The sequence below is a fragment of the Cryobacterium sp. TMT2-4 genome (assembly GCF_004402575.1).
Classification (GTDB): Bacteria; Actinomycetota; Actinomycetes; order Actinomycetales; family Microbacteriaceae; genus Cryobacterium; species Cryobacterium sandaracinum.
Window position 1 is genome coordinate 1 of the sequence record NZ_SOGE01000039.1, and the last position, 46,259, is coordinate 46,259.

Sequence of the window (46,259 nt, forward strand, 5' to 3'; positions counted from 1 at the left end):
TGGACAACACCAGCCGAGCTCCTCGTCGACGAACTAGAATCCAGCTAACCAACCAGTGTTGCGACGACCGCTGGAATTCGCCCTAGAACTCGCCCGGCAGAAGTGGTCCTGTTTTCAGTCGGCGTTAACACCTGGTTGAAGACCTAACTCAGCCCGGCGCTGTTGAGCGGATCGCAGACTTGGTCTCGTCGTGGAGCATCGTTGATCTTCTCGTCAATAACGCCGGAAATGTGCGCGCGGGCAGGCTCGAATTGACAAGCGATGCGGATGTCCACTCGATGATCGATCTGAATCTCACTGCTCCGATTCTGTTGACCAAGACCCTGCTTCCCGCGCTTCGGCACAGCGGGAAAGAACGCGGCAGCATCCTTGTGAACATCTCAAGCGGGATTGCGCTCGTCGGCATGCCGTTCTACTCGATCTATGCTGCAACGAAATCGGGTATTTCGCAGTTTGGCGAGTCGCTTCGCCGAGAGTTGATTGGAACGGGTGTGCATGTGGCAACCGTCTATCCCGGCGCGACCGACACGGCGATGATGACCTCACAGACTGCCGGTGCCGAGCTCGGGTGGGGACGTCGACCGCTCGAGGACGTCATCACCGACCTCATCGCTGCGCTCGAGGCTGGCGAACATGAAATCAACACCGCACCGGAGAGTCGTCGCGAGATACAGCAACTTAATATCACCGATCCGATGGCGGTGGATGCCGCCCTCGCGCCCGGCCTCGAGGCCCTTGAACTTGCGGTACGCGACCACCGCAGCATCTAGTAGACCAGCCCCTACCGCGGGCTAGGTGTTGTTCCCCCCGATCGCGCTCACAACGTCGGTGGGACCAACATTTAGTTCGAGCCTCCAACTGCTCCACCGCCAGGACCCATCATCGGTGGCAAGAGCCGCCCGCCATTCCGGATCGGCTCGGCGACGAACTGCCGCGCTGGCCGAATGACCGTCGCGAAACCCCACAGGATACGAGACACTCGGGCCGCTGTGGAGTCTGCGAGCTCAGCTCAATGGGTCATCAAGCGATCGCACAAAACCGGGTTCGGAATGTGACATGGGTGGCCCTCCTGTAGCCGTCACTTTGGACTATTTCTGCGTTGTTTGCGATACGGAGGCTGGATGACGGGTTGTGTGACAGTTTCTGTCTTCCTCGAGGGTGAGCCGCCTCTGTCGCGCAATCGAACGTTTAAATGACAGGGGTCGAGCATGCTCGTCGGATACATGCGCGTGTCGAAAGCTGATGGTTCGCAGAGCACTGATCTACAACGAGTCGTACTCCTGGCCGCCGGCGTCGCTGCAGGGGATCTCTACGAGGACATGGCATCCGGCAAGAAGGACGACCGGCCACACCTGGCGGCTTGCCTGAAGGCGCTGCGTCATGGTGACACGCTCCTGGTTTGGAAGCTGGACCGGCTCGGTCGAGACCTGCGGCATCTGGTCAATACGGTGCATGACCTCACCGACCGTGGCATCGGCCTCAAGGTGCTCACCGGAGAGGGCGCAGCGATCGACACCACGACGGCACCGGGGAAGCTCGTCTTCGGAATCTTTGCTGCTCTCTCCGAGTTCGAGCGGGCGCTCATCTCTGAGCGCACAATCGCCGGGCTTGCCGCAGCTCGAGCACGGGGGAGGACGGGCGGGCGGCCGTTCAAGATGACGCCGGCCAAGGTCCGCCTGGCCATGGCCGCGATGGGGCAGAAGGAAACGAAGGTTGGCGACCTCTGCAAGGAGCTCGGGATCACCCGGCAGACCTTGTACCGCCATGTCTCACCTGCGGGGGAGCTGCGGTCGGACGGTGCGAAGCTCCTATCGAAGAAGTAGTAGCCCCACCTGGGGAGTGTCAGAAGGGAACCCTGACCGGGACAAATCCGACTCGCCGGACCTGGCGCTTAACTAGTTCTTACCGCCAACCTTGATTTCGAACGCCAGGCCAGGTTAGCGGTCAATGGCGAACGACGGCGGCGATGGCGGCGATCTCGACAAGAGCTCCTGAAACACCGAGTCCGGCAACTCGGGCCCCCATGACTAGAGCTGGAGCATCCGAAGCGAGTGCGGACCCGATGGCTTGATACGCCGTGGCAAGGTCAACACCGTCGACGAACAGCACCGTCCACTGCACTACATCTTCGATAGTTGCATGAGCTGCGGCCAGCGCAATCTTGACGTTTTCTAGGGCGCGAATGGACTGCACCGCAACATCGCCTTCACCGATGAGTGAGCCGTCTGCGGCGACGGAATTTTGACCGCCAACGTAGATCGTGGTTGCGCCGGCCGGCACGATGGCGACGTGACTGAAAGCCTGACTGTGGACAAGCCCCTCAGGGCGGATGCGCTCAATGGTCATATCTCTCACGATTACACGACATACCGATAGGGGCTACTGGGAGAGTTCGAAACGGGGCCCATGAGACGAACCCTGTGCGGTCACTTCCCGCGACTTGAGGAGAAAGTCCCGGCGTGCGCAAGGGAATGTGGTTGCATGGCCAAATGGGAACGAGGGGATGGGTGGCTACCGCGTTGTGTGGGCTGGCCATCTTCATGGCATTGCCGCCAGCTGCGGCGATTTACGCGGTCCGAGATCCAAGCTATTCGTGCCTTGTGGACGCACTCCCGGCGTCTCGCGAAAGCGTAGACCCCGGACAGCCGATCGTTGGCCGGATCACGTTGATCCCGCTGGGGCTGCAGTGCGAATTCACGTCCATGACCGGACAGGCAATGACCTTGAAACCCGATGTGGTGTTGACCGCTATGCTCGCCACTTCAGCTGCTTCCGTTTTCGCGGCTGGCTTGGTGCTGGTCCAGGGAGCAGCCGTCGGCGAGTCCTTCTGGATGCAGAGAGACACCGGGAAAGTCCTAGCGAAACGGTCTAGGGCTGCGTGCACCCACGGACCGCGAAACGAAACTCTTGCGGGCCGATTTCGTAGTCGATACGTTGGCCTGAACCTGGGGGAAATGTGGCGGACAAGTTCACGTGCGCGAAGATGGTCGCGGTGGCCGCTGCCGCCCTGAGCCTGATGGGCTGTTCAGCTGCCGGTGGCTACTCCGACCTCATGAGAGAGCCCAGCGCAGAGGACGCTATTCCGAGCGACCTTCCTTTGCATGCATTGGACGGGTTCGACCTTGACAGCGTGCGATTTGTGCGTTCCCTTGACAAGACACGGCTGTATCTGGCGCAGGGAACTGACCTCCCTGTCTGCCTGCTCGCGTACAGAGGGGCCACGGATTTTCAAGGCGCGTGCGGCCCAGATATGACGACAATGAAGTCGGCAAGCTTTGAAGTCATGATCGTGAAGGATGGCACTCTGAATCGAGACGGCTGGACGAAAGTAGGCGAGAACATCCTCGTCAAGAACCACTAGTTCACGCCGCGGCCATAGCCGGTGCTGAACGCGACAGACTGCCTTGTTGACGGAACCCTTTGCGGGCGGGTCTGGTGCTGGGTCGTGCTAGATGGGGCGGATCATCGGTTTGAGAGTGACGAGTCCTGGTGGGAGGTCGCGGTGCCACGCTTCGATCTCTGCCGTGATCGCCCGTGGTGTCGCAATGATGTGGTCGACACCGTCGTCGTTGATTTGGTCGATGAGTGTTGACAGCGCCCAGAGCTTGACCTGGTGGGCGAGGTGTTCGCCGGCATCGCGGTACTGCTGTTGGGTCCATCTCGACTGAACCAGGTTGAGGAGATCGCCGTGTAGCTCGGTGAGAGACTCCCGTACTGCATCGGGGTCCGGTGCGGAGATGACTACTCTCCAGGTTTTGTCGGGGGCGCTCAGATAGCGGCGACTGACGATCGCACCGCTGGCAAGCAAGGCTCCTTCGACTGCGCGTGAGTGTTCGTCGTATCGCGGTGGTGTCCGATCGCCCGGTGCGGTGTTGGCCGGTTCGACCGTGAAGCCGTCATCGAACTCGGGGGCGCCGAATGCGTCGACGGTGAACTTCGTCCCGTCCCAGCCGCCTGAAACTGATACCCACGAGTCCGGCTGTTGACCGGTGACTCCTGGGATGAGAACGAGGGGGATGCCGAAGGTGTGGATCTCGTGCTCTGAGGCATCGGTGGGCGGTCGATCGTGCGTGAATCGAGGGATCAGAGCGAAGGTTCCACCACAGTTGATGAGCCAACCGGTCGCCGTGTGTGTCAACATCTGAGTCCTTGCCTGTTAGGTTCAATGCGTCTGCAGGAGTTCCCAGGGCTGAGGCATCCTTTGTCACGATGCTCCTTTGGTCCGAAGATACGCCCAGTCACGCTAAGCCTGTCTTTCCAGCAAGGTGGCGCTGTTGACGTGCTGACTCGTTCGCTCGAGACCGATCGTTTCGGGGAATGCGCTGGCGGAGTCGGCATCAGAGGAACGGTCAATTGGACAGTGGTGGCGGTGCGTTCGAGGATCCGTTGCCATTCACGTTCTGACCTGACGCTGCTGTCTACGGGTGCGCGAAGGGCTCGATCGATACCCCCGGCGCTGGAGCCCGGAACCCGGGGGTGTCGCAAGACACCTCTACGAGGTATATCCAGTTGTCGCCGTCGAACCCACCCGTCACTCGCAGTTGGTCGCTGTCAACCAGTCCAGCGATCTGGGCCCCGTAGGCGAACAAGTCGTAATCCGGGTCGAAGCTGGTGGCAAGGAAGGTTGACGTCCAAACCCGCGCGTAGCGTTCAGCGGTAGTCCACGGGTCCTCGTCCATATCGAACCAGGAGTTCTTTGCGGAAAAGGCAACTTCGTAGCCGTCTGACCTTTTCGCCCAGTGCGGGGTACCACTCAAGTCCTCGGACTTGGTCCAGCAGGCGGACTCCGGTGGCGCGGCGCGCTGCACGTCCCACGTTCCCTCGATTGCGTCGAAGGTGGGCTGGATGGAGCCCGCGATCGTGTCGGTGATGTTCGACCACTTGGTGAGCGTGCCGCCGGACGCAGCGGCCGGCGACACTTGGGCATCAGTGGATTGGGAAGCGCAGCCGGTAGCGCCCAATTAAAAAAGCGAGACCTCGGCCGGGTGCTTTTGCAATTCATGCGACGGTGAAGGTCTCGCCGTTCCTCGGGAGCCAGGTGCCACCGTTGACCTGAGGGCGTTCAAAGACGATGGGCCTGCCGCGCGCCGTCGGCCAGTTCGTTGAGTCCGTGACTTGCACGTGCACGTGAGGCTGCGTGCTGTTGCCCGAGTTCCCGCATGATCCGATGTTCTCGCCGACCATGACCACTGATCCAACTGCGGCGCTCACCGATCCGCGCTGGAGATGAGCGATGAGCACAAAAGGCCCGGCCGGCTCAAGCGCGATGACCACGTGATTGCCCGCGATCGCGCGCACGCCCTCTCGAACTCGGCGAGTCTGGGAGAGCGCGTAAGGAATCAACGCCAATTGTGAGCGCCGGGCCTCGTGATCCAGCTCGCCGTCGACCGCGGCGACGACAGTGCCCGATGCTGGCGCCAGGATCGGGGCGCCGAATCCGACAAAGACCACGGGGGGCTCCGTCGCTAATACGGAGCGCCAACCATGCTTTGCCGAATGGCCTCGTTCGTCGATGGCGACGAAGTCGATTGCGAATGTCGTGCCGAATAGATGGGTGCCATGGCTGGGAACACGGTTCGCCGGACTGTTCTCTGCGATCCACCGGCCCTGGAACGGAAATCGCAGCGCAACGGGGGGAGTGCGCAACATGCCAGCACCTCCGGCCGCGCATAGTGGTGTGGCCCGTTCGAGCGACACGCTCAGTGTAACGAGAGGCACGACTCCACCGGGCCCGACTAGATTGGTCCAGGTTGAGGCGGGCCGCCCGTAAGCCGGACGGACAGCGCGACAAATCCGTGAGCATGGTCTCAGGAGGATCGAACCGCGGGAAGCCTTATGATCCGATCCGGGCAAAGCTACGATGAGATCATGACCATCGAAGACACCGGTCCCCATCCTCAAGCATTCGATCTGGAGACCGAGACCCTCAAGAACCCGAACTACCGCACCGTGGCTTGGAGTGGCACCTACCTGCAGGTCACCCTCATGTCGATCCCGGTCAACGGGGTCATCGGGCTAGAAAAGCACCCTGACACCGACCAGTTCATTCGACTCGACCGCGGCCGTGGCCGCGCCCAGATGGGACCAAGCAAGAACGAACTGACCTTCGACGAGGAGGTAACCGATGGGTGGTGCGTCATCGTTCCAGCTGGCAGCTGGCACAACGTGACGAACATCGGAGATGAGCCCATGCAGGTCTATACCGTCTACGCGCCGCAACACCACAAGCCGGGCAAAGTTCAGCAGACCAAGGCGATCGCCGACGCCGACACCGACGATGCACCCGCCGACTGGTCCGTTCAACCAGAACCCGTCGCTGACCAACACGCCTGAACGGAGCAGCCCGACCAGGAGCCCCGCCATCGCCGCGTTGACGGCAGCTACGCTCGCCAGCACCTGCCCCGAGCAGCGTAAGTGCGATTGCTGCCGGCGGCGTCGCGTTGGGGGGCAAAGATCGCGCAAGGCCGCACCGGCGAACTCGCTGTCATCACGGGCGCCGAACTCGCGATGATGACCGATACGGCAGCCCTCGGACACGCCCCGCTCGGCCTCGCCGTATTCAACCGGGTGGCCCGGACGACAACGCCCGAATCTGTAACCTGGGTGAAGGACAGCGGCCGCGCCGATGCTGTTCGGTAGGGGAACGTCATGCGGGCGGGTGCGTCGCCTCTGTTCGCCAGACCGCGCGGAGGATTGCGATGGTGTCGTCGAGGGAGACGAGTGCGCCTTCGCTTGCTTCCGCGAGCGCGCGGGCGTGCTCGATCACTGCCTGAGGCGCCCGGGAAGCCCCGGGGGCCACGCGGGTGCCGGCGGCGGTGCGGGTGACGATGAGTCCGTCGCGTTCCAAGGACTTGTAGGCCTTTGCGGCTGTGGCCTGTGCGACGCTGAAATCTCGAGCGGTTTGTCGGACGGTTGGCAGGCGTTCGCCGTCACCGAGTTGTCCGGAGCGGATCGCTCCGCGGAAGAGCGCATCGATTTCGTCCGCAGAGCTTGGCGTGGTCCCGGTCATCGCTGTGGTCCGTTGGTCGAGATTTCATGCTCCGGTGTTGCGAGGCGTGAGCGTCGTGTTGCGAGTGCGGCTCGGGCGGTGTCGACTGCAAGTCGGAGGAGGAACGCGACTCCGCCGGCCTGGAGGGCATAGCCCAGGAGGTTCATGGGGCGGGCGATTGCGTCGTAGCCGCCGGCTACGAGAATGCGCGGGTAGGACTGATTGTCGGATACCCACTGCTCGTCCAAGCCGACCAGAGCTTGCCCGGAGGAACCGGTGTGCATCCACACGGCTCCGAGCGTTGTGATGAGTCCGCCGAGCAGGATGAACGTGAACAGTCGAGCGGTTAGTTCTCGTTCCGAGCGCACGCTGGAGGCGGTCGATCGGGCGAACACGGGCCGGTTGGCGTCCGTGTGAAGCACGGCGAAAAAGACGGTGCAGGCCAGTGCCAGCGCGACGAGAGTGGCGAGATGGTTCGGCCATCCTGCCCCGGACAGGTAGCCGTACCCGCTGTTGAAGCTCATGTAGATCGGCAGGTTAGTGTAGTCGGGAACGTTCCCAAAGAACGGTCCGTCTTCGGGCGCGGTCCTGGCGATCGCAATCTGCCACACCGCAGTCAGCGCGAGCAATGTCGCGGTGATTCCGGAGATCCAGAGCAAGGTGCGAGACGCGAACGCATGCCACGGGCGGCGCGGAACAATTGAACGCTCACCCGGTGCGGGAAGAGGGATCCGTCGAAGGGCTACGGCCGCCGCAGCCACCACCAGTGTCGCCGCGAATAGCGGGGCCGGCCGTCGCCACCAGCCGTCATACCCGGAAACGTCAGACGTCGACACGGCGATCGCGCTGACCGCCGTCGCGACGACAACCACGAGCAAGGAACCCGCCACTCCCGCCCAGGTGAGAGTGGCCGTGCGCAACCTGGTCTGGGGGAGTGAAACCATCCGCCGGGGACGAACCCACGACAGAGCGAAGAGGACCAGGCCGAAGGTGATGGCCAGTTCCAGAGGTAGCAGATCTTGAACGGCGTGCACGAAGAGAAAGAGGAAGTTCATCTAGGCCCCCAGAAGATCGAATCCCTCGCGAGCATCGCGAGCATTGTGCTGTAAAGGTAGCACAAGATTGTGCTATCCAAACAGTGCAAGTTGGCGCGGGGAAATTCGTGTCCGATCGGCGAACCGTTAGCGCGGCAGCAAGGGATGGCTAGCGCGACCGAGTCTCTGTTGCGCGCAGTTGGTCTCCGCGCAACAGAGCCCCTCGAGCGGTTTATCCAATCAGTTCCAGAACGGGGCCTTCGTGCAATGCCTTGTAGATGTCGTCGCGGATGGTGTTTGCTTCGGGGTCGGTGAGCGTCTTGGAGAGGGGCCGAAGCGTCAGGCGGACGAGTGCGTTCGCCTGATCCGGCCGAAGTCTCAGCCTGTCCTGCGCGCCGCGGGGGAGATCCGCGTGCGCGGTCACGTCCAGGACTTCTACCGATTCGAGGTCGTCTATGCGATCACCCAATGCCGCTCTGGCTCGATCGCCGAGGGTTTCGGCGTCGGCATCCACGTCGACGACGATCGAGATGTCGCGGCGGATCGGCGGCATGACCGAAACGGCCTGCCAGGGTGAGAGGTTGAGCATTTGCTGGCCGATCCGTGGATCCTCCGCCCGCAAGAGACGAATGTCGGGGATGCCTTTTCTCAGCATCAATGCCCGGTCGAGACCCATGCCGAGAGCAAGTCCCGACCAAGCATTGGGGTCCAGGCCTGCCGTAGTGAGGATGTGCGGTGCGATCAATCCGCACTCGGCGAGCTCGAGCCACTCAGCACCCACCAACACATCGACCTGACAGCCGTGGACCGTGTAGGGATGCACTGCGGGAACAGCGCGCCACTCCGCACCAGGCAGGACGGCCTCCACCAGGGTTCCGATCATCGTCTGCAGGTCCGCGGCTGTGAGCATCGTGGTAGAACTCACCCGCCACAGATCGACCTGGTGCGGGGCCCCGACGTGAGTGCGGTCGATGGCGTCGCGGCGATAGACCAGACCGGGCAGCACCAGCAGCCGGTCGTAGCTGGCCTGCGTCGACAACTCGTGCAGCAGGGTGGGAATCGACGCCGAGGTGTGGCTGCGAAGCATCACCGTGGGACTCACATAGCGCGAGTACCGCTGATCCCTGGTGACCGACGCTGGGTCGAAGCCCAGCTTGTCGTAGTTGTCGACGACAGCCACGAGTGGACTGTGCCGGATGGTCTCGGCCGAGATGCCCCAGTGGCCGGCGAGAGCGGATGCGACGTCGTCGAGCAGCGTTTGCATCGCGTGGTGGCCCTGGGCCAGGTTGGAGAGGTCTCGAAGGTTGAGCGCGTCGGTGAGTTCCGTCGCGGAGAGATATGACGTCATGGTCTGGTCCTTTGATGAGATCGGATGGGGGAGCCACCCCCGACCGATCTGTCGCTGGACCTAAGCGCGTGCGACTAAGCCCATGCGACCGGTAACCGGTCGAGGGCGAAGAAATCGCAGCGCTACGTTCGTGGGCTCAGCATACGCACAAGAACGCTGAGACTGTGCGGATTACTGAATGTCGCTTCTTCGAGCCGACCTCCAGAGTTGTGGTGTCTGACCTGGGTGCGCGAGTCAGTCATCACCGCCTGCCGTTTCGCTTGGGAACGTTCACCGGGACGCACTCTTGTGCTGCCTCCGAGTACTGGGCGCCTTCGAACATCCACTATTTCCGTCCAGGAGTGGGGCCGAGATCCGGGGGCTGACACGATAACGTCGAATCAACGAGCAGAGGAGACGTGATGCCGGCAACAGGCGAGGGCCGACGAGTCTTGTGGCTGGGGCTCCTTGTGGTCTGGTCTGCGCTCATCGCAGTGGGAATCACCGTGATGTACACGGGCCTGAGAAAGGCCGGCTACTTCGAGCCGACCGAAGAGGCTCTGGAACTCGCCCGTGTGGGGAAGCTCCAGATCTATGCCGGCTCGGCGGCGCTAGTCGTTGCCGCTGGCTGGGCTCGGATGATGCTCACTCCAATCTGGGCCTGCATCCTCGTAGCTAGCCCCGCCGTTCTGGTTGGCGGTCTGACGCTTGCAATTGACAACTCTCTTTTGCCCCACCTCGCCGCTTTGGTTACGTTTCCGATGGCCGTCGCCGGCCTCATCAGCGGTCTGATCCTTGCCAGGCCGCTGGGCCGCGTGAACTCTGCGCCCCCTCGCTCTCCGGCTGAGGCGGCGGAGTCAGGCTGACTCAAACGCCGCACCCTGAGGAAGCCGCTGAAGGTTCGCCCGGGAGTCGCTCGTGGGGGAGTCAGGCACCTGCTGGTTGACCTCGCGCTGTGGGTCGATGCGCGGCGGGTGGTGGGGCCCCGTAGTGGGGCAGGGCGCGCGCAAGCTGATCGGTTCCTGCGTGTTGCCGTGTGCAAGGATCAGCCGCATGAGACGTCAATCGTGGGCCGAGTACGAGCGCACCCTGCTGCTCGGAGGTGCGTGGCTGCCCGTGACCGGCTGCATCCTGTTCGTGAACGCCCCGGTGGAGCGGTGCGTCGAGATACTGCTCACTGGTGTCCGCGGCGCGCACGTCCTGAATCACTACGGCCACCCGCTGCGGGTCCGGCCAGTCAGCGCGGATTCTCTGGATGACCTCTTGACCAACCTGCTGCCCTTGGAGGGCGCCGAGCACCGGCACAACCTGCTCATGGCGACAGCGAACCCGGAGTGGACGGCGATGTTTGCTTCGGATTGGCGCGGACAGGACCCTCAATCTCCGATGGCCTGGTTCGCCGTGGCCGGAGTCGAGTCGGTAAAGGTGGTCGACATCCCGCACACCTACGACCGGACGACCCATAGCGGGTTCTACGGTTCGCGGAAGATACAGATGTACTCGCTCACCGCCGAGAACGACGTCATCGGCCACTCTCTCGGGGTGCGGGCCGTGGACACCCGGCGCTGGGAAGTCGTGGAGCCAATCCCGCCCTTCCCCGTCGGCAACATCTGGGATCCGACGGCGAAACGAATACTCGACCGTTTCACTCACGAACACCTCGTGGAGATGACGGCCCTGTTCGGGTTGCGACCCTTCGATGAGGACTTCTACGTACCCGAGCGTCGGGCGCTGATCGTCGAACGCACCGACCCCGTCCAACCGAACGAACGAACATTCACCCTTGCTCAGGCTCGGGGCGAGGAACCGGTCATCTGGTAGCGCCCAGCGAACCTTCTGTAGATACAGATTCCCTTTCCGCGCCACTGAGGGAAAATACCTGAGCGTTCTCGTGGGTGAAGGTTGAGCTCTGCAGACCGCTGTTATTGGGCCGGTGCCGTCCTACCTCGCCGTACGATACGTGTGACAGCTACCGGAGGCCCGATTGATCGAACTCATTGCCACACGTGCGTCTGGAAGACCGCGTCCACGTGGGCAGGCACCTGCCGAACATTCACTCTTGCGCTCGATGACGGCAGCTCCGACGTCGCCAATTTCAAATTCAAGTGATGATGACGCAGAGCGGTGAAGAGGCGGAGTCGGCTCGCGGCGTGGGCTCGGTTCTGGCCTGGGCAGGGATCCTCGTCCTGTGGTCGGCCCTCGTCGTTTCATGCACTCTGCTTCTGGGCCGTGGTGCTTACATGACCGTGTACTTCGCAGCAACGGGCGAGGCACTCGCAGAAGCCCGGACCGGCAACCTGTTGATCCTCGTCGGCTCACTCGGCCTGTTCCTCGCCGCGGTGTGGGCGCGACTGATGCGCGTGCCGCTGTGGGCCTGCATCCTGGTCGCTGTTCCGGCGGCTCTTGTTGGTGGGCTCACGCTGGTTGCTGGCGCCACGCTAATTCCGGAGCTCAGTTACCTTCTGGCGGTACCCATTGCCGCTGCTGCCCTCATCAGCGTTCTGATCCTTGCCCGGCCGATCCGCCGCAACCCAGTGACGATTGAACGCACCTCATCCAGGTCCGACGAGGCGTGACTCGCGCTGGCTCCGGGTGCCCCAGCGCGTCGATTGATGGTCAGGAATCAGACTGAGCTTCCGCCCGCCGGCGGCGAGTGCTGATCACTATCCATCTGAAGATGGCAGCATTAATCACAGCCAAGAGGAAGAATCCCAGGTAGTACAACGCCGCGTTCAGGGACAGTGCTCCGACGGCCAATTCTTCTGGCCCCGATCCTTGCGGTGAACCCAGTGAACCTGCGACGTAATACGGAGTTGATAGCGGCAACGTCAACACAACGATGACTAGAACCATCGCTTCGGCTGCGCCCGTCCCCGTCCCCGTCCCCGCGCCCACGTCAAAGGCGCGCATCACGCACACCGACGCAATGAGCCCGCCGACTGCCGCCAGGTAAACGCCCATTATCGCAACGGCCCAAGAGGGCAGGCGGCGCTTCCGAGTCGGTTTTGTGCGGTCAGTCGTCTTCTCCGAAAGCTACAGGCCGCGCCCGACCCCGGGCAATAAGCCGTGGCAATCGTGCCCTATTGTCCTTCGAGTTTTTCCAAACCATCAACGAGTGTCAGTTGACGGACGTCCACGGGCACAGATTCGGCGCTAATTCGTCGAGGTTCCGAAATATCGGGGGAGTGGCGTTTGGGAACCCGCAACGCGACTGGTCAACGGCCGATCACCGAATGAATATGGTCGATGCCTGGTCCAAGACGTTCCCTGTGGCGAGGATTCTGACGTCTCGGTTCGCTATTCACCGACCGTGCCGTCGATCGCTTCGCGCAGAAAATCGGCGTGGCCGGCGTGGCGGGCGGTCTCCTCGACAAGGTGCAGCAGCACCCATCGGAGCGAGAAGTTGCGGCCATCGCCCAGCGCCTTGACCGACAGCTGATCCAAGCCTGTCGATTTGGACACGACTGCCCGGCTCCGATCACAGGCTTCGCGGTAGCGACTCCGCAACTGCACAGGATCGAGAAGAGCGGCAGTGCGGAACTCCCAATTCGGGTCGTCGTCCCAGTCGACGCTGGCCCATGGCTCTCGATCAGGGAGGCCAGCAAAGCGGACCTCCATCCAGTCCTCTTCCACCAGCGCCGGATGGTAAAGCAGGCCCGCGAGGGTGAGTTCGGACGGGGAGTGCTTTTGTGCCAGGTGCTCCCGGGTCAGGCCGTCGGTCTTCGAAAGCAACGTCTCACGCTGATAATCGAGGTACTGCGTGAGCATGCCGAATTCCGCGCAGTTGGGATCAGGATCGATTCGCATTCGCTCATCCTGCCAGGGAGCGGAGACGCGTCGCTAGGCGAACCTCTACCGGTCACGCGCATTCCTCAGCGGGACATGACCCCGGAAGGCTCAGGCCTTACGAGCCGCCACAGAGAACATCAGCGGCACCCTCTCGCGATTCGAGGCCAAAGCAAATCCGGCCGGCGTCTCTACGAGTGGGGGCAACGGCTTCCAGGGCATAGCGGCCCGTCCACCCTCGCAGGCCGTCGAGGTGCGAGTGTGGTCGACCACGTGCTGCCCGCGGAGGTTCCTTGGCCGTCCCCAGCCTGATCAATCCGTGCAACGTTCGGCTCGCGGCCTCAAGCGTCGTTCGGTCAAGGCCTCGACGGCTTGGAGGCTCAGCGCGTGACCGCGCCGTGCCTCCACGCCGTCAGCTCGCCGGGACGCGACCTCCGGGGTCAGGCGGCCATCGCCCCGTAACGCTTGTGGCCCTTGACGTCGTAGCGGTCGAGCATCATGACCTTCGACCAGACGCGGATGAATTCGCGGACGAACCGCTCTTGCCCGTCGCTGCCCGCGTAGGCGTCGGCGATCGACCGCAGTTGCGCGTTCGAGCCGAATACCAGGTCATTCCGGGATGCCCTCCAGCGAGCCTCGCCGGTCGCCTGAACCCGACCAGTGAAGGTCATCGCGGTCTCGTCGTCCTTCGTCCAGATGAGGTCGGTGTCGGTCAGATTCACGAGGAAGTCGGTCGTCAGGGCTCCGACGTGATCCGTGAGCACACCCACGTCGGACCCGTCCCAGTTGCTGCCGAGCACGCGGAGCCCGGCGTGCAGGACGGTCCACTCCGGTGCGGTGAGAGTGAACAGGTTCGCCTTGTCGAGGAATGCCGCCTCGGGCGCGACGCCCGGAGCAAACTCTTCGAAGCGCTCCGACACGAAGTTGCGGAACCCGTCCGCAATGGGTCGCAGCCACTCGAACATCTCGATGTCGGTCAACTCCTGCGTCGTGTCGACACGGCCTGGCGTAAACGGCACGCTGGCGTCAGATCCTGCTGCCCGTGCCGCTTGCTCCACGGCGGCGCTGCCGGCGAGGACGATGAGGTCGGCGAGAGATACCTTCCGTCCGTCCGACGTCGCCGTGAAAGCCGCCTGCACGTTCCGCAGCGCGTCGATGACTGGGACGGTGCGTCGGTTGACCGCCCAGTCTTTCTGCGGCGACAAGGCCAGGCGGGCACCGTTCGCCCCTCCGCGCTTGTCGCTGTCGCGGTAGGTCGAGGCGGCGGAGAACGCCGTGTAGACGAGGTCGGACACGGACAGCCCGGTCGCGAGGACGGCTTCCTTGAGCGCTGCCACGTCGGCCTCGTCGAGTGAGGATCCTGCTGCGTCCGGGAGCGGGTCCTGCCAGAGCAGGTCGTCGGCGATGGTGACCTCCGGGCCGAGGTACCGGTGCTTCGGCCCCATGTCGCGGTGCGTGAGCTTGTACCAGGCCTTCGAGAACGCGAGGGTGAACAGATCGAAGTCGGCCAGGAAACGCTCGCATATGGCCCGGTACTCCGGGTCGACCTTGAGTGCGATGTCCGAGGTCATCATCATGAGCGGGTTCATCTGACCGGGTACGTGGGCGTCCGGAGTCTTCGGCGCCTCCGGGTCAGTCGGTGTCCACTGCAGCGCGCCGGCCGGGCTTTTCGTCTGCTCGTAGTCGTACACGAACAGGTTCTCGAGGTAGGCGTTGTCCCACTGTGTCGGGTTCGGAGTCCAGCTGCCCTCGATGCCGTTGGTCGAAGTGTGCTCGGCACTGCCGGTACCCACCGGGTTGTGCCAACCGAGCCCCATCGACTCGATCGGGGCTTTCTCGGGTGACGGTCCGATGTCGGATGCGGGTACCTGGCCGTGGCTCTTACCGAACGCGTGGCCACCGGCGATCAATGCCACCGTTTCCTCGTCGTTCATCGCCATCCGCGTGAACGTGATGCGAATGTCGCGTGCTGAGCCCAGCGGGTCGCCGTTCGAATAGGGCCCCTCAGGGTTGACGTAAATGAGCGCCTGGTGCGACGCGGCCAGGGGGCTCTGCAGGTCGTAGTCCGCGTCGCCGTTCTGACCATGCCAGCGTTCGTCGCGGCTCACCATCTCGTCAGGGCTCGCGACCGCGTGCGGGTTCCAGACCTCCGGGCCCCACCAGGTGCCGTCGTCCGGTTCCCACGCATCGAGTCGTCCACCACCGAAGCCGTACGTCGGCAGGCCCATCAACTCGAGGGAGCAGTTGCCGGTCAAGACCATCAGGTCGGCCCACGACAGAGCGTTGCCGTACTGGTGCTTGATCGGCTGTAGGAGTCGTCGTGATTTGTCGGTGTTGCCGTTGTCCCACCAGCTTCCGATTGGTGCGAACCGCTGCATCGCGGTGCCCGCTCCGCCACGGCCGTCGGCAATTCGGTACGTGCCGGCGGCATGCCACGCCATTCGGATCATCTGTGGACCGTAGTTGCCGTAGTCCGCCGGCCACCAGTCGACCGATGTGGTGAGCAGTCGCTTGATGTCCGACTTGAGCGTCGTGAGGTCGATCGTGGCGAAAGCCGCCGCGTAGTCGAAGTCCGCGCCGAGCGGGTCGGCGTCTACGCCATTCCGGTGGAGAAGCTCAACCCGGAGACGCTGCGGGTACCAACTGTCCAGGGTCGGCGACTGACCGAAGGTGCCACCGAGGTGGTCGCCACCTGCTGGCAGCGCACCGCTCATGTGGAAACTGCATGTGTTGGTCTGGTCGTCAGTGCCCATTGATGCTCCCTGTGTGCTTTAGCTGGATGAGAAACGGTGTCGTCGGGGTCACAATTTAACGATCAGCCGCCGCATCGCAGCAGCGTCAATCTGTGGTGCAGCGATGCTTCGACGCTGCTGTGAGGCGGTGCGTCGCGGGCTGCCGACGTGACGGGAAGCCCGATAGAAAGATCGTATTCCCGCAAGGTGTGCGTGGCATGCCAAGAAAGTGACTGACTTCTAGACGGCGGTGGTGCGGTGGCCGAGCGCACGACGGCCAAACATAATAAAGCCCTGCGCCGATTGCTGCGGTGCGGGCGATGCGAAGCCCGGTGAAACCGACGCCGGAGGATGGGGGCTGTCGAGAGCTTGATTTCCGCGAATCGTGTTCCGCTCGCGGTGACCTGGGAGCACCCCCGCCAGAGGCTCCTAGTGGGGAACGGTCAGCGGGTAGCCGAGTCGAGGTGTTTTAGGACGCGGCGCAAGTAGGTGCCCCCTATGCTTGCGGCAGAACAGGACAAGTCGCTCCATGGCGAGCGGGCTTTATAACGGGGAGACGTGCCATGGCTGCCAGTAGATGCTCTGGTCTCCGCTCTCTCGTTCTAGTCGCACTGGCCTTCGGCCTGACTGTTCCTGTGACAGGTTGCGTGCCGGCCGTGCCAGGCAAACCTCCGCCTTCGGGAAATCCCGCGGTGCGCGAATACGTGGAGTCTGCCCTCGACTTCATGGATGAAAACGGCCTCTACGCCACTCGCAGGAAGTGGAAAGAAGCTCGAGCTCTCGCATCGGTGAGCGCGTCCTCCGCAGAGACCATCGCGGAAACCCACAGTCCACTGATGCGGGCAGTGTCGGCCGCCGGAGGAAGAGCGCATAGTCGCTTCGTCCTGCCCCCAGGCCAGTTGGGCTCGGTCCAGTTGCCGCCGACGGGCGAGAACCGGCCAGTCGTCAGCTTTGCCACGGGTAGCATCGCTGCCATCGATGTTCCCTGGTTCAGTAGCAGCGACACGAGAGAAGGCCAGTCCTACATCGACGCTGGTGCGCGGGGGATTTCAGACGCAGAAACGCGGGCACGGTGCGGGTGGATCGTGGACCTGCGCGGCAATGGGGGCGGAGATTCCTTCCCCATGCTCGGGGCTGTGACGCCATTGCTCTCCTAGGGCACCGTGTTGTCGTTCATCCGCCGGAATGGCAAGTCGGAAGTCGTGCGCATAGATGGCTCCGCCGTAACATACGAATCGGACGGATCAACCGAAACGCTTGCCACGTCACCCGTGACCGGCTCATCGCAAGCCGGTCGGAACATCGCCGTCCTGCAGGGTCCTGAAACCGCCAGCGCAGGCGAGTCGACACTCCTGGCATTCCGGGGTCAATCGGGCGTGCGCACTTTCGGAGAAACGACGACCGCGGGTTTCGCGACCGGGAACACGTTAAAGACGATGTCCGACGGCGCAGTTATCGTGCTGACGGTAGCCCGCATGGCGGACCGCACTGGGCTCACCTATCCAGACGGTATCGACCCCGACCAGCAAACAGGCGCCGCCGCCCTTGGCGAGGATCCGACCTGGGCCGGCGCGATCGACTGGCTCAACGCGAACTGCGAGCATCCGTAAGGCGGACGTCCATGGACGCAGAATCGGCGCCAACCCGCCGAATTTTCGACATCTCGGGGGAGTGGCGTTTGGGAACGGCTATCGGGAATCCCTCTCGGTCATGGGACGAAACCCTGAGTCGTGTGCATCATCGGTCCTGGCCAGTCTCTCGGAAGGTGTTCGGGTAGTTGTCGAGCCAGGACCAGTGACCGACGGGCCAGGTGATCACGAACGCCCGGCCGACGACATTGATAATGGGCACGAAACCCTTGCTGGGCGTGGTGGTGTGGAGCCTGCTATCCGCCGAGTTGTCGCGGTTGTCGCCCTCGACCCATAGAGAAACTGCGGGGACTGTCACGGTGAAGTACTTCTCAGGAGAACGCGTCGTCCCGGGAGATGCTTTGAGGTAAGGCTCGCTGAGAGGCGCATCGTTGACGGTGATGTGGCCGGTGGCGTCGCAGCAGGCGACTTTGTCGCCGGGCAGGCCGATGACGCGTTTGATGAGATGGTCGTTCGTTTCTTGCGCGCCCAGGCCCACCTCGGAAAAATACCATCGGATGCCATCGGCTACAGGATTGCCCGGCTGGACAGTGCCGTGTTCGGTTGCGCTTAGCCATCCACCGGGGTCTGTGAACACAACGACATCGCCACGGGCGATGGGGATGAGGTCGGGGACGAGTTCGTTGACCATGATTCGGTCTTTGACTTGCAGGGTGTTTTCCATCGATCCCGAAGGGATATAGAAAGAGCGAATGAGGAATGTTTTGATCAGGAACGATATGAGCAGGGCAACAAAGAATATGACGAAAAGGTCTCGGAAGAAGCGCACGATTCCGTGCTTACGGTTGGAATCACCCTGGGTTCTCTTGTCCCGCCTCAGGCGCATAAGTACGTCGTGATTCGTCAACTTTCCCCCTGCGCTGATGCTGCTGGGTTCAGTGTCACCCCTCTGCACTCCCGAACTCTTTTGCGGAACCCTCACCGGGACACCTCCACGGCGTCGACGGTTACGCCTTCTCGCGTTGCGGTTAAGCCGCAGGGTGCCGTGGCTTCCATTCAGCGCAGGCAGGATGTATCGTTTGTCGATAGCAGAGCACCGATTATCGATAGGACTCACATGCACAAGGCAACCATCGACTCGTTGAAGGCCCTCATCGTCGCGATGATCGTCCTTCTCCTGGCCTGCCAGCTATTCATGGTCCCCGGTGTGGCACGGCAGTCCGCCGAGACCTACGCAGACCTCGGCTATCTCCAGACGCCGGGCATCATCGTTGCCGTGCTCTTCCTGCTCTGCGTGCAGGTCGTGCTCGTGTGCGTGTGGCGGCTCCTGTCAATGGTGCGCACGTCCGTCATCTTCAGCGACAACGCGTTCTTATGGGTCGACGTCATCCTCTGCGCCATGGTCCTAGCGACCCTTCTCATCGGGGTGTCGATGGCCACCCTCGCATCGGCGAATGTCGCCTCCCCATCGGTGATGCTGCTGTGCGCACTCGGCGTCGTCGTCGGCGCAGGACTCGCTCTGCTGATCCTGGTGCTCCGGGGACTCCTGCGAAACGCGCGACAACTGCAGCAGGACCTGTCGGAGGTGGTCTGATGCCCATCGTCATCAACCTCGACGTCGAACTCGCCAAGAAGAAGATGTCCGTCGCTGACTTCGCGGCCGCGATTGACATCACGCCGGTGAACGTATCTGTGCTCAAGAACGGCCGGGCCAAAGCGGTGCGCTTCTCGACCCTCGACGCGATCTGCCGCGTACTCGAGTGCCAGCCCGGCGACATCCTCATCTGGGTGCCGGACGACTCGGGGCCAGATGCCTCGGATCCGCACAACCCGGCGCGAACGAGCGATGCGGCGGAAGCCTCGTGAGCACGCCTGCCCCGATGAGCCAGTGGAGCGACATCGCCGTCGCGCGTCTTCTGGACGATGCGTCCTGCCCGTCCTGCGGGGTCGATGCCCTGCAGAACAGGCGCTGCCGCAACTGCGGCGCCGACCTCAACGGGAGAATCGGCCTCGAACTCTGGAGCGCCTCCCGGGACGCGGCCACCGCCCTGCGAGCGCGGCAGGCGGTGCTCGAGCGTGTGCCGCGCTTGCTCGCCGAGCCGTCTGGAGCCAGTGCAACCGAACCGTCGCCGGCGGCGACTCCGCCAGCATCTGCCGCCCTCGCTGCGCCCGCCGCAGCCAGCCCAGCTGCCGCTGATCCGCGCTCGAGCGCCACAGTTCAGTCGGTGCTGGCGGTAGCGGGTGCCGGGCTGTTCGCGATCTCGGCGATCGTCTTCACCTTCTTCAACCCCGACCTCAGCGATCGTGCGCTGCGCAGCGTGATCGTCGGCCTCATCACACTCTTGTTCCTGGGCGGCGCCTGGCTGCTCGCGCGGCGCAGGCTGCAGTTCTCAGCCGAGGCCGTCGGTGCGCTTGGAATGCTGTTCGTCGCCCTCGACGTGTACGCGCTTTCCGAACTGACCGTGAGCGGCCTCAGCCCGTGGGTGTTCACTGCGGTCGGCACACTCGCCAGCGGCTCGGTCATGGTGGCACTGTCGCGGGTGGTGCGCATCCGGACCTGGCTCTGGATCTCCCTGCTCGGCCTTTCCGTGGTGCCTTCGATGCTCGGGTACGCGGGCGGCACCGTGTTGTCGGCGGTCATCGGACACCTCGGCACCGCATTCGTCGCTCTCGCACTCGTCGCACTCGTCCGCGCCACGGCACGCAGATTCGACGGGCGCCTCCGGGCGGAACAGGTGACGCTTTCGGTGGTGCAGGTGGTCGCCGTCGCAATCGTGCTCGCTCAGGCGAGACTGATCGAGGCCGACAGCACCACGGGATACTGGCTCGGGATCTGCGCCATCCTTGCCGCGATTGCGGTGCTCGCCGGCCTCGCCAGCCGCTATCTCGCACGCGGTCTCTGGAGCTTCGTCGCCGGGGCTGCCGGCGTCGCCGCATTCACCGGGCTGCCATTCGCCCTCGACCTCGGGGCCCATGGCGCCGAGCAGTGGTACTTCGCCTTCATCGCTGTCGCGGGCGCCGCAGGACTCATCGTCCTCGGCGCCCTGGCCCCGACCCCGGCGACGATCGAGCGGCGACGGTTCACCGGCGGCGCGTTCGGGATGGCCGTGGTCAGTGTCCTGGCGACGGTGCTCGTGGCGCTGCTGATCGGCGCCGCGAAGGTGCTTGGTTCCTTCAACGGCTCCGATCTCGTCGCCTCAGTGATTGACACAGGGGGCGTGCTCGCGGTCGTGCTCGGCCTCGCCGCCGGTGCCATTGGCTTCGGGGTCTTCGCCGCAATCACCCTGCACCGGGACATCGCCCAGGCGCCCCTCGCGAACGGGGGCGCAGCGCTCGCTATCTGGCTGGCGGCGCTCTCAGGGCTCGTGGTCGTCTGTGCCCCCGGCCTCTTGCCCTGGGCTCAAATCGCGATCGCCCTTGGGCTCGCGGTGGCCACGAGCGCCGCGCTCGTTCTCGTCCCGGGCATCCGGGCGGCTTCGCTCCGCTTTCGCCTTCCCCTGATCCTCGCGGCTCATGTGGCGGTCCTTCTCGCCGGCATCATCTCGTGGACCGACGTTCGCCTCGCGGCGTGGGCGGGCATCGCAGTCGTCACGGCCATCATCGCGCTCGCGCGACCCGTGCCCGCCGGGACTCGTTTTCTCCACGTCGCTGTCGGCTACGCCTACGCCCTCGTGGTCGTGGCGACAGCGCTCGGACAGCTCGGCATCGGCACGATCGCGCTCCTGTGCCTCACCACGTCGATCGGGCTGATCGGCGCAATCGTCGCGACCGCCCTTCCGCAAGTAAAACCCGCAGCCTGGTACTCGATCCTGGTCGTGACATCCGTGCCCTTTGTGATCGGCGTGATCCAGGTGGTCTTCGAGCGCAGTGGCTGGACCGCTCTCTCAACCGGCATCATGTTCCTGCTTGCGATGACCCTCCTCGTTTCCCGCCGGCCCGGACTCGGCATCGTGCTGCGCGCGATTGCCGCGGGCCTGCTCATCCCGTCCCTGGCCGTCGTCGTCGTATGCCTCGGCGCCCAGGTGCTTGTGGGCAGCGCCTCACCCGTGACGCTGCCGGTCATCGCAGCGATCGTCGCTCTCGCGCTCCCGAGCACTGGGGTGATTCGCTCGGCCCTCAAGCGACGCGGCATCGGCGAACCGGACGCCACGGTCGCGCGGATCGCCCTCGAGGTGTCTGCCATGCTCACCGGCGTAATCGCCGTCGGGCTCGCGCTCATTCGGGTGGCGGCTGGCTTGCCGACGACATTCCTCGTGCTCATCATCCTCGCCCTCGGCGCAGCGGCGACATCGTTCTGGGCGAAGCGCCGCTACGGATGGTGGACCGCGGCTGCCTGCCTCACGGGAGCCTTGTGGTGTGTGTGGGCTCTGATCGGTATCGGCCTGCTCGAGCCATACCTGCTCCCGCCGAGCCTCGCAGCCACGACCATCGGCCTGCTCCTCACCGCGCGCGGCGCACAAGGCGTGCCGCTGTACACCGGCGGGCTCCTCGTCGCCGTCGTGCCGACCTTGGTGGTACTGGCGGTGTCGGAGGCAGGTGAAACCGTCGGTGCAGCATGGCGCGGCTTCGGGCTGGTCGCCGCGTCGTGGGTGCTGCTCGGGCTCGGCCTGCTGCTCGACCGGTGCGTGTCGCCTCGCGCCGAACGGCTGCGCACACTCTGCACGCCGACCCACGCGGTCGCGATCATCGCCGGGGCTGCCGGGGCTATCCAGGGCGTGCGCTTCGGCGTCGGTGCCGACGTGGTCCAGATCGCAGGAATACCGTTGGTCGTGGTGTGTCTCGGGATTGGCCTGGCCGGCGCCGTGCCAGCTGCCGCAGCGGCGCGGGCCATCTTGTCCCATGCCGAGATATCTCAACCGGCGCGCATCCGAGGGTGGTCTTTCGGTCGCCTGTCTGCTCGCTGGCTTTATGCCCCCGCCGCCCTGTACGTCGGGCTCGCTACCTGGACGGCCATCGAACGAGACTGGTTCACGATCTGGCTGATGTGGTCGCTCATGGTCGCCTACCTCGCCGCCATGGTCATTGTCGCGGTGCGGCTGCGAAACGGGCGGACAAGCCTGCCTCCCGTTTGGTTCATCTTCACGCTCGCGTTCGTCACTGCGATCGTGGCTTGGAGTCCGCGTGACTTGCGAGTCGAGTGGTTCTCGCTGCCCCTGGGCCTTTTCCTACTCTTCGCCGGCGTTGCCGCCATTCGCGGCAGGCAACGGGATACAGCTGACACCCAGCGCGGCACGCTCAGTAGCTGGCCCGCCCGCTGGCACGGCTCGTGGCCGCTGCTCGCCCCCGGGCTCGGCGTGATGTTCCTGGCCTCGATCCTCGCGACTTTCACCGACCCCCAGACCTGGCGGGCCATCCTCGTGATCGCGATTGCGCTCGTCGCCATTCTCGTCGGCTCGAGCCGGAAACTCGCGGCACCCTTCCTGCTGGGCATTATCGTGCTGCCCATCGAGAACATCTTCGTGTTCGTGGCGCAGATCGGCCGCGGCATCGAATCGGTGCCGTGGTGGATCACGCTGGCCGTCGTCGGCGCCGTGCTGCTCATCATCGCCGTCACCTATGAGCGTCGAGCCGGGGACGACAACAGCATCGCGGCGCGATTGGGCGACCTGGCATGAATTCCGCACGCCGAGGCGCCGCTGAGACGTAAAGGACGGCGACAACGGATACGGGAGCGACTGCAGTGTCGCCGGATAGATAGTGCGCTACCCGAGTGGGGCCGAGCCAAAATGTAGATAGTCGGGACCTGTGTAGTCGAAAATTGTGACGCTGTGAATCTCGTCCATGTGTTGGCTTCCCCGAATCTCGATCTCTTGCGTACTGGCTGATGCCCTGACGGTGGAGATGTCATAACTGAGGCCGCCATCGGTGGTCCAGGCGCTATCAGTGTTCTTGACCAGCTCCCCTTCATTGAGGTAGAGCCTCAAGTTCGGAGAGGCTCCCGTGCTGAAGTCGCTGAGGGTCGCCCAGACAGTGCCATCGCTGCGACGTTCGATCTCAACGGAGCCGACGGTCTCGGTCCATTGAGTCACGAATTGCCCTGCAAGCGGGAGTTGCCGCTCGAATCCGCTCATTCCGGCGGAATTGTTTTGGCTCGTCTCCGTCGTCGGAGACGTTGAAGGCGTTGAGGTGGGCGTTGGCGTTGGCGTTGAAGCTTGCGATTCAATGCTCGGATTCGGGGCGCTGCCACAGCCGCTGGAGCAGAGCACGATCACCCCAGCCAGCACTAGTGCCGATGTCTGACGCAGAGCGAATCGCATGCGCTCGAACCTACCGGTCAGGCGGCCGTTGCCGGCGCATTCGGATACAAGGAGTTTCACAGAGGTTGTTCGCGCTACAACGCCCTTCCTGCCCCGTGGGCAGTCACCCAACCCCCTCCGCGAAGAGAAATGAAGGTCGAGGTCTACCGAACCTTGTGTGTGAGTCGAAGGCCGAATGGGTGTGGCCCGGCGAGGTACCAAACGAGCGCGCCGAGCAGAGGCGCGAATACGACGGCGATCATCCAGAGGGCCTTCTCCACCTCGGACAGGTCGCGGGTTCGCGCAATCTGGACGATGGCGTACGCGATCGCAGCGAGGTAGAGGACGGCGACGACGGATGCGAGAGCGACTGCAAGTGCGGCTGGACTGTCCACCACGGTTCCGTTCGTTTGGATACTTCAAGATAGGGCCCCAGTGAAGATGCGTCTCCGGAACCTCCTGTGGGGGACTTGCACTCGCTACTTACCGGCAGCGGGCCCGTGACCTTCCGTGGGTTGGCTCGCCTCAAGAATGGCGCTCTTGCGCCGCCCCCAGCGGATGAAAAGCCCCAGAGCCACGAAGACCCCAACCACAACGAGAACCTGGACTACCACCCAGAAGTTCCACCAAAAAAGAGCACTGAATTCCATTTCGACCCCGCCCTCGATTCGCGGACACCTGAGTGCCCTACTCAGCGCGAGCCTACGACCGCGAGGTCGTTCGGGGAAATATGCCGTCGATTGCTTCGCCAGGAGGGAACATCCGGAGCAGCTCGTAAGACGAACGCTTCATTGGCACGGAATTCGCCGCCAGGGCTCCGAGCCGACGTTGACCGGCGGGGTGCCATTTCGGAACCCTTATCGGGACGGTCTATCCCTCAGACGGTGAGATCTTCCCAAACGAAGTTTGTGGTCTCGCCCGATTTCCAGGCTTGACGAAGAATCGCATAGGCGACTGATGCCAACGGGTGCGCGCTGGTCACGAGCCAGCCCTCGCGGTAGTGAGCTTCCTTGATGAACGCCGTGCGCGAGGCCGCCGATTTCGGCGTCGGTCTTACGGCAGGACGGTGATCCGTCCCTCCGTCGTCGCGTCGACGACGCCGAGCGACTTTGCGTGGGCCATGATCGCCTCCGCGTCGCTTGGCGCTCCCGAAGCTGGGACCAGCACTGATCCTCCCGAGAACCCGGCGACGCCGTCGCCGCCACCGACGACGTAGTTTGTTACCGCCACCGAGTACGTGGATCCGACGTCGATTGGTTCCCCGGCGACCCGGACGTCGCTGACGCGTGAGCCGACGGCAGCACTGGGGGAGTAGGAGTAGGAAATCCCCGACACCTGGGGGAAGCCGCCTCCCAGAATGTCCACGTGTCCAACGCCCTGCTCGAGTGCTGCGACGATCCCGGCCCCGGACGCCTGCACGACCATGACTTTGTTATCGAAGGGTGCGATGGAGTACGCGTCCCGCGTGGTGAAGTCCGGCCCTGGTGCCTCTGCGCGCAGGCCACCACCATTCATCCACCCGATCTGGGTGCCGTGGTACGCGCGGAAGGCATCCGCAACCCAGTTGCCGAGAGCTGTTTCCTGGCGGCGGGCGGCGTTCTCAGGGTTGAGCAGCGGGGTCTGGACAGTGGCGAGGACCGTGGAGAGGTTGGCCGCCATATCGGCCTCGTAGAACTTCTCGAGCTGGCGCAGACTCGGGTCCGGGGTGACCGTGTGGTCCACCTCGATCACGGACGGGGCGACGATGTACTCGCCGCCCTCTTTGGTGATGTCGAGCCGGATGAGCGAGCCGATGTTCCCCTCGGGAGCCATCAGAGGGACCGCGCCGGAGTAGGAGATGACGGACTCGTACTCAGCCATCTCCTCGCCGAAGATGGCATCGATCTCCGGTACGGCCTGCGCCAACACCCGGTTGTCGTCCATCGAGTGCTGAGTCACTGCCACCACGACGTCCACCTTCTCTGTCGCTGTCATGTCAGCCACGGCGGCCCGTGCGGCTTCGACGGGATCGGTCTCGTCGAGCTGGTCGCTGGCCAAGGTCGTATCGATGGCGTCGGTCAGGCCGATGAAGCCCACTCGCACCTTGCCGATGCGCTGGACCTCCCACGTGCCTCCCGCCACGAACGGCTCGCCCTCAGCGTCGACCAGGTTGGAGGTGATCCACGGAAACTCCGACGCGGCAACGAGCTCGCGGGCGATATCGATCCCGAAGTCGAAGTCGTGCTGGCCGAAATTCGCGAGGTCTACGCCGATCTTGTTGAAGGCGTCGACCATCGGGAACCCCTTGTAAAGCCCGCCGAAGAGCGTGCCTCCGGCCAGATCGCCGCCGAAGACGACGGATGTCGCTGGATTGTCCTCACGCACCGTGTCGATCGCAGCGGAGAGACGGGCGACACCGCCGCGGTCCTGTCCGCCGGAGAGTACCGGTCCGATCTCGTGGGCGTCGTTAAAATACAGCAGGGTCGCGGAATTCGACGCGCGCGGGTTGGCGGCATCGGCGCCCTGATCGGGCGGGGCGGCCTGGGCCTGGGCCGGTGCAGACGCCGCCAGTACTATCGCAAAGGCCGGAATGGACAGGAGTCGGATCAGGGGGCGCGTCAAGGTGTGGTCCCTTCGAATTCGGAGCGTGCGTACCCGACCAAGGTCCCCGCAGGGTGTGAACGTGACCTCTCCTGCCAAGGTCATTTCAACGTCCTACTGATTAACAACTGACTTCACACTTTCCAGCGCGGCGGCTTCCAAAATAGCGGAACTCCTGATGGTCTGGTTTTTACTACACGGTGCAAGAACGGTGACGCCGACCGCGGACTTTCGCACTCTCCCGGTAGGTCAGGCGGCTCGGGGGCGGGTGGATGAGGGCGTCCACGATTTGTGGGGTGAGGCGCTGCAGGCCGGAGATGGCATTTATTCGTTGGCGCCACAGGGTTGAGCGTAGTTCGGCGAGGTCGTCGCCGTGGGTGGGGATGTACCAGCACCAGATCTCGTTGTAGATCCAGAACGAGAGCGCATCGGCTGCTCAGATGCTGGCGGGTGATGTGCGCGTAGTGTGACCGGCATGGACGACGACCTGGGTGTGCCGAACTGTCAACGATGCTTGGTCCGTATGGTGATCTTGGGCACCGATGAAGGCCCTTTCTGATGCTGCCTGGAGTGCGGATTCGTTCGCTTCGTGTGACGTTGGCCGTCCTCGCACTACCCAGACAGCGCCGGGTTGATCCCATTGCTGACGAAGCCGGGGGAGAGCTAGTTTCAACTGCATGTGCGGCAGATACGTGGTTCCCAATACGACAGACGAGCTGCTGAGCCTCTTCGACGCCACCGGCGCCAACGCCGCCGACTGGAAGCCCTCGTACAGTGTTGCGCCCACCGACCCGGCACCTATCGTGCGGGAATGGACCCGTGATGAAACAGTGCAGCGGGACGTGGACCTGGCCTCGTGGGGATTGAAGCGAGGCTGGGCAAAGCCGGGAGGCCCGGCCCCCATCAACGCACGCCTGGAATCGGTGGCCAGCAACGGCATGTTCCGCAGCCCGTTTGCCAGCCAACGGTGCCTGGTGCCTATGCCCGGCTACTACGAGTGGCAGCAAGATGGAAGACGGGAGACAGCCCTACTTCATCCACGGCGATGGCGATGTGCTGGCTGCGGCCGGCCTCTATGCGGCGATCGCGGAAATGGGGAAGGTTCCGGATAGTGCCTTGCTTTAGAGCCAGACACGCTGGTCTTACTTCGTGATGTGGTCTGAGCAGCTATGCGGGAACAACACGAATGCGGCGATATAGAGTACCTACTTTCATCCGCGTTTTCTGAACCAGGGTGAGGTGATTCTGCGCTGACAGGCGCACCGGTTGAGGTCTCAGGCTGGGGCCTCCCTGCTTGTGCAATTCGGTTCGAGGAAGATTAGTTAGGCCGCGGCCGACATCTCTGCGTAAGCTCCACCCGCGGAAAGGAGCTGTTGGTGGGTGCCCACTTCGACGATGCGGCCGGCGTCGAGAACTACGATGCGGTCCGCGTCACGGATGGTGCTGAGCCGGTGCGCGACGATAAGGGTGGTCCGCCCGTGACGAAGGCGTTCGAGGGCATCACGGACTTCGGCTTCCGTTTTTGGGTCGAGAGAGGCGGTCGCCTCGTCCAGAATCAGCAGTCGCGGATTACGGATCAGCGCGCGCGCAATTGCTAACCGCTGTCGCTGACCGCCGGAAAGCTGTGCGCCGCGCTCTCCAACGGGCGTGTGCCATCCCTCTGGCAAGTCGAGGACGAATTGTGCGTTGGCGGCGAGAAGCGCATCCTCGAGCCGTGTGTCGCTCGTCTCGGGCAGTCCGTAAAGAACGTTGTCTCTGATGGTGCCTCTGAACAGGACGGGCTCCTGAGGGACAACGGAGATGAAACGGCGGGCGGTGCGCATGTCGAGCGTGCTGACGTCGAGCCCATCGAGAAATACGCGGCCGTCGGTTGGCCGCAGCAACCCGAGGGCGATACGTGTGAGGGTGGATTTTCCCGACCCGGAAGGACCGACGAACGCTACCGTCTCTCCCGGCCGGATCTGAAGGCTCACATTGGTGAGAACATTGTGTTCGCCATAGCGGAAGGTGACCGATTCGAAGTCGATCCGACCGGAGGTAGCGAGGACGACCATCTTTCCCTCGTTGTCCTCGATGTCCGGTTCGGTCAGGACCTCAGCTATGGATCGCCGGGATTCCAGCCCTCGGGTGATAATAGGCGCGGTTTGGAACGCGCCGGAGATGGATCCAGTGAGTAGAGCGAAGTAGGAGCTGAGGAGGACAACTTCGCCTACGGTGATCGGAAGGAGACCGGTCATGGCGACGATGGCTGCTCCGAATAGGCTCCCCAGGGTGATGAGCTGGTAGCTACTCCATGACAATGCGCCGAAACGGCCGTTGAGCCGATCCAGGGCGACTCCCGCAGTCTCGACACGGCGTGCGGCATCTACGACTCGCCCCACGGACACGCCTTCGAGACCGTGGGCTCGAGTGATTTCCAACAGGGAGGACATCTCTCCCACGGTCGAGGACATGGTCTCGACGTCGCGTCGGAACGAAGCGTTGCTCTCGGCTGTTCGGCGTCGCAACCAGATGATGAGAGCGGCTGCAAGGGGGATGGTTAGTGCGAACACCCCCAGAAATTGAGGCACTCGCGCTGCGGTTACGACACCCGCGCCGATGAGGATGGTTATGGCATTCAGAAGCGGGCCGGATGCCTGTTGAAGCATCAGCTCCAAGTTTTCAACGTCGCGTACTACCTTCGTTTGCACGATCGACGCGCTGCCGCGGGCGTGGTATTCGAAAGACATGAGTTGAAGGCGCACCGCCAGCGCTTCCCGGAGCCGAGAGCCCATCGAACGCACCGCGGACGAATACAGTCGGACGTAGATGTTGTTGGCGGCGATGTTCGCAATGATGGTGGCCGCCCCGACGGCGGCCGGCAGGATCAGCGCGTCTGGTGCCTTCTGGTCAACTAGGGCGTCGACGACTGCCGCCGTTACAAGAGGAAGGAGCCACAGAGGGCTTTCTTTCACAACAAAGGCTGACGCTGCGACCATTATGCGTCCGGCCGCCGGACGCAGGGCCGAGCGAAGGAGCTGGTCGGGTCGGATCTCACAAAAGGGTGCCATGGTGCTCCGCATGTTGTTGGTGACCGGTCGTGGGATGTCAGAACCTACCCAGGGATGGATGGCGGAGAGTCAGAGGGTTGAGGCTAGCGTGACCTCGCCAGGGTGACCGATCAAATGTGGTCGGTGGATGAGGGCCGCAGCGCCGATCAGGGGGCCGTCGCTGCCTAAGCCTGACGAGAGGATCGCGACGTCGCGGGAGTAGTCGAACACCGCATGGTCGCGCGCCGATCCGCGGACTATGTCCAGGTAGGAGGGGGACACATGGGAGAACCCTCCGCCAATTGCCACTGCCTCAAGGTCAAGGAGTGTGGCGACGTTCGCAATAGCGCGTCCCACGGCTGCTGCCGAACGCTGAACCGCGGCGATAGCAATGGCGTCGCCGGCGCCTGCTGAACGTCCAAGGTCCTCACCGGTCTGCCCTGACCACCCGTGCCTCCTAGCCCAGTCAACGCTTCTGAGTCCGGAGGCGATCCCTTCGAGTGTTCCGCCGTCCGAGGTCCCGTCGTCCGAGCGGTCAAGGTGAATCTGCCCGATGTGGCCAGCGTTGCCGGAGCGGCCGAAGACTATCCGGCCGTCCAACATGATGCCGCCGCCGACACCGGTCGACACAACAATGCTCATGGACGATGAGGTCCCGCGGGTCGCACCAATCCAGTGTTCGGCGAGGGCGAGGCACGTGCCGTCGAGGCACAACTCGACAGGACGGTCGGGGACGAGGTCTTCGACGAACGAGCGGACTGGGAAGCCGCGGAGAAGAGGCAGGTTTTTCGGAAGGATCATTCCTGCGGCGAGATCGACGGGGCCTGCGGATCCGATCCCGACACCGACGATCACCGTGCCGCCCGACTTCGCAGTGGAGGCCATCACGCAGCCCTCTAGTGCAAGGCCGAGGCCGTGTGAATCCATATCCCGGCCGGTCGGGACGCGGTGCCTGCTCTGGGCGACGATGTGTCCGTCATCGTCGACAAGAGCAGTCTCGATCTTGGTCCCGCCGATATCGATTGCAAGCGCGAGTGAGTTGGGCATTGGTGTTCCTTAGGTTTGTAACGCATCCGGGCACACGAGGCCCGGCGGATGGGGGCATCCGTCAGGCCTCGTGTGTGACGGTGAACTAAGCCCAGTCCGCCACGAGCTGGTTGGCGGTGCGAAGTACCCGGTCTGACACCAGTTGGCGAAAATCGATTGGGCGGTCAGTAGTGACATGTAAGGTGACGGACTCGCCCGGGAGCAGGGTGACGAGCTGATCGTCTACGACTGCCTGGGGGTCGACCTTGTCGATCAGCAGAGTGATGTCGCGGACGAGGTTGTCCGCTGTCACCGTGACGTCCACACCTCCGTCGACCGTCTTGACTGTGGTCGACAGGCGGGCGGCTTCGAGGGCGGAGTCGCGATACTCGGCGAAGAACCAGAATGCACGCGTGTCACCGAAGTCGACGACCAACAGCTCATCGTTAACGTCTCCAGGTGTGCCGGTCTCCTCATCGATCGCGATCGTCGCTGCGGAACGCGCGTCGACGTGCACGTCCTGCCGGTTCTCGGCAAGGACGGTCCCGTCGAACCGTAGGCGACGGATCACGTACTCACCATCCCAGTCCTCGGCGCTGTCGTTGACGGCGACGGTTGCGAGAGAGTCTGCGCGTGGCTGGACGGTCAGAAGGCGGTCCTGGTAGACGTGCTTGAGCGCGTAGAGCAGCGGTTTGGCGACACCGTAACCGTCGATGGCGGCCCAGGACGTGACCGGCCAGCAGTCGTTGAGCTGCCACACGATAGAGCCCATGCACCGAGGACTCTCTGATCGCATGTGCTCGATTGCGAGGGTGACTGCGAGCGCCTGGTTGAGGGACATGGCCCAGTGCCAGTCCTCGGTGTTGTCCGGAAGGGGTAGGTGCGCGACGAGGCCGTCGGTGAGCTTGTCGTTGCCGTCCGTCGCCTTTTGGTGATGGATCATGCCGGGCGACTCCGGGGTGAGGGGGTTGTCAGAAATCGACCGTTGGATGCTCGACCAGGATGCCGGGCCTTGCCAGCCGAACTCAGCGACGAATCGGGAGTGGATGTCGCGGTAGGCCGGGTAGTCAACTCTGTTCCACAGCTCCCACAGGTGCACTGATCCGTGGTTGTAGTCGTTGGCAAAAATTTCCGGGTCGCCCGACCAGGGGCTTCCAGGCGTGTAGGCGCGGCCGGGGTCGAGTTCGGAGACGAGGCGGGGGAGGAGGTCGAGGTAGTAGCCCAGCCCCCAGGTGCGTCCCTGCAGGCGCTTGGCCCATCCCCATTCCTCGTAGCCCCAGATGTTCTCGTTGTTGCCGTTCCAGAGAGCCAGGCTCGCGTGTGGCATGATCCGAGTCACGTTGTCGCGGACTTCAGCTTCGACCTCGCTCCACAGCGGCTCCTCCTCGGCGTAAGAGGCGCAGGCAAACAGGAAGTCCTGCCAGACCAGGATGCCGCGCTCGTCGCAAAGTTCGTAGAAGTCGTCGGACTCGAAGTAGCCGCCACCCCAGATGCGCAGCAGGTTCATGTTGGCGAATTCCGCCTGGTCCATTCGCCGTGCCAGGCGGGCGCGGTCGACGCGGGTGATGAAGGCGTCGTCCGGGATCCAGTTCGCGCCTCGGATCCATACCGGTTCGCCGTTCACGACAAATCGGAAGGAGGAACCTTCAGCGTCTGGCTCAAGTTGCACTTCGATGGTGCGGAAGCCGATCCGGGTGGTCCAGGTGTCGACGGAGGCGCCGCTCACGCTCGCGTCCACGGCGAGGTCATACAGGGGCTGGTCTCCGAATCCGCGTGGCCACCACAGATCAACGTTGGCGATGGCAATCTCGACTGTTGCTGTCGTGCTGCCAGCGGGGATGGTGGCTGAGGACCTCTCCCCGGCGATGCTTGCCGTGAGGACGACTGGTTCGTCGGAGGTGCGGTCGATGGCCACGTTCACGCTGACTCGCCCGGTTGACTCGTCGACGACCACCACGGGTCGCACCGTCGCCAACCGTGCGGTGCTCCAGGCGTGCAGAGATACGGGCTTCCAGATGCCGACGGATGCCGCATCCAATCCCCAGTCCCAGCCGAAGTTACAGGCGGCCTTGCGGATGGCGTTGAAGGGGTGGGTGTAGGTGTGCGGCCGGTAGCCGATTTCGAGGCTGGCCCGGTCGGCTTCAGCAACGGGGGAGGCGAAGAACACGGAAAGCTCGTTCGGTCCATCGATGAGAAGTTCATCAATCGCGAGGCGGTAGGTGCGGTGCTGGTTGCGGGTGGTAGCGATCTGATGACCGTTGAGGGTTACCGTGGCGATAGTGTCCAGTCCCTCGAAGACCAACTCGTGGCGGTCGTGCCCGTCGGCAGTCCACTCGAATGTTGTGGTGTATTCCCAGTCGCTTTCGCCGATCCAGGTCACCTTCTTCTCGTTCTGATCGAGGTAGGGGTCGGGGATCAGGTTCGCGGCAAGCAGATCGGTGTGTACCAGTCCTGGGACAGTTGCGGGGAATGACTTTCTGGCTACCGAGGAAGGGATGGGGCCGCGCTGCGCGCGGACGCTCCAGCCGTCGTGCAGGGGGCGCACGGCCGCGCTTATGAGAGTCGGATCGGTGATGGTGTCGGTCACTTTGTTGCTCCTGAGGTGAGTCCGTTGTAGATGAAACGCTGAAGGAAGAGAAAGGCGATGAGCGTGGGAACGATGACGAGGATGGTTCCGGCGGCGATGACTTCCCACTGCGCCCCGAATGGGCCCATGAATCGGAAGAGGGACGTGGAAATCACGCCAAGATCCCGTGAGGGCATATAGAGGAAGGGGATGTAGAACTCGTTGTAGACGGCAATGCCCTTGATAATCACGACCGTGGCAACGGCGGGTCTTAGCAGCGGCAGGATGATTTTCCAGTACACGGTGAATCGACTGGCACCGTCGAGCGTGGCGGCCTCATCGAGGGAGATCGGGATCGACTGCATGAACTGCAGGAAAATGTAGATCGCGACGATATCAGTGCCGGTGAACAGAAGGATGGCCGACCATCGGGTGTTGAAAAGATCGAGGGCGTTGATGACCTGGAAGGTCGCCACCTGGGTGGTAACGGACGGGACGAGGGTCGCGAGCAGAAACAGTGCGGTGACCAGGGACCGGCCGCGGAATCGGAACCGGTCGATAGCGTACGCAGCCATGGTACCGATGAGCACAGTGCCAGTGATCGAGATCACGAGGATGATTGCCGTGTTCACGAATCCGGTGATCATGTCGCCCTGGGTGAAGGCGATGACGAAGTTGTCGAAGTTGAACCAGTTGCTCGGGGGAACGAGGGGACCCGTGCTCCGATACTCCGCAGACGTCTTGAAGGCGAGCATGAATATCGTCACGATCGGAATTAGCGCGAACAGGCAGGCGATGACCAGGGACGCGTACTTGCCAAGCCGGCCGAAAAATCCACCTGCACGGCGTCGCCGACGGGGGCTCTTCGTACCCGAACTCCCAGACGCTGCGATTGCGTGGTCCGTCACGGGCAGTCCCGTGGCGTCCACTGGGCTGGGCTGGGTGCTGGTCATTCCTGGCCCGCTTTCTCGTCGGGGAAGACGCGTCGTTGCACTGCGGTAATGATGAGGACAATTGCGAGGAGGACAACAGCCATCGCCGAGGCGAGACCTACCTTGGAGTAGCGGAATGCGGTGTCGACGGTTTGGATGACGAACGTCTCAGAACCGTTGGCACCGCCGGTCATGATGTAGGGCATTTCGAACGCCGAGAGGGCACCCGCGATGGCGAGAATGAACGACAGGCCCAGGATGCGCCGGATGCTCGGCACGATGATGTACCGGAACTTGTCCCAAGAGTTCGCCCCGTCCAGATCAGCCGCTTCGTACTGCTCCGCAGGAACGGATTGGATGGCGCCGAGGAAAAGTACGAAGTTCAACCCCATGTATCGCCACACTGAGGTCGCAGCCAGCGACGTGTTGACAACCGACGGATCGCCAAGCCACTGCGGGGTGTTCTGCACGCCGAAAGCGCCGAGGACGGCGTCAAGCGTCCCGTCAGGACGGAAAAAGTACAGAAACATCAGCCCGATCGCGACACCGTTGATCAGGTATGGGAAGAAGATAACGCCCTTAAAGAAGTTACGGAACCGTGTCTGAAAGCTCAGCAGGGCCGCGAAGAACAGCGCTAAGCCGAGTTGGGCGATGGCACCGGCAAGGTAGAAGAGGCTGACCAAGAAGACGCGGAAGATCTCCGGTTCAGTGAAGATTTTGATGTAGTTGTCGAGCCCGACCAAGCTTTTCTCTGGATCAAGGCCGTCCCAGTCAGTGACGCTGTACCAGAACATATTCGCGACGGGGATGTAGGTGAGAACGATGAGGAACGCAAGCGGGACTGCCAGGAACAGCCACGGCGTGATCCGTCGGCCGGCCAGCCGCTGTTTGCGTTCCGGCCGGATCCGTTTGCTGGCTCCCACCTCGAGGGAAGGAGTGTCGGTGATCGACATGTCGATCCTTTCGGCATCTTCGGGGGATGCGGTTGAAGGTGGGAGGAAACGGGCGGCCCGCTGCTAGGCGGACCGCCCGTCGAGTCGTTTATTCGACGACGGCGGCGCGGGCGGTAGCCCAGCGCTCGTTCAAGTCATCGAATAGTGACTTCTTGTCGCCGTCTCCCGCGCCGCGGGCGGCGTCAATGAGCCCCTGGCGGTAGGAGTTGCCGAAGAGGTCGATCTCGGCCTCGTTGGCGATATCGGTGATGACGGCCTCTTTGCCGACCGGGTCCGGAGCGAGCTCGAGGTACTCAACGCCGATCTCGGTGAAGTCGGAGAGGGTATCGGGAGCAGCGGCGTCGATGACGGGACTGATCGCGCCCTGGCTCGCGGCGAATCCGGACTCATCTGTGAACCAGTCGACCCAGGCACGGGCAGTGGCCTTGTTCTCGGAGTTCTTGTTGATCGCGAGGAATTTGTCGGACGCGGTCACCGAGGTGAACGTGCCGTCCTGCGCCCAGGGCATCGGCCAGAAGCCAATGAGGTCGCGCGATTCGCCGGCCTTTTCTGCCGCATCCTGCATCTGCGCGACGGCCCACGAACCAAGAACCATCGAACCGATCTTGCCGGTGGCGAGGAGGTCTTTGGATTCCTCCCAGTTGGTAGTGGTGGGGTCATCCTCGCTGAGGCCAGCCGCGACCGTGTCAAAGAGCAGACCGTCGATGTTGAACTGGTCGTTACCTTCCGTCCAGGGGGCATCGTCAGCGATCATCTGGCTGCGCACGTCGGCGCCCTGAACGGTTCCGAGATTGCCCTCGATCGTGGCCAGTGGCCAGCCGTCCTTGTAGTTGGTGTAGTAAGGAGTGACGCCGTTGTCCTTGATTTTCTTCAGAGCCGCCAGGTATTCGGCCTCCGTCGTTGGGGGACTTGTTATGCCAGCATCTGCCCAGACATCGCGGTTAAAAACGTAGCCCATCGCTGAGCCGAAGGTGGAGATGCCGTAGGCGGTGCCGTCGAAGGAGCCTTCGTTGGTGAAGCGGTACTTCTTTGCCAGGTCTTCAGTCGAGCCGAGAGGCTCAAAGTAGTTCGCGAACTTGTCTTTGGTGACGTTTGAGCTGGGGATGAGCAGAACGTCGCCGAAATCCTTGGAGTTGAGGCGGATCTTCGTGTCGCCCTCGTAATCGGTGAGAGCCTCGAACTTCACCGTGGTACCCGGATACTTCTTCTCGAAGGTCTCGGCATAGTCGGCGAAGGTGGTGTCAACGAGGTCGGTGCGGTTGGTGAGCACGGTGATCTCGCCGGCCGGTTCTCCAGAGTCGTTGGCTGCGGAGTTGCCGGTGCATCCGGTAAGGGCAAGTGCGGCCGTCACAGCGATGGCCGTAGCGCCCATCAGTGCGTTTCGTCGGGTGTGTGGCGTGTGTTGCACGATGATTCTCCTTGGTTGGCCGTCGCCGTCATCGGCGCCGGGGCGTTCGGATTGATGTACAGAGGGGTAGAAGCAGGTTGGTGTTAGTGGGCGACCACGACGGTGGTGATGTCGTCGATAGTCATGGTTCCCGTGCCAGTCCCGTTGATATACAGCGCGAACTGGGTGACGGAGGTGAGGTCAAGATCGGCCTGTGGTGCCCACGACGGTGGCGCGAAGTCAGTGAAGGGGATATTGACTGTCTGTGGTCCGTTAGTCAGTGGCGTCACAGACGCTTCCCAGTAGGCGCCGTTCGCGACGAACTGCACTGAGAGGGAGTTGCTGACGTCGGCATCGATGTTCAGGGTTAGACCGGAGTATCCCCACCAGTTTTGTGCGCCGCTAAAGGTCTTTACAGTGCCGGCGTAGCCCGCGGTACCCAGATCGTAATCGAACTGAGCAGCCCTGGTGCCGTTGGCGTCGTTCGCGGTGAGCGAGAGGTTGATTGCGCCGCCACCAGCATTTCGGACGTAAGCGGCCTGCAGGTCCGAATCAGCTGCGTAGTCGTCGAAGTCGTCGACAACTGTGGGTTCAGTGGGTAGGGCTGCGGTAAAGAAGTCGCGCCGTTCTGACGCTGTCGATCCGGCGCCATTCACCGCGGTCACCTGCCATGAGTAGGTGGTCTCCGGGTCCAGCTCGAGAGCCGGCCAATATCCCGTCGCGGTTAAGCCGGTTGCGGACGTAACGGGCGTACCGGGGGCGTTTGTCTTCCAGAGCTCGAACCGGTAGTAGGCGGCGGAGACGGCGGATTCCCAAGAGAAGGCTGGTGTGGCGGTGACCGATGCCGCGGCGGCTGCGGGAGTTCCGAGCTCCACCGCTCCGGGTGCAGTCAGTGATGCTGCGTTGGGAGAGTAGATACTGACCGAGCCAATCTGGGGGGTCCAGATTTCGCCCGCGAACTGGGGCCAGGAAACTCGGAGATGGTTGACGCCCGTCAAGTCCTCGACACTGTAGGTGTAGGGCTTCCAATTTCCAACACCGGCGCGCGTCTGCGTTTGCAGAGTTGTCCAGGTAGACCCATCGGCGGAGCCCTCGACCGTGAGCGCGGCCACGGCTTGGTCGGGCCAATACCACGCGTCGATGTCGGCGCCGCTGATGTCATCAAACGCCCAGGAGAGACTTGCCAGGTTACTGCTGTCGCGTTTCACCCGTGAGGTATCGCCGCCGAATGATGTCGGGTTGCTGCTGTCGAACGAGAGGTTCCCGTTGTGTTGCGCAGTCTTCGAGAAGTCGTTCAGGGGGTCGAACAATGCGATAGTCACTGCTGCGCTAGTGATGGTGGCGCGTTCAACCTTGCCGTTGCCCTTCCAGCTCAGGCGAACGGCGTCTCCGGAGAGACCGTTCGCGATCACGAAGCGGTGCCCTGCTCGCACCACGTTTTTGGTAGGAACGTCAGTCCAGTTGACTCCATCGACGCTCGTGGACACGACGACAGATTTAGAATCGGTGACCTTGAACGTCGCGCTGAGGAGACCATCGCTCTCCCAGGTGATGCTGGCGGTGCCGCCCTTTGTGCCTGCGGCAACGCCGCCGGCAGGTGTGGCGAGGATGTCGGTCCCGTCGTGTGTGGAAGTAAGTGACCAGCTTTCAAGCGGGTCGACGAGGACAGCTCCTTCATTGGGTGCCGCGACCGCGTCGGAGGCAGTCCGGCGTCGGTCATTGGCGTCGACCGGGATCACCCGGTAGGCGGCACCATCCGGAGATTCGTAATCGGTGACGGGTGACGCTGAGGCGGACACCGGCCCGTCAGTCACGTCGGCCCATTTTCCCCCGTCGGTTGAACGCTGCACGATGTATCCGGCAGCACCCGCTGTCCCGCGCCAGGCGACCACGTTGATACCGTAATTCTGATCGATTGTGGTTATGAGAGGAATGCCGACTTTGAGACGACCCGGCTCGCTTCCTGTCGCGGCGCTGTAGTGCTGGATGGCGGCGACGTTTTCTTTCGCCCGCTCCGAGTCTCCCGGATAGTGAAGGGTGAATCCGTCGTCGTGCTGGACCTGGCCGCCGCGGTCGTTGTTGCCGAAGAGCGACCAAAAGAACATGCCAGAGACGTTCGGATCGGCGGCCGCGGCATCCAGGAGTTCTCCGGTGGCGGCCGTGGAGGCGTACTCGCCCGCGATGTAAATCTTGCCGGCGGCAGCAACGACTGCGGCGTCGGCGGAGACACGCTCGGCCGTTGGAGGGTAGTAGTGAACGTCAACGATGTCGAGGCCGGGGGCCGCGAGGGTGTCCGGGTCAATGTCGAAGCGGCGACCCGCTGCGACGAGCTGCTGCGGAGCCCGATCCTTAATATGGGCGACCTGGCTGTTGATCCAATCGAGGGTCATTCCCTCGAGTTCGTTGCCGAGCTCCCAGGCCATGATCGTCGGGTCGTCAACGAAGCGTGTACCGGTGATCGAGTTGGTGTGCGTCAGGATGTGGTCTACGTAGTCCTGGTAGGCGGCGATGGCGGATGGGTCAGAGTAGAACTGGTCTGCGTTAAGCCCGAGCGGAGTTGTGAAATCGCGGTGGCCTCCGTGGTAATACTCCCACTCGTCGGTCAGAGGTAGCACCAAGCGGATGCCCAGTGTTCCGGCGTAGGCCACGGCAAAGTCAATGGTGCGGAAGGCCTCATCGTTGTACTGACCGAGTTTAGGCATGAGCGCCAGCGGATCTGCATTGTCCTGACTGGTGGACGTGGTCATGTGCGAACGCACCACGGTGATGCCCATCACAGCGGCGGTATCCAGTGCGTCCTTGATCCGGAAGAACGTCGGGTAGTCGACTCCGCCGACGTTTTCATCGAGACCGAGCCAGTAGATGTTGGTTCCGCTAGCGCGGAATTGCTCGCCATCGAGGGTCAGAGAGCTTCCATCGCGTTGCACGAAGGCCTTGTTTTCGTTCTTCCAGTCGGACCCCTTCTCGGTGGCGCCGGCGGGAGCGGCTACGACGAGGGACGCGGCGGTAATCGCAACGAGAGCTAGTCCCGCAATGGATGAGCGATGTTGCTGCCGCGGTGACGCGGACTGGTGGGTGGCAGATTTCATGTTTTGCCAGGGCTCCTTCGACCGGGGACGTATCTGTTGCCGAGCGGTCCGAGCGAGTGCACGGTGCTGTGGCGTAACCCATGGTCGCGGATTGGTTAGCAGGAGTCAAGAACATATATAAATTACTTATGTAATACTTTTTGAGGAGGTATCTTCATGCAAGAGATTCGACGGCTAGCTCGAAACGTTCAATATCGGCGCCCCGGTCGATTCGCGGGCGACGACTACCACCGGGGGACTCGCGATGGATTGCCCCGAGACCGAGACAATCTCTTCGAGCAGTCCCTGACCGGCGAGCATTCCGATGACCTGGACATCATGCGATACCGCCGACAGCGAGGGCTCGCTCAGTTGGCATTGCGCGGAGTCGTCCCAGGCAAGCAGGGAAAGGGCACCTGGAACCGAGATCCCCAGATCTTGCGCCGAGTCCAGCGCACCGAGCGCCATCAGATCATTGTCAAGGATGGCGGCAGTCGGTGGCTTCTTGTGCCTGATCAGGGCGCTGATGCAGCGCCCGCCGGATTCGCGGGAGTAGTCACCGTTTTGCTCGATCGGTTCGATACCAAGACGTGCGCATTCGTTGAGGAAGACGTCGCGCCGGATTTGGCTATGCAGCAGATTGGCGGGGCCGCCGACGTGAGCAATCCGGATATGGCCGAGTCCGGCAAGATATTCGACGGCATCGCGCATGGCCATATCGTCATTGGTCCATACGGCTCGAAAGCCCGGAGCTGCCGTGGGCGGGCCAACGACAATCGCGGGCAAGCCAAGCGAGTGGACCAGCTGGGGTCGAGGGTCGTTGACAGTGAGGTCGACAAGAATGACGCCGCTCACTTCGCCGTCGGCGCTCCATCGGCGGTACGCCTTCGCCTCCGCTTCCGTATCTGGAAGCACATTCAAGAGAACCGAATATCCTGCAGGTCGCACGGCCCGCTCCACGCCCGCAATGAACTCATGGAAATACGGCTCTGCGCCCATGATCTCCGTCGCCCGAACGAGGGCGAGGCCGATCGGGCGCAGCAAGGGGAAATCGCTCACGGGGTCCTACTTTCGGTTAGACATCTCCAGCGTAGGTGCCTCATGCACTCATGCCGCCGCAGCAGCAGTCGGCAGAATGGTGACACACCGGTTGCCAGAGGACAGACCGGTGCGCCTGCTGCTTTACCGTACGCTAGCGAGCAGATCGAGAGGAGAAACGATGGCTCGTCCTGAGGCCACAGCGGCGGCGCCGGGCAGCCGGGCCCTAGTTGTCGACTTGATCCGCTCCTCCGGTCCGATTAGTCGTGTCGAATTGACTGCGGCGACCGGGTTGACGCAGCCGGCGATCTCTCTGATCGTGCGCAAATTACTGACCGACGGAATAGTCCGTTTGACTGGATCCACCGCAACCGGCGGTAAGCCGCGCCAGATGCTCGAGATCAACGCCCGTGCTCGCATCGCGGTCGGCATTCAGCTCGCTTTCGAGGCCATTACCCTCGTGGCCACCGACACCGCGGGTGGCGTCATCGCACGCCAGCAGATCGACGGTGCGGCACTGGACCCGCCAGAGGAGGTCACTCGCCGCATCGTTCGCGGGTACGAAAACTTTGTACGCGGGAGCGGGCTGGACCGAACCACGATTGCCGGCGCCGCCGTCGTCGCCCCGGGGCCGATCGACCAGAAAGCAGGACGAGTGCTTGGCCCTCCGACGCTCCAACATTGGCGGGACTTCCCGCTGCGCGAGGAAATCGGCTCCGGGATCGGTGTCCCCTTACTCGTCGAGAACGACGCCGCTGCGGCGGGGATAGGCGAGTTTTGGAGCCGCGGCGTCTCCCGGCACGAGACTTTCGGCAGCATATACATCGGGTCGGGAATTGGTGCCGGGGTCGTGCTCGACGGGGCGTTGTACCGGGGTGCAAGCTCCAACGCGGTTGAGATCGGTCACGTAACGGTCGTTCCCGGCGGTCGCGAGTGCTTCTGTGGCAACATCGGCTGCCTGGAACGCTACGCCGCCCCATCGGCCGTGGTCAAGGAAGCAGCGGAGAATAAGCATGCATTCGACGACCTGGACCTCACCTTCGAAATCGAACGGAATGCCCGCGAGTTCGACGTCATAGGACTCGCCGCCATCAACGGACACGCTGCAGCCGGCAAACTCCTACAACGATCCGCGGCGTACCTGGCCGAGGGCGCCGTGACTCTGGCGAATCTATTCGATCTCGACGCCCTCATATTGACTGGACCCGGCGTCGCCATCGCCGGGTCCATTTACACCCGCGTCATCAGAGCCCGGCTCGAGTCGCAGAGATTCGCCCGCCGCGCACATCCCATCAGCGTCGAACTCTCTGCAAATCCGCGCGACGCGGCCGCCATCGGCGCGTCTTCATTGGTCCTGCAAAGCACGCTGTCGCCCGGACACGGACCAGTCCTCCATCAATCAGCCATCGACCGTGGCTGACTCCACAGCTTCGCTAGTCCACACACCAGACGGTATTCTCCGCGGTCGCGTCGTCACCACGCCCGACGGTGTAGCGGCTGCGTTTCGCGGTATCCCGTACCGCGTGGCAACCCAACGGTTCCGACCCGGACGTCTCGTCGAACCGTGGAAAGGCACTCGAGACGCCATACAAGCCGGACCAGCTTCGCCCCAGCACGTCGACGACCCTGGCGGGCTACTCATCAATGAGCGCGACTGCCTGAACCTGAACGTCTGGACGCCTGCTCCGTCGGCGCACAAACTGCCTGTGTTCGTCTGGATACACGGTGGTCTGCACATCTCCGGGTCCAACGCCGACCCACTTCGCGACGGTGTTCGCCTTGCTGCGTCTGGCGGAATCGTCGTCGTCTCAATCAACTATCGCCTCGGCGCCCTGGGATACCTCACTCTCGACCACCTGCTCGGTCCGGACTACAGCCAATCCGGCAACCTCGCGCTGGTCGACATCATCTCCGCGCTCGAATGGGTGCGCGACAGCATCGCCCAATTCGGCGGTGATCCCCTTAACGTCACCGTCGCCGGCCAGTCCGCGGGGGCGACCATGGTCGCCACCCTTCTCGCATCACCACGCGCGGCAGGGCTGATGCGCCGCGCCATCGTCCAAAGCGGAGATCCCGAACGGGTGGGCTCACGTGCCTACGGAGAGGCCGTAACCGACGAACTGCTCGATCTGCTCCACCTCGGCGGCGATCCCGCCGGCATCATCGACCTGCCGTGGTCCACTATTATCCGCGCGCAACAACACCTGCTTGCAAGGCACTCCGCCGGGCGACCCCAACCTGTTCCGGTCTTTCGCCCATCGATCGATGGGCGTCTGCTGCTGAGCAACCCTGTGGCCGCTGTCGCTGGGGGAGCGTCGGCGGCCATTGACCTGATCGTGGGAACGAACCTGAACGAGGCAAGCGGGCACGTGGATCTGCGTGAACGCGGCACACACGCGTCACAAGCAGTCCTAGATGGCTCCCTCAGCACACTGCTGTCCAAAGAACCACTCGGGGAAAGATCCCTCAGCCGATTCGAGGCTTACAGGGATGCCTTTCAACTCGACACCGGCCGCGGCGCAACACCCGCTGAACTACTCGAAGCCTGCCTTACGGACACCACATACCGCCAACCTAGCCAGCGCCTTCTTGACGCGCGTACACAGGCGACTGGCTCGACGAGGTCATATCTCTTCGTTTGGGAACAACAGGACGCAACGTGGGCTAGAGGGGCCGGGCATTCCCTCGAATTGCCCTTTCTTTTCCGCCACGTCGATGACTCGCAACGGGCCCGCGCTGAAGCGGGGCTCAACGCCCCATACTCCCTGCGCGACGTCATTAGCCAATATTGGGTCGCTTTTGCAACGACAGGTGCTCTCGACTACTGGCCAGAATACGAGCCCAACCGCCGAAGCACACTAATTCTTGACAGCCCCACCCGGCTGGCAGACGCCCCGCGTGACAATATTCGCCGACTGGCCGATGAATCGCACATGACCAAATCCCCCAGTTGAGCGCTCCGTAATCTAACGCATCGCAGATGAGCGTCCGCTTCCCTTCGCCATCCTCTCGAGTTCTCCTGGTACAACTACCGTCCCTTGGAGTCACCATGTTCAACCGAATTACCGCTACGCCGAAGACCTACGCTTGGGGGTCCACCACGGCTCTTCCGCAGCTTCTCGGCGTCGCGCCCGACGGGTCACCGCAGGCGGAGCTCTGGATGGGGGCCCACCCAGACAGCACCACCTACATCCTTGATCCTCATGCCGGCCAGCCGGCCACGCTGAACGAGTGGATCGCAACACAACCGGAGGCAGCGCTGGGCGAACGGACCCGGCTGCCGTTCCTGTTCAAAATTCTCGCCGCCGCAAAGCCGCTCTCCCTGCAGGCACACCCGTCCCTCGAACGCGCCCGAGAGGGCTACGCCGAAGAGAATCGACGAGGGGTACCGAGAGACGCCCCAGATCGCAACTACAAAGATGAATGGCACAAGCCTGAGCTCATCGTGGCCTTAGCCGATGGGTTTCAAGCACTCTGCGGATTCCGCGCTATTGACCAGTCTCTGAAGCTCCTACAACACCTTGCAGCCCTCGCAGACGCGAGGCCGTCAATCCTCATTGAGGGGTTCCGGGACCAGCTCGAAAACGTCGGGATCGAACCGACGGTCAGGGCTGTCCTCACACGTCAGCCCGCTACTCTAGTAAGGGCGCTCGTCGACGCCTCACGATCGAACGATACCCAGGTCTGGGCAGCCGAGGCCCAGCTCTTGCTAAGCCTCGACAAGTGCTACCCCGGGGACCAAGGGATCGCGATCGCGGCCCTACTCAATTTCGTGAGCCTTCGAAAAAACGAGGCACTCTTCCTGCCCGCTGGAAACATCCACGCCCACGTTGCAGGCCTGGGCGTTGAGATTATGGCCGCCAGCGATAACGTCGTTCGGGGTGGGCTCACGAGCAAGAACATCGATGTCCCAGAGCTCTTGCGGGTGCTGGATTTCCGGCCTACACGCGTCCCGTACGTTAAGCCGGTTACCCGTGTCGACGGCTTCGTGGAGTACCACGTACCCGTTTCCGACTTCCAAGTCATGAGGGCCGATGCCGGCACAACGGTCAACTTCATCCCGAACTAATCTGCCGTGGTCTTCGCGACTACTGGATCCACGACCGTCACCCAAGGCAGCAACGTTTGGGTGCTAAAGCAGGGAGAAGCCGCATACATCGCACCAGGTACAGTGCCGTTCTTGCTCAAATCAGAAGGGGACACTTTCATCGCGACAAGCTGAGCTATCGCGCCACGAAGCAGATTGGCCCGAAAATGAACACGACCCTGCGCAGCATCACCCACAATGATCGTCAACCGACCCGTTGACGATAATTACCAGGTCATGATCAGCGTGACCCGGGATATAGAAACCTAGCCGCGCTAGCCGGCCAGCGCCGAATAAAAAGTTTGGTCAGGTATCTGAACTTTATGCCTAACGCTAAGAGCTCGTTGTTGACTCGCTGGGGTCAGGGCCAATCGGACGTCGACCGCGTCGTCTTCGGGGTGGGCCGAGTCGTAATCGTCGTGCTTAGCCATGAGCTGCCGCCTCCGCTGCAGTGGTGTCATCCGGCGCTGGGATCGGCGCTGGCGTGGGGTTTGGTGTCCTGGTCGGGGTGCGGTTGATGATGGTGGTGAGGGTATTATCGCGGAACCAGCGGCCAGTGTTGACCATGATGGGTTGGCATTTGGTGCTAAAGACGATGGCGCGCCATTCGAGGAGGGAGCCGAGGGTGGCGATGTTGAGGGTGCTGACCTTGCGTTGGCGGGCAAACAGGACGATCCCATTGCTGACGAGGCCGGGGGAGAGCTAGTTTCAACTGCATGTGCGGCAGATACGTGGTTTTGTAGGGCATGACGCCCAGTAGTGAGTCCGCGCGTCAGCGGGCCAGCATCCCTTCTTCTTGCTGTTTTTCACTACACATATTGGAGTCTCCACATGCCGTTTTCCTCATTGCCCCTCCTCCGCAAGACCGCACTCGTGACGGGCGTATCGCGTCGCAAGGGCATCGGATTTGCCGTGGCCCATCACTTCGCCGAACTCGGCGCTAACGTTTTCATTCAGCACTATTCGCCCCACGACGACGAACAGCCCTGGGGAAGCGACGACCTCGGCGAGGTCCTAGTAGGCATCACATCAGCGCAGATTGCAGACGCAGTCTTCGGTGACGTAAGCCTCGACTTGGCCGTGCCGGATTCAGCCAGCCTGCTTATGGAGGCTGCCTGCGGGCTCACCGGGGGAGTCGACATCCTCGTCTGTAACGACGCCCGCAGCGGGAGCGATGGCTCCATCTTCGACATGACCCCGGAGCTGCTCGATGGTCACTGGCAGGTCAACACCCGCTCCACGCTTCTGCTGACAAGAGCGTTCGCTGAGCAGTTCTCCGGTCACAGAGACACCGCACCAAGACGTCCGGGAGAACGACCCGAGCACGCCGTCCCGGTCGACGAATTCGCGACTGGTCGAGTCATCTGGATGACGTCGGGTCAGCTCCACGGCGCGATGCAGGGCGAGGTTACCTATGCGGCAAGCAAGGCAGCCCGGGCTGGGGTCACACCAACGTGGCCAGCGAACTCTTGGCGCGGGGCATCATTCTCACCACCATCAACCCCGGACCCGTCAATACGGGATATCTGGATCCGGAAACGACGGATCGCCCGCTTGAGGAGATTCAAGAATTCGTGCGGAACACTCCGTTCGGACGTTTCGGGTTTCCCGCCGACCCCGCGCGTTTGATCGGATGGCTCGCCACTGATGAAGGCCGATGGATCGTCGGGCAGGTCCTGACGACGGACGGTGGCTTCGGACTCTAGCCAGTTCTCGGTCGGGAACCTTTCCGGGCAATCAGCCACTCGTCGTAGCCGATTTGGACGACTGCTTGAGGAACGCGTCGATCGCTCCCCGGAGGCCGCGGTCAAGTCCAAATGTGTGGTGTAACGCGTCTGCCGCGTGATTCTTGGATTTCTAGGCGCTGAGGGCGCCGAGTTCGGTTGCGGGTTCCTCCTTCT

The 46,259-nt window shown here is 62.9% G+C and carries 39 protein-coding genes and 1 pseudogene; 19 read left to right on the forward strand and 21 right to left on the reverse strand.

Annotation, left to right across the window (positions count from 1 at the left end; genetic code table 11):
- Positions 1–131 precede the first annotated feature (131 nt).
- A complete protein-coding gene (locus E3O54_RS14185; RefSeq protein ID WP_134401869.1) occupies positions 132–770 on the forward strand; it encodes an SDR family oxidoreductase in 639 nt (212 codons plus the stop codon).
- 438 nt (positions 771–1,208) lie between these two features.
- A complete protein-coding gene (locus E3O54_RS14190; protein WP_134401870.1) occupies positions 1,209–1,823 on the forward strand; it encodes a recombinase family protein in 615 nt (204 codons plus the stop codon).
- 121 nt (positions 1,824–1,944) lie between these two features.
- On the opposite strand, the gene E3O54_RS14195 is transcribed toward E3O54_RS14190, so the two are convergent.
- A complete protein-coding gene (locus E3O54_RS14195) occupies positions 1,945–2,346 on the reverse strand; it encodes a RidA family protein (protein WP_134401871.1) in 402 nt (133 codons plus the stop codon).
- Between the two features lie 610 nt (positions 2,347–2,956).
- Here E3O54_RS14195 and E3O54_RS14200 point away from each other — a divergent pair.
- On the forward strand, positions 2,957–3,361 hold the full coding sequence (locus tag E3O54_RS14200; protein WP_134401872.1) for a hypothetical protein: 405 nt from the start codon (positions 2,957–2,959) through the stop codon (positions 3,359–3,361).
- An 87-nt stretch (positions 3,362–3,448) separates the two neighbouring features.
- Here the strand turns inward: E3O54_RS14200 and E3O54_RS14205 are convergent, their stop codons facing one another.
- The 3 genes from E3O54_RS14205 to E3O54_RS14215 form a co-directional block, all read right to left on the reverse strand.
- Positions 3,449–4,141, reverse strand: a complete 693-nt coding sequence (locus tag E3O54_RS14205) for a hypothetical protein (protein ID WP_134401873.1) — start codon at positions 4,139–4,141, stop codon at positions 3,449–3,451.
- A gap of 277 nt (positions 4,142–4,418) precedes the next feature.
- Positions 4,419–4,919 carry a hypothetical protein gene (locus tag E3O54_RS14210; RefSeq protein ID WP_134401874.1) on the reverse strand — a complete coding sequence of 167 codons (501 nt, stop codon included), beginning with the start codon at positions 4,917–4,919 and terminating at the stop codon, positions 4,419–4,421.
- A 79-nt stretch (positions 4,920–4,998) separates the two neighbouring features.
- A complete protein-coding gene (locus E3O54_RS14215) occupies positions 4,999–5,649 on the reverse strand; it encodes a M23 family metallopeptidase (RefSeq protein ID WP_134401875.1) in 651 nt (216 codons plus the stop codon).
- 219 nt (positions 5,650–5,868) lie between these two features.
- Between E3O54_RS14215 and E3O54_RS14220 the strand changes: the two genes are divergently transcribed.
- Together E3O54_RS14220 and E3O54_RS14225 are read left to right on the forward strand one after the other, a co-directional pair.
- The gene (locus E3O54_RS14220; RefSeq protein ID WP_134401876.1) at positions 5,869–6,333 is read left to right on the forward strand and encodes a cupin domain-containing protein; all 465 of its coding nucleotides are present in this window, start codon (positions 5,869–5,871) and stop codon (positions 6,331–6,333) included.
- Between the two features lie 81 nt (positions 6,334–6,414).
- Positions 6,415–6,639: a hypothetical protein gene (locus tag E3O54_RS14225; RefSeq protein WP_134374947.1), complete on the forward strand. Its 225-nt coding sequence runs from the start codon at positions 6,415–6,417 to the stop codon at positions 6,637–6,639.
- Between the two features lie 7 nt (positions 6,640–6,646).
- On the opposite strand, the gene E3O54_RS14230 is transcribed toward E3O54_RS14225, so the two are convergent.
- The 3 genes from E3O54_RS14230 to E3O54_RS14240 all read right to left on the reverse strand — a co-directional run bounded on the left by E3O54_RS14230 (position 6,647) and on the right by E3O54_RS14240 (position 9,370).
- Positions 6,647–7,009 (reverse strand): GntR family transcriptional regulator, encoded by a 363-nt coding sequence (locus tag E3O54_RS14230; protein WP_134401877.1) that lies wholly within the window; start codon positions 7,007–7,009, stop codon positions 6,647–6,649.
- On the reverse strand, positions 7,006–8,043 hold the full coding sequence (locus E3O54_RS14235) for a hypothetical protein (RefSeq protein WP_134401878.1): 1,038 nt from the start codon (positions 8,041–8,043) through the stop codon (positions 7,006–7,008). Before E3O54_RS14235 ends, E3O54_RS14230 begins: the two co-directional genes overlap by 4 nt.
- A gap of 211 nt (positions 8,044–8,254) precedes the next feature.
- On the reverse strand, positions 8,255–9,370 hold the full coding sequence (locus E3O54_RS14240) for a hypothetical protein (RefSeq protein WP_134401879.1): 1,116 nt from the start codon (positions 9,368–9,370) through the stop codon (positions 8,255–8,257).
- Between the two features lie 401 nt (positions 9,371–9,771).
- Between E3O54_RS14240 and E3O54_RS14245 the strand changes: the two genes are divergently transcribed.
- The 4 genes from E3O54_RS14245 (at position 9,772) to E3O54_RS14255 (ending at position 11,925) form a co-directional block, all read left to right on the forward strand.
- Positions 9,772–10,215: a hypothetical protein gene (locus E3O54_RS14245; protein ID WP_134401880.1), complete on the forward strand. Its 444-nt coding sequence runs from the start codon at positions 9,772–9,774 to the stop codon at positions 10,213–10,215.
- 187 nt (positions 10,216–10,402) lie between these two features.
- Positions 10,403–11,170 (forward strand): hypothetical protein, encoded by a 768-nt coding sequence (locus E3O54_RS14250; protein ID WP_134401881.1) that lies wholly within the window; start codon positions 10,403–10,405, stop codon positions 11,168–11,170.
- Between the two features lie 141 nt (positions 11,171–11,311).
- Entirely contained in the window at positions 11,312–11,458 is a 147-nt protein-coding gene (locus tag E3O54_RS17395; protein WP_194087076.1) for a PxKF domain-containing protein, read from the forward strand.
- Positions 11,459–11,589: 131 nt separating this feature from the next.
- Entirely contained in the window at positions 11,590–11,925 is a 336-nt protein-coding gene (locus E3O54_RS14255) for a hypothetical protein (RefSeq protein WP_134401882.1), read from the forward strand.
- A gap of 721 nt (positions 11,926–12,646) precedes the next feature.
- Here E3O54_RS14255 and E3O54_RS14260 read toward each other — a convergent pair.
- A complete protein-coding gene (locus tag E3O54_RS14260; RefSeq protein WP_134343084.1) occupies positions 12,647–13,156 on the reverse strand; it encodes a DinB family protein in 510 nt (169 codons plus the stop codon).
- Between the two features lie 419 nt (positions 13,157–13,575).
- A complete protein-coding gene (gene katG / locus E3O54_RS14265; RefSeq protein ID WP_134401883.1) occupies positions 13,576–15,888 on the reverse strand; it encodes a catalase/peroxidase HPI in 2,313 nt (770 codons plus the stop codon).
- A 1,142-nt stretch (positions 15,889–17,030) separates the two neighbouring features.
- On the opposite strand from katG, the gene E3O54_RS14270 reads away from it, so the two are divergent.
- Positions 17,031–17,477, forward strand: coding sequence for a S41 family peptidase (locus tag E3O54_RS14270; RefSeq protein ID WP_134401884.1), 447 nt, complete (start codon positions 17,031–17,033; stop codon positions 17,475–17,477).
- Between the two features lie 127 nt (positions 17,478–17,604).
- On the opposite strand, the gene lepB is transcribed toward E3O54_RS14270, so the two are convergent.
- Positions 17,605–18,285 carry a signal peptidase I gene (gene lepB, locus E3O54_RS14275; RefSeq protein ID WP_241976917.1) on the reverse strand — a complete coding sequence of 227 codons (681 nt, stop codon included), beginning with the start codon at positions 18,283–18,285 and terminating at the stop codon, positions 17,605–17,607.
- Between the two features lie 288 nt (positions 18,286–18,573).
- On the opposite strand from lepB, the gene E3O54_RS14280 reads away from it, so the two are divergent.
- From E3O54_RS14280 to E3O54_RS14290, 3 genes are read left to right on the forward strand one after another with little or no spacing between them, the layout of a single operon-like run.
- Positions 18,574–19,050: a DUF2975 domain-containing protein gene (locus tag E3O54_RS14280; RefSeq protein ID WP_134401885.1), complete on the forward strand. Its 477-nt coding sequence runs from the start codon at positions 18,574–18,576 to the stop codon at positions 19,048–19,050.
- The gene (locus tag E3O54_RS14285; RefSeq protein WP_104099214.1) at positions 19,050–19,322 is read left to right on the forward strand and encodes a helix-turn-helix transcriptional regulator; all 273 of its coding nucleotides are present in this window, start codon (positions 19,050–19,052) and stop codon (positions 19,320–19,322) included. Before E3O54_RS14280 ends, E3O54_RS14285 begins: the two co-directional genes overlap by 1 nt.
- Complete coding sequence (locus E3O54_RS14290) at positions 19,319–23,071, forward strand: SCO7613 C-terminal domain-containing membrane protein (protein ID WP_134401886.1); 3,753 nt, start codon at positions 19,319–19,321, stop codon at positions 23,069–23,071. Before E3O54_RS14285 ends, E3O54_RS14290 begins: the two co-directional genes overlap by 4 nt.
- A gap of 87 nt (positions 23,072–23,158) precedes the next feature.
- On the opposite strand, the gene E3O54_RS14295 is transcribed toward E3O54_RS14290, so the two are convergent.
- The 3 genes from E3O54_RS14295 to E3O54_RS14310 form a co-directional block, all read right to left on the reverse strand.
- Positions 23,159–23,527: a DM13 domain-containing protein gene (locus E3O54_RS14295; protein ID WP_134374923.1), complete on the reverse strand. Its 369-nt coding sequence runs from the start codon at positions 23,525–23,527 to the stop codon at positions 23,159–23,161.
- Positions 23,528–23,856: 329 nt separating this feature from the next.
- On the reverse strand, positions 23,857–24,090 hold the full coding sequence (locus tag E3O54_RS14300) for a PLDc N-terminal domain-containing protein (RefSeq protein ID WP_158250188.1): 234 nt from the start codon (positions 24,088–24,090) through the stop codon (positions 23,857–23,859).
- A 655-nt stretch (positions 24,091–24,745) separates the two neighbouring features.
- Complete coding sequence (locus tag E3O54_RS14310; protein ID WP_134343079.1) at positions 24,746–26,293, reverse strand: bifunctional UDP-sugar hydrolase/5'-nucleotidase; 1,548 nt, start codon at positions 26,291–26,293, stop codon at positions 24,746–24,748.
- A 656-nt stretch (positions 26,294–26,949) separates the two neighbouring features.
- Here E3O54_RS14310 and E3O54_RS17400 point away from each other — a divergent pair.
- A complete protein-coding gene (locus E3O54_RS17400) occupies positions 26,950–27,384 on the forward strand; it encodes an SOS response-associated peptidase (protein WP_134401887.1) in 435 nt (144 codons plus the stop codon).
- Between the two features lie 210 nt (positions 27,385–27,594).
- Here the strand turns inward: E3O54_RS17400 and E3O54_RS14325 are convergent, their stop codons facing one another.
- The 8 genes from E3O54_RS14325 to E3O54_RS14360 form a co-directional block, all read right to left on the reverse strand.
- Positions 27,595–29,250, reverse strand: coding sequence for an ABC transporter ATP-binding protein (locus E3O54_RS14325; RefSeq protein WP_198411497.1), 1,656 nt, complete (start codon positions 29,248–29,250; stop codon positions 27,595–27,597).
- Between the two features lie 141 nt (positions 29,251–29,391).
- Positions 29,392–30,348 (reverse strand): ROK family protein, encoded by a 957-nt coding sequence (locus E3O54_RS14330; protein ID WP_134401889.1) that lies wholly within the window; start codon positions 30,346–30,348, stop codon positions 29,392–29,394.
- 85 nt (positions 30,349–30,433) lie between these two features.
- Positions 30,434–32,914, reverse strand: a complete 2,481-nt coding sequence (locus E3O54_RS14335; RefSeq protein WP_241976918.1) for a glycoside hydrolase family 2 protein — start codon at positions 32,912–32,914, stop codon at positions 30,434–30,436.
- The gene (locus E3O54_RS14340; protein ID WP_134343075.1) at positions 32,911–33,846 is read right to left on the reverse strand and encodes a carbohydrate ABC transporter permease; all 936 of its coding nucleotides are present in this window, start codon (positions 33,844–33,846) and stop codon (positions 32,911–32,913) included. Before E3O54_RS14340 ends, E3O54_RS14335 begins: the two co-directional genes overlap by 4 nt.
- Positions 33,843–34,778 (reverse strand): carbohydrate ABC transporter permease, encoded by a 936-nt coding sequence (locus E3O54_RS14345; RefSeq protein WP_134343074.1) that lies wholly within the window; start codon positions 34,776–34,778, stop codon positions 33,843–33,845. The genes E3O54_RS14340 and E3O54_RS14345 overlap by 4 nt, the downstream gene beginning before the upstream one ends.
- A gap of 88 nt (positions 34,779–34,866) precedes the next feature.
- Complete coding sequence (locus tag E3O54_RS14350; RefSeq protein WP_241976919.1) at positions 34,867–36,186, reverse strand: ABC transporter substrate-binding protein; 1,320 nt, start codon at positions 36,184–36,186, stop codon at positions 34,867–34,869.
- Positions 36,187–36,269: 83 nt separating this feature from the next.
- Positions 36,270–39,254, reverse strand: a complete 2,985-nt coding sequence (locus E3O54_RS14355; RefSeq protein ID WP_134401890.1) for a carbohydrate binding domain-containing protein — start codon at positions 39,252–39,254, stop codon at positions 36,270–36,272.
- 174 nt (positions 39,255–39,428) lie between these two features.
- Complete coding sequence (locus E3O54_RS14360; RefSeq protein WP_134401891.1) at positions 39,429–40,292, reverse strand: LacI family DNA-binding transcriptional regulator; 864 nt, start codon at positions 40,290–40,292, stop codon at positions 39,429–39,431.
- Between the two features lie 109 nt (positions 40,293–40,401).
- Here E3O54_RS14360 and E3O54_RS14365 point away from each other — a divergent pair, with 109 nt between their 5' ends.
- The 5 genes and pseudogenes from E3O54_RS14365 (at position 40,402) to E3O54_RS17050 (ending at position 46,064) form a co-directional block, all read left to right on the forward strand.
- Entirely contained in the window at positions 40,402–41,691 is a 1,290-nt protein-coding gene (locus E3O54_RS14365; RefSeq protein WP_198411498.1) for an ROK family transcriptional regulator, read from the forward strand.
- The gene (locus E3O54_RS14370; protein ID WP_166805264.1) at positions 41,684–43,225 is read left to right on the forward strand and encodes a carboxylesterase/lipase family protein; all 1,542 of its coding nucleotides are present in this window, start codon (positions 41,684–41,686) and stop codon (positions 43,223–43,225) included. The genes E3O54_RS14365 and E3O54_RS14370 overlap by 8 nt, the downstream gene beginning before the upstream one ends.
- A 95-nt stretch (positions 43,226–43,320) precedes the next feature.
- On the forward strand, positions 43,321–44,340 hold the full coding sequence (gene manA / locus E3O54_RS14375; protein WP_166805265.1) for a mannose-6-phosphate isomerase, class I: 1,020 nt from the start codon (positions 43,321–43,323) through the stop codon (positions 44,338–44,340).
- Positions 44,341–45,189: 849 nt separating this feature from the next.
- Positions 45,190–45,576: pseudogene (locus tag E3O54_RS17045) on the forward strand (SDR family oxidoreductase); the annotation flags it as partial.
- A gap of 236 nt (positions 45,577–45,812) precedes the next feature.
- Positions 45,813–46,064 carry an SDR family oxidoreductase gene (locus tag E3O54_RS17050; protein ID WP_241973010.1) on the forward strand — a complete coding sequence of 84 codons (252 nt, stop codon included), beginning with the start codon at positions 45,813–45,815 and terminating at the stop codon, positions 46,062–46,064.
- Positions 46,065–46,259: the final 195 nt, after the last annotated feature.

Coding starts and splice junctions, on each gene's coding strand:
- E3O54_RS14190 (WP_134401870.1), top strand. CDS start 1,209: ATGCTCGTCGGATACATGCGCGTGTCGAAAGCTGATGGTTCGCAGAGC.
- E3O54_RS14195 (WP_134401871.1), bottom strand. CDS start 2,346: ATGACCATTGAGCGCATCCGCCCTGAGGGGCTTGTCCACAGTCAGGCT.
- E3O54_RS14205 (WP_134401873.1), bottom strand. CDS start 4,141: ATGTTGACACACACGGCGACCGGTTGGCTCATCAACTGTGGTGGAACC.
- E3O54_RS14215 (WP_134401875.1), bottom strand. CDS start 5,649: ATGTTGCGCACTCCCCCCGTTGCGCTGCGATTTCCGTTCCAGGGCCGG.
- E3O54_RS14220 (WP_134401876.1), top strand. CDS start 5,869: ATGACCATCGAAGACACCGGTCCCCATCCTCAAGCATTCGATCTGGAG.
- E3O54_RS14230 (WP_134401877.1), bottom strand. CDS start 7,009: ATGACCGGGACCACGCCAAGCTCTGCGGACGAAATCGATGCGCTCTTC.
- E3O54_RS14235 (WP_134401878.1), bottom strand. CDS start 8,043: ATGAACTTCCTCTTTCTCTTCGTGCACGCCGTTCAAGATCTGCTACCT.
- E3O54_RS14240 (WP_134401879.1), bottom strand. CDS start 9,370: ATGACGTCATATCTCTCCGCGACGGAACTCACCGACGCGCTCAACCTT.
- E3O54_RS14245 (WP_134401880.1), top strand. CDS start 9,772: ATGCCGGCAACAGGCGAGGGCCGACGAGTCTTGTGGCTGGGGCTCCTT.
- E3O54_RS14250 (WP_134401881.1), top strand. CDS start 10,403: ATGAGACGTCAATCGTGGGCCGAGTACGAGCGCACCCTGCTGCTCGGA.
- E3O54_RS14255 (WP_134401882.1), top strand. CDS start 11,590: ATGACCGTGTACTTCGCAGCAACGGGCGAGGCACTCGCAGAAGCCCGG.
- E3O54_RS14260 (WP_134343084.1), bottom strand. CDS start 13,156: ATGCGAATCGATCCTGATCCCAACTGCGCGGAATTCGGCATGCTCACG.
- katG (WP_134401883.1), bottom strand. CDS start 15,888: ATGGGCACTGACGACCAGACCAACACATGCAGTTTCCACATGAGCGGT.
- E3O54_RS14280 (WP_134401885.1), top strand. CDS start 18,574: ATGCACAAGGCAACCATCGACTCGTTGAAGGCCCTCATCGTCGCGATG.
- E3O54_RS14285 (WP_104099214.1), top strand. CDS start 19,050: ATGCCCATCGTCATCAACCTCGACGTCGAACTCGCCAAGAAGAAGATG.
- E3O54_RS14295 (WP_134374923.1), bottom strand. CDS start 23,527: ATGAGCGGATTCGAGCGGCAACTCCCGCTTGCAGGGCAATTCGTGACT.
- E3O54_RS17400 (WP_134401887.1), top strand. CDS start 26,950: ATGTGCGGCAGATACGTGGTTCCCAATACGACAGACGAGCTGCTGAGC.
- E3O54_RS14325 (WP_198411497.1), bottom strand. CDS start 29,250: ATGGTCGCAGCGTCAGCCTTTGTTGTGAAAGAAAGCCCTCTGTGGCTC.
- E3O54_RS14330 (WP_134401889.1), bottom strand. CDS start 30,348: ATGCCCAACTCACTCGCGCTTGCAATCGATATCGGCGGGACCAAGATC.
- E3O54_RS14340 (WP_134343075.1), bottom strand. CDS start 33,846: ATGACCAGCACCCAGCCCAGCCCAGTGGACGCCACGGGACTGCCCGTG.
- E3O54_RS14345 (WP_134343074.1), bottom strand. CDS start 34,778: ATGTCGATCACCGACACTCCTTCCCTCGAGGTGGGAGCCAGCAAACGG.
- E3O54_RS14355 (WP_134401890.1), bottom strand. CDS start 39,254: ATGAAATCTGCCACCCACCAGTCCGCGTCACCGCGGCAGCAACATCGC.
- manA (WP_166805265.1), top strand. CDS start 43,321: ATGTTCAACCGAATTACCGCTACGCCGAAGACCTACGCTTGGGGGTCC.